This is a genomic window from Stutzerimonas kunmingensis (genome assembly GCF_032106285.1).
In the GTDB taxonomy this organism is placed as follows: domain Bacteria; phylum Pseudomonadota; class Gammaproteobacteria; order Pseudomonadales; family Pseudomonadaceae; genus Stutzerimonas; species Stutzerimonas kunmingensis_B.
Genome location: NZ_DAMCPO010000004.1, coordinates 169,001 through 218,836, shown reverse-complemented (window position 1 = coordinate 218,836; position 49,836 = coordinate 169,001). Strand labels below are relative to the sequence as shown.

Here is a 49,836-nt window from a genome sequence, read left to right as displayed (position 1 = left end):
TCACCGTGGTGGTGTGGAAGGAGTTCATCGGTCTGGGCCTGTACGAAATCATCCCGGGCTTCATCTTCGCCAGCATCGCCATCTATGTCGTGAGCAAGATGGGCGCCGAACCCGCCCCGAGTATCGTCAAGCGCTTCGAAGAAGCCGACGCGGACTACCACGCCGGCTGATTTGTGCAGCGCAGGTCGAGCATGGCTGCTCGACCTGCGGTTGGAACCGGTGTCCCGGTTCTAACCGTTCCGCCCCATATCGATAGTTGCTGCTGCCCGGCCTCTCCGTCGAGGCTGTCCGGGCTTCAATTCGTCACTTCCGACAAATCGATCCGCCGCCAGCGTGCCTCGGCGAAGCTGTACACAGCGAAGGCCAGCAGGCCGACCCCGATTGCCAGCAGCAGCGCGCCACCCGCTGGCATGCCCTGAAGCGCTTCGAGCGCTTCCTTGAGGCCGGGTGGATCGGTGGGCTCGTAGCGGCTACCGCCCATGAACAGCAGCCCGGCGATGATCAGAAAGGAACAGCCACGTGCAGCCAGCCCAACACGCGAGATGGGGCGAACCAGCTGCATGGTGCGCTCATCGCACTGGAAGTAGCGCTCGAAACGCGCGCGCCATGCCTTGATCAGATGCGCAATGGCGACCCCAAGTGGAATCAGCGCGATCGCCCAGATCAGCCAGTGGGAGTGCTTCAGGCCAAGAAAACGCATCAGGCTGTCGGTGCTTTCGCCACCCGAACCACCTCCGCCCTCGGAGAAACGGTCCAGCCCGCTCACCAGCATGCTCAGCGTGAAAAGCGCGAGCAACAAATTGACCACGCCACTGCTCACCAGCCCCGCGCGAATCAGCAGGCCCTTGGCGTCATGGCCGTGCCGATCGGTATCACCGATGCCCTGCGTCAGCCGCCACGCCACGTGCGCGAGCAGGCCGATTACCACCAGCCAGAGCAGTATCGCCCCGAATGGCTGGCCGAGCAGTTGCTGAACTGCGCCGCGAGTGTCCACCGTTTCCCCAGAACCGAGCGCCGCCATGACGGTGAAAAAGCCGACGATGACGTTCACCATGCCCCGCGCCGCATAGCCGCTGCGTGCCAGCCAGACCACTCCACGTGTTACGTTCATATTCGCTTTCGCTCCGAAATCGAGATCATCCGAGTCAGTGTCGTCATAGTTGGGACGCGGTTGCAGCCCGTTCGGTTCGCTCGAACTCGTCGCGTACACCTGCCTTTGGGCGGCGAAAGAATTAATACCGACGAAGGAACGGGACGAAACGGCGAAGGTCTGATTCCTCGCCCAGTAGCGTTTGGGCGTCCTGGGGCGGGACGGCCTTGCGACTACGGAGAATCAAGGAGTATCTCGATGAATTACTGGAAGGTGGTATTGCTCGGCTTGGCCGGATGCAGCGTCAATGCCCCAGGTGTACATGCGCGGGTCGGCGATGCCGATGCGGTACGGCTGGACATCGGTGGTCACGGTCATGGTGGCGGGTTCTGTCCGCCGGGACATCGGATGAAAGGAAACTGCTGATGAGCGCTCGTCTTCTTGTAGTCGTACTGGCAGCCCTCCTGATGTCCGGATGCAGCCTGCGTCTACCGGGCATCGGCATCGATATCGGTGATGGCGGCGGCGGGCCTCCGCATTGCCCACCAGGTCAGGCCAAGAAGGGTAACTGCTGAGGCGCCAGGCGCCGGCTGGTCACGCTCAGGCAAGGCCGACTACGCCTTGCCTGTCTCTGGAGTCATCTATGTCACGTCTTCTCGTGTTGTTTCTCGGGCTGATCACACTGAGCGGCTGTACCGTGCATGAGTACGCCGGCCACGGTTATCACCGCCCCTATTACCACGGCGAATACCGCGAGTATCGCTACGACGGCTATCCAGCCCGCCATTACCGATACGACCGTTCCGATTACCCGCGCCACGCTCCGCCACCGGTGGTTCGGCACGAGCGCTACGAACAGCATCGGAGTCATCGTCACGACCAGCCTTCCCGGCGCTATAGTCAGGGCGGTGACCGTCACTACAAGAACGCTGTGCGCCACCCGGTTCAACACAGGAGCTACCGGCCGGCTAAGTCCCCGCAGCATCTCGATCGCCGCCGCCAGTGGTAGCGGGCCGGCGCTGCCGTTGAGAGTGAGCCGTGGCCTGACTCGGCTCTGACTTCCCCTTTACGCTGTGGCATTGCCGCTTAGGTAAACGCCCGCCAAATGCCCTTGCGGCGGGCTGGCATCTTCTCCGTCGCCGGCCAGGTGCAGCGCTGGCGATTATCGGCTGATGCACCGATAATCGCCCCGATGTCAGCGTCCGGGGTGTCCTGCATGACCGATGATTCACGAGTTCTCCAGCCACCGATGGCGCCGCCCATCGTCGCGTCCCCCGCCAAACGCATCGAGGCGCTAACCGGCGATCCCAACTTCATGACTTCGCTGGCGCGCGGGTTGGCTGTGATTCATGCGTTCCAGGAGCGCAAGCGCCACCTGACCATCGCGCAGATCAGCCATCGCACCGAAATACCTCGCGCCGCGGTGCGCCGTTGCCTGCATACCCTGATGAAACTCGGCTACGTCACCACCGACGGGCGCACCTATTCGCTGTTGCCCAAGGTGCTGACCCTCGGTCACGCCTATCTGTCGTCCACGCCGCTGGCAGTTACCGCGCAGCCGATTCTCGACCGCCTCAGCGAGCAGCTTCATGAGGCCTGTTCGATGGCGACGCTGGAGGGTGATGAGGTGCTCTACGTGGCGCGCTCGGCCACGCCACAGCGATTGATTTCGGTGGACCTGTCGGTGGGCAGTCGGCTGCCGGCGTATTGCACGTCGATGGGCCGCATCTTGCTGGCGGCGCTGGATGACGCGGCGCTCGACGACTACCTGGGGCGAGCCGACCTGCAAGTAAAGACCAGCCGCACCTTGCACAGCCCGGAGGCGCTGCGCGAAAACATCGCCGAGATTCGCCAGCAGGGTTGGGTCATCATTGATCAGGAACTGGAAATGGGCCTGCGTTCGTTGGCCGTTCCACTCAAGGATTCCGCCGGCCAGGTGCTGGCCGCGCTGAACGTCGGCACCCATGCCGGGCGCGTTTCGCGTCAGGAGCTGGAGACCCGATTCCTGCCCGTGCTGCTGGAGGCCAGCCGCGAATTGAGCACGCGGCTGTTCCATTGATCGAAGCTCTCGCGACCATCGGCGACTACGGTGCTCTAGGTGGATTCGCGCGCTGAGTCGGCGTTGTTCATCACAATGGAACGGTGCTTAAGTTGTTCGATAATCGAACGTTATGTCGATTATCGGATTGTTTGGCTGGGGATGGACCGTTAACGTTTTCACAACGCAATCGGCGTACAGAAAACAACACGAGATCCGACTCATGGCTGAATTCCTCTCGCTCCGCGAAGCGGTCGAGCGCTTCGTCCAGGATGGCGACACCGTCGCCCTGGAAGGCTTTACCCACCTGATTCCCACCGCAGCCGCCCATGAACTCGTGCGCCAGGGGCGCAAGGACCTGACCCTGGTGCGCATGACACCGGACCTGGTCTACGACCTGCTGATCGGTGCCGGTTGCGCGAAGAAGCTGATCTTCTCCTGGGGCGGCAATCCCGGCGTCGGCTCGCTGCATCGTCTTCGTGATGCGGTGGAGAAGGGCTGGCCGCAGCCGCTGGAGATCGAGGAGCGCAGCCACGCCGACCTCGCCAATGCCTATGTCGCCGGTGCCTCCGGCCTGCCGTTTGCGGTGCTGCGCGCGTATGCCGGCTCCGACCTGCCCAAAGTCAACACGCTTATCAAGTCGGTCACCTGCCCGTTCACCGGGGAAGTGCTGGCGGCCGTGCCCAGCGTGCGCCCGGACGTCACGGTGATCCACGCGCAGAAGGCCGATCGCAAGGGCAACGTGCTGATCCAGGGCATTCTTGGTGTGCAGAAGGAAGCCGCCCTGGCAGCCAAGCGCTGCATCGTCACCGTCGAAGAGATCGTCGATGACCTCCAGGCGCCGATGAACGCCTGCGTGCTGCCGACCTGGGCCCTGAGCGCGGTGTGCCTGGTGCCGGGTGGCGCGCACCCGTCCTACGCGCATGGCTACTACGAGCGAGACAACCGTTTCTACCAGGCCTGGGACCCGATCGCCCGTGACCGCGAGGCGTTCAGCGCCTGGATCGACACCTACATTCGCGGCACCGCCGACTTCGCCGCCTATCGCGCGAAGATCGCCCAGCAGGAGGCCAATTGATGAGTTCCTACAACACAAACGAAATGATGACCGTCGCCGCGGCCCGTCGGCTGGGCAATGGCAGTGTCTGCTTCGTCGGCATCGGCCTGCCGTCCAAGGCCGCCAACCTGGCCCGCCTGACCCACGCCCCGGAAGTGGTGCTGATCTACGAATCCGGCCCGATCGGCGCCAAGCCTTCGGTGCTGCCGTTGTCCATCGGTGACGGCGAGCTGGCCGAAACTGCCGACACGGTGGTGCCGACTGGCGAAATCTTCCGCTACTGGCTGCAGGGCGGGCGCATCGACGTCGGCTTTCTCGGCGCCGCGCAGGTGGACAAGTACGGCAACATCAACACCACGGTGATCGGTGACTACCACCAGCCCAAGGTGCGCCTGCCAGGTGCCGGCGGCGCGCCGGAGATCGCTGGCAGCGCCAAGCAAGTGCTCATCATCCTCAAACAGTCGCATCGCACCTTCGTCGACAAGTTGGCTTTCATCACCTCGGTCGGCTTCGGTGAGGGCGGCGATCACCGCAAGCAGTTGGGCCTGCCGGGTACCGGACCGGTGGCGATCATCACCGATCTGTGCATCATGGAACCGGAAGAGGGTACTAACGAATTCGTGGTCACCGCTCTGCATCCGGGGGTGGCTCGCGAGCAGGTGATCGAGAACACCGGTTGGCAGATCCGCTTCGCCGACAACGTGGTCGTCACCGAGGCGCCGCGTGCCGAGGAGCTGGAAGCGCTGCGCGCCCTGGAAGCGCGCACGGCTGCCGCCCATGGTCAGCAGGGAGGTGAGGAATGAGCCGCGAGGTATTCATCTGTGATGCCGTACGCACGCCGATTGGCCGCTTCGGCGGTGCACTGGCAGCCGTACGCGCTGACGACCTGGCTGCGATCCCGCTGCGGGCGCTGCTGGAACGCAACCCGCAGCTTGATCCTGCGGCGATCGAGGAAGTCTTCATGGGCAGCGCCAACCAGGCCGGGGAGGACAACCGCAATGTCGCGCGCATGGCCGCGCTGCTCGCCGGCCTGCCGGACACGGTGCCGGGCGTGACCCTCAACCGCTTGTGCGCTTCGGGCATGGATGCCGTGGGCACCGCGTTCCGTGCTATCGCCTGCGGTGAAATGGAGCTGGCGATTGCCGGCGGCGTCGAGTCCATGTCCCGCGCGCCCTACGTGATGGGCAAGGCCGACACGGCGTTCGGTCGCACCCAGAAGATCGAGGACACCACCATCGGCTGGCGCTTCATCAATCCGAAGATGAAGGAAATGTATGGCGTGGATGCCATGCCGCAGACTGCTGACAACGTCGCCGATGAGTGGCAGATAAGTCGTGCCGATCAGGACGCCTTCGCGCTGCGCAGCCAGCAGCGTGCTGCTGCGGCTCAGCAGGCCGGCTTCTTTGCCGAAGAAATGGTCCCGGTGGTGATCAGGGGCAAGAAGGGCGAAACGGTGGTCGATACTGACGAGCATCCGCGCGGCGATACCAGCGCCGAGGCGCTCGCCAAGCTCAAACCGGTCAATGGCCCGGACAAGACTGTCACCGCCGGCAACGCCTCAGGCGTCAACGATGGTGCCGCAGCGATGATCCTCGCCAGTGCTGAAGCGGTGCAGAAGTATGGCCTTAAACCCCGCGCCAAGGTGCTCGGCATGGCCAGCGCCGGCGTCGCTCCGCGCGTCATGGGGTATGGCCCGGTGCCAGCGGTGCGCAAGCTGTGTGAGCGCCTGAATATCGCGGTAAGCGACTTCGATGTGGTCGAGCTGAACGAAGCCTTCGCCGCGCAGGGCCTGGCCGTGACTCGCGATCTCGGCCTGCCAGATGACAGTCCGAAGGTGAACCCCAACGGCGGCGCCATCGCCCTGGGCCATCCGCTTGGCATGAGCGGCGCTCGCCTGGTGCTGACTGCAGTCCATCAGCTGGAGAAAACCGGTGGCCGTCTCGGTCTCGCGACCATGTGTATCGGTGTAGGGCAGGGGCTGGCGCTGGTAGTGGAGCGGGTCTGACCTGGATCGGGCGCAGACTGCCGGGGCAGCGATCTCGACCGCGACGCATTGCGAGCATGCAGCGGAAAGCGCTTGCGCGGTATCGATTTGGGCTAGACCTCTACGTCGTGCGTCGTGCGTCCTGCCAAGGCACGCGCAGAGCGTCGGCGAAGCCGCCCGTGATCGCCAGAATCTCCGAATCAGGCTGTGCTTGATCGAGCACACCGACCGAACATAACGCGAGTGAGTAGAACAATGCCGAGCGTAAAACTGGCTGATGCAAGTCTGAACTATCGATTCGACGGTGCGGATAACGCGCCGGTGCTGGTGCTTTCCAACTCTCTGGGTACCAGCCTGGGCATGTGGGACGAGCAGATTCCCGCATTTTCAGAGCATTTTCGAGTGCTGCGCTACGATACGCGCGGCCACGGCGAGTCGAGCGTCACCACAGGGCCCTACAGTATCGAGCAGCTGGGAAGGGATGTGCTGGCCCTGCTCGACACACTGGGCATCGAGCGCTTTTCCTTCTGCGGCCTTTCCATGGGCGGGCTGATCGGACAGTGGCTCGGAATCAATGCCGGCGACCGGCTGCAACGGCTGGTGCTGTGCAATACCGGTGCAAAGATTGGCACCGACGAAATATGGAACGCCCGCATCGATAGCGTCCTGGCCGGCCGCGAGCAAGCCATGCGCGACATGCGCGATGCATCCATTGCTCGCTGGTTCACAGAGGGCTTCGCCGAGGCGAACCCAGCGGCTGTGGCACGCATCACCGAGATGATCGCCAGCACCTCACCAGACGGCTACGCAGCCAACTGCGCGGCTGTGCGCGATGCCGACTATCGCGCACAGCTGGGCGCGATCAAGGCACCGACACTGGTCGTTTGCGGCTCCAAGGACCCAGTGACAACCGTCGAGCATGGCCAGTTCATCCAGTCCAATATCCCCGCCGCCGAACTGGTCGTATTCGAGGCTGCGCATCTATCGAACGTAGAAGCGGGCGACGCGTTCACACAGCGAGTGCTGGCGTTCCTGCGCGGCTGAGAGCAGTCAGTGGTTGGGCCGACGATGCATGAAACCTCTGGCGGAAGCCGAACCATCTGCAGGTTGCTCAGCCGCAAATGAAAAGGCCCCGCGTAAGCAGGGCCTTGAAGACTGGGGGCGAAGGGAACCTAACTGTTCAGCAAATACGCGGCTTACAGGCAAATCAAAAGTTCAGGTGTACATGTAGGTGTACAAGATGCCGGCTGCTGGGCTTGTTTTGATCATTTTTTAGCCAATCCTTTTTACCGTTCGAGTTGATCGAATATGCACGCTCTCAGCCCCTGAATTTTCCTAAATCGCGCCCATGGTCCACCTACAAAACCTACAGAACCGCCTTCCTTGGCAATCGGTCATCCGACCCATACCTTCATGTTGATAGCTTTCACGATATCCCGTCTCAGGCATCCATAGCGCACCGCATCAGCGCCATGATCCGGCCCAGTGCTATCCAGGTCTTCTACCCGTTTCTGATCGCGTGCCAGCGTCGGTAGCGTCTCCCACAGGTAGCTGCATCCACGGCTGATATACAGACCAGGCTTATCCAACTTCCCGGCATCAGCGAGTAACCGCCTCATGATGTTCCATCCGGTGATTCGATCCGCCTTTCTAGCCGGCCTGAATGAAACCCGGCACCGTTGGAACTCATCTGCGATAGAGCCGGCTGCATGGCCTCCCTTGGCGAATATGGCATCGTCTGCCACCCCATAAGGTCGGATGTCCCATCGCTTGCACATCTCGACGATTTCTTCGGCCAGTACAGGCACGGTCCAGCCCAGCCCCGCGTTGGGATTGTCGCGCTTTGCCGTCACCAGCTCGTCTACCAGGACAAGGCTCCCCCTCGGGTAGAACTTCCCATCCGGGCCTTCGCCGCCTGGCGACTGCGCGAAAATGTAGGTGGCACTCGGAGCGGATGAACCGAAGTCGTGCGCTAGCCAGGTCTCCCATGTGTCGGGAATGTGCTTCCACGGGTCAACCGCGTTCCGGCTCTCATCGAGCACAGACGCGAAGTAGGCACCACGGTTCACAGCCCAATCGCCTGTCATCCATGCGCGCAGCAACTCGGGGTCATCGGGGCAGGCCGATTCGAGCTGGTCGCGGTACTGGTCGGTATCAATGAATCGGTTGCTGTCGAAGGTGGACGGCGCGTAGACCCACTGGCGTTTGCTCTTGGCCTCTAGGAACGGCTTCCACGGCGCCGTGGTGAAGACATAACGCTTGGCTAGCCAATAGTGCCCAGGGCCACCGGGGTTCGCCGCTACGATCATTCTGATTGGCATATCCTTGGGGCCGCGCAGGTTCGAGCGCATCAGGTCGAGCAGATCGGGGTTAGGGTACTGGCCCGCCTCATCCACGATCAGCAGTGTGAACGATCGGCCTTGGTACTTCGTGTAGTCCGCGTGCGTTTCGAGCTGGCCTAACTCCAGATAACCGCCGTTCGGGAAGCGCCAGACGTGTTCGGCGGCGTTGTATCGTGCGGCTGATCCGTAGACCGTGCCGTATAGCTCTCGGCAGATCAGTTCGAAGTCCGCCAAACCCTTGTAGGTGCGGCGCAGGTAGAGAATGCGGGCCTTCTCTTGGTATTGCTCGACGTGGCGCAGGCAGAGCAGGGCCAGACCATACGACTTGCCGCCCCCACGACCACCTCCACAGAACACGTCCAGTTCCTCAGGTAGCAGCATGATTCGCTGCTGAAAGTCGTTGAGTTCAATCGTCATGGCTCAGACTCCCTTTTGACGGGCTAACGTCCCTGGCGAAGTCTTCCAGGCGCAGCGCCCCCGGAAGCTGGAAGTTGATAGAGACTTTGTTGGCGATCTCCGACTGATCCCCTTCTCGGTAGCCGTGACGCGCTTTCAGCAGAAAGATGGCGGCGGTTACGTTGCCGCCCTTGGTTGCGTTCTCATACAGCGCATTGAACAGAGCGTGATGCTCGCGTTCTCGGCCTTCGTCGAGCGCCCGTTGCAGCTCCGGGTGGATCTCCAGCCACTTGTTGAGCGTTTCCACGGTAGTGCCCAGCCTGTAGGCCAAGCCGCGTTTGTTGTAGCCACTGGCGGACAGTTCGAGCAGCGTCTCGGCTGCATGAGCTGGTGGCTTTTTGCGGGTGCCGGTGACGGCGTTTCGCGCTTTTTTCTCGGTCATAACGACAAAGGGGCCATTGCTGGCCCCTCCCTCTCTTACTTAGTGACCAGGAAGGCCAGCGGGACGGCTTTCCGCTCGACTACGCGGCTCCAGTGAGCTGCTGTAGCAAGCTCCGCAATAGTCGGAGATTCGCCAGCAATGGTGCCTTCTACCCAGGCAAAGCCGGCAGGGTGTACGGCCAGGTTCACGCGGGAATGCAGGATCTGTTGACCAGCACCACGGCCAGCGCTCGGCAGGTTCTCCAGCTCCGTGCCATCTGCGACGGTTGGGGCAGTGAGGCCAAAGCCGATAGCGCCTTGACCGAAAAGAACGCTGGTGTAGTTGAAGCCGGTATCGCCGTCCGAAACCTTCGGCATTCCGTCATCGACGATGACAGCAAGGCCACGATAGGTCGGCATTCGCATCGAGCCAGCGCTCGGTTGAACGAACTCGATAAGGTCGGCTTTGAGCGCCTGGCGGTAGAGGTCGGAGTGCATCGCGATGCCGGTAACGCCGTCCATTGCATCGCCAAGCGTGCCGGCAGCGTCGATGACTGCCTCGGGGCTGAATGCATTGGCGGTAGCGGCAGTGATATCGAGCACCATATCGGAGCTGTCGTTGGCCACGTTGTCGGCCAGTACCCCGTTAAGCGATGCGACAAGGCGGCGCTGTAGTTGGCGATCCCAGTAGGCAACGGCACGGTCTTGGATGCGCGCCATTGCATCAGATCCGGCCAGCTCACTTGCCAGGTTCATTGCCGACCAGGACTGGTGCAGAAACGCCTTGCGGACGAGCTGCTTGCTTGCCTGAATCAGGTTCGGGGTGGAGAAAACGGTGGGATCGTCGGAGCTAATGTTGGCCTCCTCATCTCCCAAATCACGCCAAAACGGCACGCTGAACGAATCCGCGCCGGCATTGAGCTGGGTCGTAATGACGGCATTTCGCGTCATGACGCCAGATTGCACCAGGGCGGTTTTCTCCATGCTGTTTTGCACGAGATAGTCGGTAAAGGCTTCGGGAACGATTACGTCGGTTAGGCGGGTAACGGCCATGAGATATTGCCTCGAATCAGAATGTTTTGATTCGCAGGGTCACAGACTCAAGCGGAGGGGTTGGCCACGGGCCGGGGTGTAACGAGAGGGTGCCCACAGGGCGAAGGGGGCGACCCCCACAGGAGGCCGCTGTAACATTATAGCATTAGCGAAGGCCAAAGCCAGCTTTGGCAGGCTGCGGTTCCCCGGTTGGGGCGGCTGTAGTGGTATGGCCTCGGTAAGCCTGTGCAGAAGCACCGCCACCCGTAGCGCGAGTGCCGATTAGGATTCGGTCCCACTTTCCCGCCTCAGCTAGCACTTTGCGGAGGTCGTCACGGTTAAACCCAATCGGGCGCTGCTTGCCTCGGATATGGCCTTGCTCGGGCGGATCTTCGACAGTGACGCGCTCGCCTTCTTTGTTCAGCACGACGATATCGCCGGCCTCATCCAGTTCGAAGCTGAACTCTTCTTCAAGCTCTGCGCGAGCCAGTCGCGGTGAGACGACGAACAGGTCAGCCAGCATAGCGTCGAGCGGCTTATCTAGACGCAGACTGCGAACCTCTGCGCGTAGCGTTTCGAGTTCTCCGCTGCTGTCGTTGCTCTTGGCCTTTGATCGCTTAAGTTCGTCCAGCAGCTCGGCATTCTTCTGGCGCAGGCGATCAAGCTCAGCGGTAAGTTCTTCGTGGTTGGGTTGGGTATTGTCGTTCATTGATGCTCTCCGTGGATCTTCATGGTTTGTACAACGATGCTCAGATAGGCGAGCGTCTGGCCGGCTGGGCCTATCGCACCCTTGCTGCGAAGCTGGCCGGTGACGGTTAGCCGCGCGTGTTTCGGTAATTTGCTTATCAGTTCCGCATGGGTGTCATTCAGCACCAGGGCGCGCACAGATCGGCGGGCCTCGTCGCTGTAGATCGTGCAGTAGCGGTGCCCCTCGGGCGTGGTTGAGAGAAAGGAAGTCAGGCCACCAGTGATGGTTGCTGTCAGCATTGGCGCCACCTCGGGTTTGTCATGATGAGCGCCGCTACCTGGCGCGGGTCGGCATGTGCCTGTTCTTCCAGGTCGTAGCGATCCACAAACCCAGCTGTAATCAGGTGCATGGTTCCGACTTCAAGCAGTGACGCGACGGCAGCGAGCCAACCGAGCTGCTGCGGTGTTATCGGATCATTGGCAGGCTGTTTTTTCGGAAAATGCCCGGACGGGGCACCTACAGAACCTACAAAACGGGGTTTCGTTGGTTTTGTAGGTAGGGCATCTGCGTGTTTTTCAATTTTCTGCATCCACCGGCCCATCACGCAGCCCTCCGCCAGACGTACCGCTTGGATGGGCGTCCACCCTTTTCACTAGCGACTTCGTAGCCGATGACAATGTGGTGCTCGGCCAAGGTGGCGAGTGCGTCATTTACCGCTTCCAGCGAATCGAGACCGGCCCAGCCCTTTAGCCGAACTTCCCTCGGGGTAAACGGTTCTGGCAGTTTGTCTTTACGCTCCAGAATCAAGCGGGCGCCCATCAGCGGCGCATTGATCGCGGCACCGTACAGGCGCGCAGCGTGCGACTTGAGGTAATCGGCCCAGTCCAGGGCGCGAGCCGTGGCCTGCATACAAACCGCCTCGGTCCCGCCGTCGATCAGGCCGAACAGCAAGGCCAGTCCGGCGATGGTCTGCGGCATCTTCATAAAGTGCGATTGCAGCGCCGGGTGGATATCGCCTTGCCTGATTTCGAGCATGTGCTCGGTGTACCAAGCGTTGAATAGCTCTTGCGCCTCAGGTACGAAGTGCAGCGCCTTGCGGGGTTCATCCGGCATCTGGTCCAGACGCTCGATAACCGCGTCTACCCGATCCTTGGCAGATTTGTTCGGCCAGCGATCCACGAGCGACCACTCCCGATCATCATCCGGCCATACAGCGAGTTGCAGGCGTTGCACCAGGCCATCGTCGAGTTCACCAGTGACCGCCCCGCGCACCAGTGGCGCGATACGCGAGGGCTGAATGCCACCGATCAGCGAGAGGCAGCAGGATTCGATAAACACGGTTCCGCGCCCGATCCGGTCATAAACGAAAGATCCGTTGCCGTCGAAGCATTCCAGGTAGAAGGCGCGACCAACTGCGCCATCCTCCGTCTGCATCGTTGCAAGCCATCCGCCCAGCTCGTCGCGTACTAGCAGCAGGCCGTTGGGGTTTTCGTTCAGCAGCTCGCCCAGCTTTTCCACCGTGGCATCGTTGACGATGTAGCGGCGGGCGACTGGTGCTGGAAGATCGTTTGCGAACTCGGTCAGGGCGGCTAGCGCGGCGTCCTTCTTGCCATCGGTCATCAGCTTCTTGGCTTTTTCCTTGGCGGACTTGCGCTCCAGGTCCAGGATTTCGCCAGCGGCCTTATGCTCGGTCATCGCGTCCCGGTGCTTTTCCCGCTCTTTTGCCTCCAACGCGGCCAGCGGGCGTAGCGCCTGCTTCATGGCGGGTGACTTCATCGCGGACGGTCTGCCGATGATGCAACCCCATTGATTCGGCACAACCTCCCAGTCGTCGTGCTGCTTTGGGTGGATGCTGAACTTGCGACCAACCACAGCGCTGATTCCGACGATGAGCGCGACGGCTACGAAGTCTGGCGGGCACTGGGTACGGTCTGCCACGTCTCGGACGAAGTAGCGAAGCTCTTTCGGCAGCAGCTCATCCTCCCAAGGCAGCGCTGGGGTAAGTCCTACCGGCAGCGCTTGCGGCTGAATCGCCGGGTTGATGAATGACGCGAGCGCATGTTCTGGCATCTCGGCTGCAAAGCCTGGCAGCTGATCCAGCAAACTCCACTCGGTTGCGAAGCGATCTTTAGCGACGGCAGTCATTGATTCACCCCCAGTCGTTTCTTGGCCAGATCGAAACGGGCTTGGTCTTCGGCGTCTAAGCGGCAGCCCTGCATCTGCATCGAGAGGCCGATCTGATAAATGGTGCGCTCGTGCTGTACTGCGGCTTTGCTTGGTCCACGACGCGGTTGATGCACGCCGGGGAACAGGTCGCGTAATTCCAAGCCGATAGCCGCGGCGATATCGGTAGCCGTGCAACCAGCGAAGCAATGCAGCAGCACCTTGCCGTCGCTGGCCTCGCGAATGCTCAGGCTGGGGGCTTTGTCGTCGTGCGCCGGGCAGCACGCTTTCCACTTGCCGGCACCATCCGATTTCACCTTGTCGAGCCGGGCCAGGACTTTTTCCAGGCAAGCCGATCCCATCGGCGCGCAGGCGCCGTTTTGAATGTTCATCGTGTTAGCCCTCTGCGGTCGGGTGGGGTGCGTTGGCCTTGCGGCGCTCCAGTTCGTACTCGGCGCCGTTCGCCACGTCCACGAGCCTGCCGGATAGCGTGCCCAGCGAGTTGATAAGCCAGCCGATATTGCGGGCGGTATCGTTGGAAAGCTCGCCAGCGTCGGCAGTAAAGGCCAGTAGCTCGCCAATTGCGGCGATGCCGTGCGATACCGTCATGCCCTCGCATTCGGCGGTGCGCTCGATGGCTTCGACTTGCTCTGTCGAGTAATCGCGCAGGTCCATCGGATCGGGCAGCAGGTGACTCCAGCAAACGGCGCTCATTGGGCACCCCCTACGGCGTCGGCCTTCTCTTGCAGCTCACTGGCGCGGCAATCCATGTAGTTAGCCAGATCGTCGGCCAGGTACTGCCCCAAGCTAGCCAAATCCTGCACACGGCTTGCGCGGGCTGTCAGTAGCGCGGGGCTTGGCTCAAGCTCCCGGTGAATCGCAGTCATCAGCGCGGCGAGCCATCGGGCGTGCTCTTTCCCATATCGGACCTGCTCGATTGCGTCGTCGGCGATTCGGCCCATAGCAGCGATGCGAGTACTCATTGCACACCCCCTACGGTTTCCAGCGAACGGGCGCGGGCCATCGCTTCGTTGTAGCGGCGCAGGCGGACAGATAGGGATGAGTCGGAACGCAGAGCGGCGAAGGCGCGGGCCTTCCAGGCGGCGGCGTGGGTGGACGGATTGCGGGTAAGGGTAGTGCGCATGGGTGTAGCTCCTAACGTTGAGGAGCTGCCACGGATCGTCGCCAAACGATTATGGGTGGCAGCTGTACGCAGGTTGGCGAACCGGGACGTTAGGCACCCGGCAGACCTTTCGGTCTCCCGCGCACAGCCGCCATAACTCGAAACAGCGGGCACAAAAAAAGCGCCTGCTATTGGATATGGGGCGCTCGTGCGCCTAACGTTGCTCGGGTCGCCAAACCCGGTCACTGAATTTGCAGCGACGGGCAAACGATACATGCGGATGCATACGGGGGCAAGGGTAATCATTGCAGGCCCTCCGGTGCGTCATGGTTTGCGCAAGTAGTGTCCAGCACGGACATCAGGTCAGTGCGGGTAAGTCCCTTGTGTTGGAGGATAGTGGCCATTGCCATGAACGCTGCCATTGCAGCAGTCGCGGTGGGGTAGCCATTTGCGTGCGCGTAATCGACTACTAGCGGCAGAAGCTGATCCATCATGAATGGTTCGTGAGTGTGTGCGTCGAAGGGGTCTTTCATGCTGCGTCCCTCGCTTCGATTTTGGATTGCAGCCAGGCTTCCACCTCTGACACGACGTAGTACGCAGCGGCCTGGCGGGTATCGCCGTCTTTGAGGGGCTTCGGAAAGGCCGGATCTTTCTTGCGGAGTTTGTCCAGGCCGGAGCGGGACAGGTCCAGCCAGTCGCAGAGTGCGGACTGGCGGATGAGGGCTTTGGATTGAGTAGTGTCTAGGTGCATATGAGCGTCTCCGTGGTTGACGCTCACTAAGGTATGCATCCGTGTTCCAGTTTAGAGGGGAAAAAACCAAATCCTTTTTTTCGCCTAGTCCCTGCTGTTCCCGATCAGATCAACTGGGCACTCTGGAATCGCCTTGGAAATTTCTCTCCATTGGGCACCTTGCTCCGGCGTTGAATGCTTACGCCAGTTCCGGAAAAGGTCATCCTCCACGCCGCGCTTCCTAATTTTCTGAGAATAGAAGCGCTCAAGTGTGGATGCTTTCTTGCGTTTCAGGCCGGGGTACTTGATCGAGTAGTAGGACGCTGCCTTTAGGGCTGACTCCCGGAGCGATACCCCGTTGAAAATTAGATTCGACATCAGCATCAGGGCAGACCACTCAGCATTGTCGTTTTTGATCGAATCGGGCGTGCCAGCGGGCGAGCCATTGAACCTAGCAGCTCTAGCGGCAGCATCTTCGGCAATCATTGTCTCGGTTGGCGTTCCGCCGACTTGGTACAGCAGCATGAATGCCGCATCTATGTAAAAGGGATTTCCGTTTTTTCTCCATTCTGAAACGTACCCAGCGATGGAAAGCGCGATGTGCCTCTGGATCGGCTGATTCATCAGCTCATCCCCAATGGCTTCATATGCCATCCGGCTGGCACTGGGAGGCTGCCCCAAGCTCTCGGCAATCATCCAGCATCTTTGAGTCAGTTCGCTTGCGGCCATCAGCGCCTCCCACCACTGCCTTTTGTAGGTTTTGTAGGTAGGGTATCCGACCGTTTTTCGTTTTTCATGCGTGCACCAGCTCGACGATGTTGCTCTCGATGACGTTGACGCGGCGGTCATAGTCGGCCCGCTGTGCTGGTGTCATGCCATCGGCCAGGCAGTCGAGGTAGTCGCAATACCACTGCATCATGGCACGGCGCTGGGGTAGGTACTGGGCTTGGTTGTAGATGCCTGCCACGCCTTCCTCTTTATGCGCTAGCTGAGCCTCTACATGGTCCCTATGCCACCCGTGTTCGCGTAATAGCGTGCTGGCGGTATGTCTAGTGCCGTGACCTACCAAGCGGCCTCTGTAACCGATTTTGCGCAGTGTCAGGTTAATGGTGTTCTCGCTGATAACAGGTTGCTTTGCACCGATGCCAGGGAACAGATAGCGGCCACGTCCAGTCAGGCGGTGCAGCTCGCGTAAGGCATCGAGCGCTTGGCGGGATAGTGGCACCACATGGTCGCGGCGGGTCTTCATCTTGGCCGCTGGGATCGTCCACAGAGCCGTTTCGAAGTCGATCTCTGACCATTCAGCCCATCGCACCATTCCAGGCCGTGAAGCCGTCCAGAGGCACAGCCAGGTCGCTGTACGGGCAGGCGTGCGGCTGGTGCTACCCCGCATGGCTTGCAGAAAGGCCGGCAGCTCGGGTTCCAGTAGGTGAGGGTAGTGCTGAGCCTTAGGCTTCTTGGTGGCGATGGTTACGAGTTCGGACGCTGGGTTGACCTCGCACAGACCACGGGCGATGGCCTGGCTGAATATCTGGCGCAGGGCTACGCGGATCTTGTCGCGGGTGTTGGTAGCGCCTCGGGCCTCGATCTTCTCTTGCAGGGTGGCACAGTCACGCGGGCTGATCTCGGTGATGGGCTTGTCACCAAGGGCGGGCAGAATGTCGTTGTCGAGATAGCCACGCATCAGACGGAGGGTGCTTTCGGCCAGACCGTCATCCACCTTGCGCTGATACCAATAGGCCACAGACTCGCGGAATGGGTTTAGCACGGTGGCGTCCCTGGCAGCTCTCTGCGCTGCCTTGTGCTGTACCGGGTCAATACCATCGGCTACCAGATCACGCAGCTCTAGCGCCTTCTTACGCGCCACCTTGGCCGGTACGTCAGGATATCCACCCAAGCCATGCCAGCCCCAGCGACCGTCAGGCTTCTTGTGACGCAGCAGCCAGCCTTTCTGTCCGTTGGGCTTCACGCGCAGGTACAGGCCGTTTCCGTCCAGCTCCCGGTATTCCTTGGCTTCAGGCTCAAGGCTCGCTAATACCGTGTCGGCAAGCGGGCGATTCTTGATCTCTGAACGCTTCATCCGTGTACACCTTAGTTCGACCGTTTCGGCGAGTGTACAAGCTGGTGTACACCGTGGGCAATGCTATATGGGCATATCGGGAAGCATGTAGAAACAAGAAACCCCGCACTAGGCGGGGCTTCGAGGGTGTTTCCGGTGCATGTGGGAACATGTGGAAACGGGTATGTGGAGCGGGCGAAGGGAATCGAACCCTCGTCATGAGCTTGGGAAGCTCAGGTAATGCCATTATACGACGCCCGCTCAGGGGTGCCTTTTTACCAGAAGGCTTGGGCGAAATGAAGGGCGGCATTGGGTTTTTCTGGCGGGCAGGCGAAAAGGGTTCAGATCTGAGCGATCTCCTGCTCGGTCAGCGATCGATACCGGCCGGGTTCCAGTGCTAGGTCCAGCGTCAGAGGACCCATGCTTTCGCGATGCAGGGCGGTGACCTTGTTGTTGAAACGACCGAACATGCGCTTGACCTGGTGGTAGCGGCCCTCGTGCAGGGTCAGACGGGCGCGGCGGGGTTCGAGCAGTACGAGTTCGGCGGGTAGGGTGGTGAGGTTTTCGAAGCGGAAATACATGCCCTGGGCAAAAACGTCAACGCAGGCCGGGTCGATCTCGTCTTCGGTTTCGACCAAATAGACCTTGCCCAGCAGGCGGGTAGGCTGGGTCAGGCGGCGAGACCACTGGCCGTCGTTGGTGAGCAGCATAAGGCCGGTGGTATTGAAATCGAGGCGGCCGGCGATGTGCAGGTCTTGCTTGTCCGGCTCGTCGATCAGGTCGAGCACGGTTCGGTGTGTCGCGTCCTGGGTAGCGCTGGCGCAGCCTGCCGGCTTATGCAGCATCAGGTAGCGCGCCGCTTTCCCCGCTTGCAGCATCTCTCCGTCCAGCTCGATTCGGTCGAATACACGAACTTCCATATCCACTATCCGGCTGGTTTCGCCGTTCACCAGCACTCGGTCTTCGGCCAGCAGGCGCCGAACGTCCTGACGACTTAGGCGTGCGCGATTGGCGAGGTAGCGGTCAAGGCGCATCTGGAAGAGCGGTTTGGCTGCGAGCGCAGCGCGCGCAGATACAGGCCTGATTTCGGAGCGTGGCAGGAATGCGCTCGAGCACGTGATCGGGGATTGGGGTCGTGAAGCACCAGCAGGGCTGGGCGGCGGCAGGGTCGCACTCGCCGCACTGGTTGGGCTGACCGCAGAGCGGGCAGTTGGAAGGATCGACAGGCTCGCTCATAGCGTTTCCGTTAACGCCGGGTTTCGCGTGCCGCTCGAGAGGCCGGCACGCGAACGCCGATTTACATGACGCGCTGGCCCGGCTTGGCGCCGTTGTCGGGGCTTAGCAGGTAGATTTCGCTACCGCCGGGGCCAGCCGCGAGGACCATACCTTCCGACACGCCGAACTTCATCTTGCGCGGCGCCAGGTTAGCGACATACAGGGTCAGACGACCTTCCAGCTTGCTTGGGTCCGGGTAGGCGCTCTTGATGCCGGAGAAAACGTTGCGCTTGGCATCACCGATGTCCAAGGTCAGACGCAGAAGCTTGTCGGCGCCTTCGACGAACTCGGCCTTCTCGATCAGCGCAATACGCAGATCGACCGCGGCGAACGCATCGAAGTTGATTTCCGCGGCGATCGGTTGCTTGGACAGTTCGCCATTACCTGCCGGGGCAGCTGAGGCTTCGCTGGAGGCGAGGTCTTCTTTGGATGCTTCGATCATGGCTTCGATCTTCGCGGGTTCAATGCGGGTCATTAGCGGAGTGAAGGCATTGAGCTGGTGGTTGGCCAGCAGCGTCGCATGGTCGTTCCAGGTGAGCGGCTCAACATTGAGGAACTGCTCGGCAGCCGCGGCGAGGTTCGGCAGCACCGGCTTGAGGAAAATCACCAGCTGGCGGAACAGGTTGATGCCTAGTGCACAGATTTCCTGTACCTCGGCCTGCTTGCCTTCAACCTTGTTCAGCGCCCATGGAGCCTTTTCGGCAATCCAGGCGTTGGCACGGTCAGCGAGCGCCATGATTTCGCGCATGGCACGGGCGAAGTCGCGTGCCTCGTAAGCCTCGGCGATGCTCGGGGCGGCGGCTTGGAAGGCTGCCCACAGTTCCGGTTCAGGGTTGGCGTCGACCATCATGCCGCCGTTGCCTTTGTGGATGAAGCCGGCGCAGCGGCTGGCGATGTTGACGACCTTGCCAACCAAGTCGGAGTTGACCTTCTGCACGAAATCTTCGAGGTTCAGATCGAGGTCGTCCACGCCGCGGCCCAGCTTCGACGCGTAGTAATAACGCAGGTATTCCGGGTTCAGGTGATCGAGATATGTGCGCGCCTTGATAAAGGTGCCGCGCGACTTGGACATCTTCTGTCCATTCACCGTCAGGTAGCCGTGCACGTTGACCGCGGTCGGCTTGCGGAAGCCAGCGCCTTCCAGCATGGCGGGCCAGAACAGGGTGTGGAAGTTGATGATGTCCTTGCCGATGAAGTGGTACAGCTCGGCGGTCGAATCCTTGCTCCAGAACGTGTCGAAGCTCAGCTCCGGGCGGCGCTTGCACAGGTTCTCGAAGCTGGCCATGTAGCCGATCGGCGCGTCCAGCCAGACGTAGAAATACTTGCCCGGTTCACCCGGAATTTCGAAGCCGAAGTAGGGCGCGTCACGCGAGATGTCCCACTCCTGTAACCCTCCGTCGAGCCATTCGGCGATCTTGTTGGCAACCGACTCCTGCAGCGCACCGCCGCGGGTCCATTGCTTGAGCATGGCCTCGAAGTCCGGCAGCTTGAAGAAGAAGTGCTTGGAGTCCTTCAGCACTGGCGTGGCGCCGGAGATCGCCGAACGCGGATCTTTCAGTTCGGTCGGCTCGTAGGTGGCGCCACACTTCTCGCAGTTGTCGCCGTACTGGTCCTCGGCCGCGCACTTCGGGCAGGTGCCCTTGATGAAGCGATCGGCGAGGAACATGCCCTTCTCGGGGTCAAAATACTGGGTCACCGAGCGGGTTGCGATGTGGCCGGCGTCGCGCAGGCGTGTGTAGATCAGCTCGGCAAGCTTGCGGTTCTCTTCCGAATGGGTGGAGTGGAAGTTGTCGAAGTCCACCAGGAAGTCGGCGAAATCACTGCCGTGTTCGGCCTGCACGTTGGCGATCAATTGCTCGGGCGTGATGCCTTCTTTCTCGGCACGCAGCATGATTGCCGAGCCGTGGGCGTCGTCGGCGCAGACATAAATGCACTGATTGCCGCGCAGCTTCTGGAAGCGCACCCACATGTCCGTCTGAATGTACTCGAGCATATGGCCGAGGTGGATCGAACCGTTGGCGTAGGGCAGTGCGCTGGTAACGAGAATCTGGCGAGCTTCGGACATGGGAAATCTGCAGTCGGAATTGCGAAAGAAAGTCTGCAACTATAAAGGCCCGGCGCGTATTTTTCACCCGCGCTGCCCATCCCCGGCTTCGACAGTGCCGGTTGGTGTTGGGCTCGGAAGCGGCGTGCGGGGTAAGATGCCTGTCTGATTTGCTCGGTCTTTCTAGGAGTAACCATGTCCGTCACTCGCGAAGCTGTGGAAACCGTCCTGCGCCAGTACACCGATCCCCATTTGAATCAGGATCCGGTGAGCGCCGGTTGCGTGCGTTCGATCGAGGTGCAGGGTGATAGGGTCAGCGTGCAGCTTGAGTTGGGCTACGCCGCTGCGCTGTTTCGCAGTGGCTGGGCACAGATGCTGGCGATGGCTATCGAGCATCTGGATGGCGTCAGTCGCGCCGATGTCCAGGTCGATTGCGTCGTGCGTCCGCACAAGGCGCAGGATCAGGTGCCGGCGCTTTCCAATGTGAAGAACATCATCGCCGTGGCATCCGGCAAGGGCGGGGTGGGAAAGTCGACCACAGCCGCCAATCTGGCTCTGGCCTTGGCGCGCGAAGGTGCACGGGTGGGCGTGCTGGATGCCGACATCTATGGCCCGAGCCAGGGCATCATGTTCGGTATCGCAGAAGGCACGCGCCCGGAGATTCGCGATGGCAAGGCGTTCATCCCTCTGGAGGCCCACGGGGTGCAGGTCATGTCCATGGCGTTCCTGTCCGATGACAAGACGCCGATGGTCTGGCGCGGGCCGATGGTTTCCGGTGCGCTGTTGCAGTTGATCACTCAGACCGCCTGGAACGATCTCGATTATCTGGTGGTGGATATGCCGCCGGGAACGGGCGATATCCAGCTGACGCTGGCGCAGAAAGTGCCGGTGACGGGGGCGGTCATCGTGACCACGCCGCAGGATCTGGCGTTGCTCGATGCGAAGAAGGGCGTTGAGATGTTCCGCAAGGTGAACATTCCAGTGCTCGGTGTGGTGGAGAACATGGCCATCCATATCTGCTCGAGCTGCGGCCATGCGGAGCATCTGTTCGGTGAGGGTGGTGGCGAGAAGCTGGCGGCGCAGTACAACGTCGATCTGCTGGCATCGCTACCTTTGTCGATGGCGATTCGCAGTCAGGCGGATGCGGGCAAGCCGACCGTGATAGCTGATCCGGAAAGCCAGATCGCGATGATTTACCAAGAGGTGGCGCGTACCGTCGGTGCCCGTATCGCCCAGAGCGGGCAAATCATCGCGCAGTCGATGCCGAAGATCGTCATTTCCGAGGACTGAGCCTAGCGGCGGTGACGCCATGCGTCACCGCCCGCGCCCGGCGATAAATTGCAGGCACAAAAAAGCCCCGCCGAAGCGAGGCTTTTTCAGAGAAGACTCAGGTTAGATAACCTGAACTTCCTCAGCTTGCATGCCCTTCTGGCCGCGGGTAGCGACGAAGGAAACTTGCTGGCCTTCTTTCAGGCTCTTGAAACCGTCGCCCTGGATGGCGCGGAAGTGTACGAAGAGGTCGTCACCGGATTGCGGAGTGATGAAGCCGAAGCCTTTCTCATCGTTGAACCACTTAACGGTACCGGTTTGGCGATTGGACATTTGATGTCTCCTTGAACCAAGTTTTGAAAAATAAAGTGCGGACTGAAAAGGTCCGAACATCACTGTGTGCAAGGAGATAGGAGTCGTATCGATATTTGGATCGAAATCTAAACATGTAGCGATTCACGGTGACACATGCAGCAGCAGCCCAGTAACAATACCTTTTTTCTGGAGCAAAGCGAGCTTTATTTTGGATTTCTTCTCCGAGCGGCGCGGTCGAGGTGTGACCTGCTCTGCGGCGCGCATCGCGGCCATGCTTTTACACGCGCACGAGGCTCGGTAAGATGCGCGTCTTCGCACGCCCATTTCATCTAATCAGGACGCCAGCCATGAGCATCAAATCGGACAAGTGGATTCGCCGCATGGCCCAGGAACACGGCATGATCGAACCCTTCGTCGAGCGCCAGGTGCGCACCGAGGGTAACGATCGGCTGATTTCCTATGGCGTCTCCAGCTATGGCTACGACGTGCGCTGCGCCGATGAATTCAAGGTGTTTACCAACATCAACTCGGCGACGGTCGATCCGAAGAATTTCGACGAGAAGAGCTTCGTCGACATCAAGAGCGACGTCTGCATCATTCCGCCTAACTCCTTCGCCCTGGCGCGCACGGTCGAGTACTTCCGCATCCCGCGCAACGTGCTGACCATCTGCCTGGGCAAGAGCACCTACGCGCGCTGCGGCATCATCGTCAACGTGACGCCGCTGGAACCGGAGTGGGAAGGGCATGTGACCCTGGAGTTCTCCAACACCACGACGCTGCCGGCCAAGATCTACGCGAACGAGGGGGTTGCGCAGATGCTGTTCCTCGAGTCCGACGAAGAGTGCGAAGTGTCCTACCGTGACCGCGGCGGCAAGTACCAGGGCCAGCGCGGCGTGACGCTGCCCAAGGCCTGATGGCAAAGAGCAATACGAAAAAGCCCTGACCAATGGTCAGGGCTTTTTTTTGCAGCGGTGGAGCGTGCAGGGTGCTTGGCCAGTACACCTGGCAAGCACTCGTTACCAGCCCGGTACGCCTCTCATGTCCGGCAGCTTGTGTGCGATGCCCTTGTGGCAGTCGATACAGGTTGCCTCGCCGCTGGCTAGGGCGGTGGAATGGAACTCCGATGCCCGTTTGCCTTGGCGAGTGAAGTCCATGTAGCCGAAGTCGTGACAGTTGCGGCACTCGAGCGAGTCGTTGGCTTTGAGTCGCGCCCATTCGTGCTCGGCCAGCTCACGACGCTTGTCGAGGAATTTCTCGCGCGTGTTGATTGTGCCGAAGATCGTGCCCCAAACCTCCTTGGACGCTTGCATCTTGCGCGCGATCTTGTCGGTCCACTTGTGCGGCACATGACAATCGGGGCAGGTGGCGCGGACGCCGGAACGGTTGCTGTAGTGGATGGTGTCCTTGATTTCCATGTACACGTTGTCTTCCATCTCGTGGCATGAAATGCAGAACGCCTCCGTGTTGGTGGCTTCAAGGGCGGTGTTGAAGCCACCCCAGAAAATGATCCCGGCGATGAACCCGCCGAGGGTCAGTGCCCCCAGGCTGTAGTGGACGCTGGGTCTGCGCAGAACGGCCCAGTAGCGTTTGAAAAACGACTTGATCGACTTCATCCAGGCCCCCTCAGTTTCCGTTGGTGGATGGCGAGGTTTCCCGGTACAGCAGTTCGTCGATGTTCTTGAAGGTGTTTTCCACCAGCGGCTCCACATCGTGCTGCGGCACATGACACTGCGTGCAGAAGTACCGTCGCGGCGCGACTGCGGCGAGGGTCTGATGATCACGGTCAGTGTAGTGGGTGATGCTGATCATCGGCGCCTGGGCGCGTGCACTGTTGGCTCGGCTATGGCAGGTCAGGCATTTGTTGGCGTTCTTGTCGACGTGATAGCCGCGGATGCTGTGAGGAATGGTCGGTGGCTGCTCCGGATAGTTGCGCTCGCGCCGCGCATCCTTGTTTTCCTCGTCGTGCAGTTTTGGCGGGGTGAATTCCTGGGTAATGGTCCCGCCCGGACGGCGACCGTCCGGGGCTGGTGCGTCCAGGGGGTAGTTGGTTTCGGCGGCTATGGCCAGTCCGAATACCGCGAGCAGGGTCAGCGGCAGTAGGCGAAATTTCATGGCGGTTCTCCTCAGGCGATGCTGACCACTTCGATCTTCACGGCGCATTTCTTGTAATCGGTCTGCTTGGAGATCGGGTCGGTGGCGTCGAGGGTGACTTTGTTGATCAGCTTGTTGGCGTCGAAGAACGGCACGAAGATCAATCCCATCGGCGGCTTGTTGCGCCCCCGTGTCTCCACCCGTGCCTGCATCTCGCCGCGCCTGCTGATGACTTTCACCACGCTGCCACGGCGCGCGTTGAGCTTGCGGGCGTCCTCCGGATGCATGTAGACGAGTGCGTCTGGCACTGCCTTGTGCAGCTCATCGACCCGCTGCGTCATGCTTCCGGTGTGCCAGTGCTCAAGCACCCGTCCGGTACTGAGCCAGAAGGGGTAATCCTCGTCCGGGACTTCGGCAGGCACGTCGTAGGGCAGGGCGAAGATGATCGCCTTCTTGTCGCCGTAGCCGTAGAACTGCACATCGCTGCCGGCTTTGACATAAGGGTCGTAGCCCTCGCGGTAGCGCCACTGGGTTTCCTTACCATCCACCACCGGCCAGCGTAAACCGCGGGCTTCGTGGTAGGTGTCGAAGGGCGCCAGATCATGTCCATGACCGCGACCGAATTCGGCGTATTCCTCGAACAGGCCCTTCTGCAGATAGAAGCCGAATGCCTCGGCCTCCTGATTTACATAGCCCTCGGCAATTTCCTCGTTGGGGAAGCGATCGACCTGACCATTCTTGAACAGTACGTCGTACAGGGTCTTGCCCTTGAGTTCCGGTGACTTGCTCAGCAGGTCGGCCGGCCATACCTCGTCGACGTTGAAGCGCTTGGAAAACTCGACCAGCTGCCAGAGGTCCGAGCGTGCATCGCCAGGTGCTTTGACCAGCTGGTGCCAGAACTGGGTGCGTCGCTCGGCGTTACCGTAGGCGCCTTCCTTCTCCACCCACATTGCGCTGGGCAGGATGAGGTCGGCCGCCTGGGCTGAAACGGTGGGGTAGATGTCCGAGACGATGATAAATGTTTCCGGATTGCGCCAGCCCGGCAGGATCTCCTGCATGACGTTGGGGCCGGCCTGCATATTGTTGGTCACCTGCGTCCAGTAGACCTTCAGTACCCCGTCCTTGAGCTTGCGGCTCTGCTCGACGGCATGAAAGCCCGGCTTTTCCTGAATGGTGCCTTCGGGCAGCTTCCAGATTTTTTCGGTGATGGCCCGATGCTTTGGATTGGCGACTGCCATGTCCGCCGGTAGGCGGTGGGAGAAGGTGCCGACTTCCCGGGCCGTGCCACAGGCGGACGGCTGTCCGGTCAGGGAGAACGGGCTGTTACCCGGCTCGCTTATCTTTCCGGTGAGCAGGTGGATGTTGTAGATCATGTTGTTCGCCCAGACACCGCGGGTGTGCTGGTTGAAGCCCATGGTCCAGAACGACATCACCTTGACCTTCGGGTCGGCATAGAGCTCGGCAAGCACCTGCAGCCGCTCGGCTGGCACGCCGGATTCCTTGGTGGCGTATTCTAGGGTGTAGGTTTTCAGGAACTCGGCGTAGTCCTCGAAGCTGATATCGCTCCAGGTATTGGCCACCGCCGCGTTCTCTGCCTTGAGCTCCCGCGGGTCGGTCGGTCGCAGGCCGTAGCCGATGTTGGTCGCGCCCTTGGCGAACTTGGTGTGCTTCTCGACGAAGTCCTTGTTCACCGCACCGCTCTGGATGATGTGGTTGGCGATGTAGTTGAGGATCACCAGATCGGTCTGCGGATTGAAGATCATCGGGATGTCGGCCAGCTCGAAGCTGCGATGCTCGAACGTCGACATGACCGCCACCTTGACGTGCGGCGCGCTGAGGCGACGATCCGTCACGCGGGTCCAGAGCACCGGGTGCATCTCCGCCATGTTCGAGCCCCAGAGCACGAACGCGTCGGCCGCTTCGATGTCCTCGTAGCAGCCCATGGGTTCGTCCATGCCAAAGGTGCGCATGAAACCAAACGCTGCCGAGGCCATACAGTGACGTGCATTGGGATCGATGTTGTTCGAGCGGAAACCGGCCTTCATCAGCTTGTTCGCCGCGTAGCCTTCCCAGATCGTCCACTGCCCCGAGCCGAACATGCCGATGGCTTCAGGGCCGCCCTGCTTGAGCGCCGCCTTGTACTTTTCCTCCATGATGTCGAAGGCCTGTTCCCAGCTGACGGGCTGGAACTCGCCCTGCTTGTCGAACTTGCCGTCCTTCATGCGTAGCAGCGGTTGGGTCAGGCGATCCGAGCCGTACATGATCTTCGACAGGAAGTAGCCCTTGACGCAGTTGATGCCGCGGTTCACTTCCGCCTTGACGTCGCCATGGGTGGCGACGACGCGGCCCTCTCGAGTCGCCACCATGACGCCGCAGCCGGTGCCGCAGAAGCGGCAAGGGGCCTTGTCCCATTTCAGATTGGTGGCGTCCGCTTCGGTAATCAGGTTGCTTGCGCTGGAAGCGATCGGCATGCCGGCCACGGTTGCGGCGATGGCCGCAGCGTTGGCTTTGGCGAATTGGCGTCGGGTAAGGCTCATCAGGCGTCTCCTTCGAGGAGTTCTTCGTGATAGATCAATGCGGCATTGAGCACGCCGGGCAATTGCTGGATATGGTCGATCGAGGCAAGGATGCGTGATTCGTGCTCGGCTTCCAGCACCACCACCAGCTTGCCGCTGGCATTCTCCTGGTGCATTTCCAGGCCGGGTAACAGTTGCAGGTTGGCTTTTACCGCGGCCAGCCATTCGGGGCGGCAGTGCACCAGCAGGCTGGCGATATGCAGAGGGTGTCCCATCAGTGATTCCGTTTCCGTTGGCAGCAGGGCGCAGGCCCGATTAGATCGGCAGGAGCGGCTTAAGCCGGACCTGGCGGCCCGAAGATCATCTGCACGATCCAGACGATGAAACCGTAACCACTGACCAGCGCGACGCTGAGGATGGGAAACAGGAAGACGATCAGGAATATGAAGAGGCGGGTTTCGTCCCGCTTGATCGAGGTATCCGCGGGGCGGGTGTCATTCGGCGTTACTGTCATTGTTCTACTCCGACTGGCATATAGGGAGTCTAGTCACAGACCAGCATAGGGCAATATTCGTTTCGGTTCTTTGCGGTGGCTTGGGGTTAGGCCGATCAGCGGACCGCTTTTCTGTCCGGCAAGCGGCAGAGCGAGCAGCCGTGCTAGCCTGCGCGGCTTTTTCTCAGGTCAGCGCATGAGACGAGGGCGCCGATGATCGCCGAACACGCACACCTATCAAGAGGCACGCCAGCCTACCGGCGCGCCACGTTTGCACTCTTCTGCGCTGGCTTCGCCACGTTCGCATTGCTGTATTGCATTCAGCCGTTGCTGCCCATGCTCGCCGCGCATTTCTCCGTATCGGCTGCCAGCAGCAGTCTGGCGTTGTCGCTGACGACGCTGTCGCTCGCCGTCTGTCTGCTGATCTCGGGTGCGCTTGCCGAAAGCTGGGGACGCAAGCCGGTGATGGCCGCGGCGCTCGGTCTGGCCAGCCTGCTCGGGCTGGCCAGCGTACTGGTCGATTCCTGGCAACTATTGCTGGCGCTGCGCGCGCTACTCGGGCTGGCACTCAGTGGATTGCCGGCACTGGCGATGGCTTACGTCGGCGAGGAGTTCGAGCCCGAGTCGCTGCCTGCCGCAATGGGCCTGTATATCGGCGGCACGGCGCTGGGTGGGATGCTCGGGCGTCTGCTTTCCGGCCTGCTGAGTGACCTGGGTGGCTGGCAGCTGGCGCTCGGTGGCATTGCCTCGCTGGGACTGCTGGCGTTGGTGGCGTTCGTCTGGCTGTTGCCGCCATCGCGACATTTCACGGCGCAACCGCTCTCGCTGCGCATTCTGCTGACGAACTTCCGGCTGCATCTGGGCAATCCGGTGCTACGTGGACTGTTCCTGCAGGGCTTTCTGCTGATGGGCGGCTTCGTCGCGCTGTTCAACTACATTGGCTTCCGCCTGGCAGGCGAGCCGTTCGGCTTGTCCTCGACGCTCATCGGCCTGCTGTTCGTCGTCTATCTCGGCGGGATTTTCAGCGCCGGCTGGGCCGGGCGTCTGGTGCCGCGCTTCGGTGCGCGGCAGGTGCTGCGCGGTGGGGTCGCTCTGATGCTGATTGGTGTGGGGCTATGCGCGACGTCGTGGCTGGTCAGCATCGTGCTCGGTCTCGGGTTGTTCACCCTCGGCTTCTTTGCCGCGCATGCCGTGGCCAGCGGGCAGGTCGGCAGCCATGCCAAGGGTGCTCGAGCGCAGGCATCGGCGCTGTACCTGTGTGCCTACTATCTGGGATCGAGTGTGGTTGGCTATGGCGCCGGTTATGTCTGGGATCTCGCGGGCTGGTTGCCGTTGATGGCTTTGCTGGCGGCGTTGTTCGTCATTGCCGGTTGGCGGGCGAGGGCGCTCTAGCAGGCGCTGGCGTCATTCGATGCGTTGCTCGCCGCTGAAGGCAAGGGTGGTCTTGCAGCGACGGCAGTAATAACGGCGCCCCTTCGCCACCAGCGCATGGCGTTGGGGCGTGAAAGCGAAATCCTGATCCACGCAGCTGCAGCGATAGACATAACGGGTAACGGACCGGCGACGAATCGCATAGGTGTGGCAGCGATCCGGCGGCAGCTCGTACACGCCACGCATGATCAGCTGCCATTCCTCGCCGTGAGGCTGAATCCGTGAGCCAAACATCTGAAGGGCGATCAGGTGCGCGACCTCATGGGCGACGGTCTGGCGCAGAAAGTGCTCGGTGTTTTCCCTATATAGCTGCTCATTGAACCGCAGGAGATTTTCCTGCAAATGCGCTACACCAGCTTTCTGCCCGCGCAGCTTGAGGCTTATCTGGGGGCGGGTGAAGCGTCGCTTGAAAAACTGCTCGGCCAGCTCGTAACAGGCTTCGACACGGGCATTGAGGCGCTCGGGCATTGGGGTACTCCTGCAAGCGCCGCATTATGCCAAACCGTTTCTGGCCAAACAGCTTCGTTGTCACTCGTTCGGGCGTTCGTTGAGGCGCCGTTCGTTGTCGATGCCGCCCCGTTCTTCCTGCGGGCGGTTCTCCTCGAAGCCATAGCTCTGGTTCTGTGGGGTATCGCGCTCGTAGGTTGGGTCGAGTGCGAGCATCCAGAACAGGATCATCGGCACCTTCAGGTTCACCAGCACCAGCAGGCCGACGCCCCAGGTGCAGGCGCCGTAAAGGAAGGTGTTGCGGTTATCGATGCGCATGAACGTCGGCAGGCCGACGAACAGCAGATAGGTCGAGTATGCCCCGGCCGCCACCAGAACCAGGATGGCCAGCCAGCGCGACGGGTAGAGCGCACCCAGTCCGGCCAGGAAGAAAGGTGTAATGACATAGGCGATGAAGCCCACGCATTGATTGAAAGTCGGGCGTGCATCGAAGGAGCGCGACATCCAGCGCAGGAAGAACCCCATGATGAAGTTGCCGGCGACGATGGTGATGTAGATCAGCGCGCTGAGCTGGAAGGCACTGCGGGTATCGAGCCAGATCCGTTCGGCTTCGACCAGGCTCCAACCCACATAGCGCGTGCCGATGAACATGCAAACCGCTGGCAGCAATGCCCAGAGCAGCAGATGGACAAGGTAGTTGGAGCTGTTCTTTTCTTCGTCGCGGCGAATGTCCGCCCACGCCCGATCCGGGCGGGTGAGCAATGTTACAAAGTGCGGGATCATACCGAGTCTCCGTCTGCCTTGAGGGCCGCTCAGGAATGCTGTTGCAGCGGCGTTATCGCTTTAGAACGGCAGATGCGGTGAGGGTTTCCCTTATCGGTCCAGACGATTCGTCGCGGGATGATGCGGGCATACGAAAAGGCCGCCCACAGGCGGCCTTTTGAGGTGAGGATTGGGTTAACGGACGTAGACCGGGCCGATGCCCATGCCCCAGGTTATGACCGACAGCGCAATGATCGCCACCAGTACCACCAGGCCGACCGCAAGCACCGAACTGGAGAACATGAATCCTTCGTCTTCGTGGATGTTCATGAACTTGGGCAGCCCCACGTAGAGCAGATAGGCCGTGTAGCAGACTGCCGCGGTCCCCACCAGCATGCCGAGCCAGAGGTGCGGATAGAGACCCGCCAGCCCGCCAATGAACAGCGGCGTTGCGGTATAGGCGGCGAAAACGATGCATTGGGTAAGGGTTGGGGTAGCGTCGTAGGTACGTGCCATCCAGTGAATGAAACCGCCCATCACGGCGACGCCGGCCAGCATGGCGAAGTAGGAAAGTATCGCCAGCTGCATGCAACTGGCCTGGGTCAGCTTGACCGGCTCTCCACCGCCGATGCTCCAGCCCACCTGGGTCGCGCCGATGTAGGCCGATACCGCCGGTATCGCGGCGAGCAGCAGCACATGCGTGAGGTACATGTGGCTGACGGTTTCTTCCTCGCCGCGGATTTCGTTCCACTCCTGACCGGGGTGGGTGAACAAACCCCAAACGTGATTGATCATGCCAGCGTCTCCTCAGTTTATGGAGGTCGCCTCGCCTGGCGGTCGTCATCGAGGACGGCGCGTGCGACCTTACGTCGCAGTATAGAAATGCCGATCGGCAATGCATCAGCGGGGTTAGAGCGTTTCGAAGCTATGTCGTCAGCGGTAATAGCGCTCGAGTATTTCCATCGCCAGATTGATTGACTGCAGGCGCTGCGTGCTGCCACCTCGATCCGGATGGTGCAGGCCGACCAGCTGACGGTAGCGGCGCTTGATCAGCTCCAGCGTGAGCGGCTGCGCGGAGCGATCCAGTTCGAACAGTTCGAGAGCGGCACGCTTCTCGTCGCTGCCCTGCATGCGCGTCCAGAAGCTCGCCAGAAGGCGTTCGACATCGTCTTCGTCGGTATCCCGCAGGTTGGAGAGATCCAGGTAATACGCGCGCAGGGCGTCCTGCTCGGCGAGGCCGGCGTTGGCGCCGGCATATGGCAGCAACTGAACGTGCAAGGGGCTGATCTGCAGATGGCCGCTGCCCTCGGCCCAGAGTCGGTCGCGCAGCAGATAAAGCGCGTTGAACACCAGAAAATGCGTACGGAACAGCACCAGCTTGTCGGTCAGCGGCAGGTTGGGCACATGCGTGCTGTGCCGGCGCTTGAGCTGTTGAATCAGCTCGTACTCGCTGCAGCCTTCGGGTTTTTCCTGCAGCAGTACGAGCAGGTGGTCTGGCAGATCCAGTGCGGGGGAGAGGTCGTCCATCGGGCGAGACTAGCACAGCACTGCGGGTGTTCATTCAGTGCTGGTTCACATCGGAGCAGGCGGCGAACGGGCTGCGGTCAGGCTTGCTTTGCGCGTAAAATGCGCGCCTTTCGCATCTCACCCGGACACCTGACATGGGCAACCTCTCGGTCAACCAGAACAAACTGCAGAAGCGCCTGCGCCGCCTGGCCGGCGAGGCCGTCACCGACTTCAACATGATCGAGGACGGCGACAAGGTCATGGTCTGCCTGTCCGGCGGCAAGGACAGCTACACCATGCTCGATGTGCTGCTCTATCTGCAGAAGGTCGCGCCGATCAAGTTCGAGATCGTTGCCGTGAACATGGACCAGAAGCAGCCCGGCTTTCCCGAGCATGTCCTTCCCGAGTACCTGAAGTCCATCGGCGTGGAGTACCACATCATCGAGAAGGACACCTACTCGGTGGTGAAGGAGAAGATTCCGGAAGGCAAGACCACCTGCTCGCTGTGCTCACGTCTGCGCCGCGGCACGCTGTACACCTTCGCCGACGAGATCGGCGCGACCAAGATGGCGCTCGGGCATCATCGCGACGACATCCTGGAAACGTTCTTCCTCAACATGTTCTATGGCGGCACGCTGAAGGCCATGCCGCCCAAGCTGCTCTCCGACGATGGACGCAACGTGGTGATTCGCCCGCTGGCCTACTGCAACGAGGCGGACATCGAGGCGTACTCGAAGATGAAGGAGTTTCCGATCATCCCGTGCAACCTCTGTGGCTCGCAGGAGAACCTGCAGCGTCAGGTGGTCAAGGAAATGCTGCAGGAGTGGGAGCGCAAGTCGCCAGGGCGCACCGAAATCATGTTCCGCGCGCTGCAGAACGTGGTGCCTTCGCAGCTGGCCGACCGCAACCTGTTCGATTTCAAGAGCCTGCGTATCGATGACAGCGCCACGCCGCGCTTCGTCGATGTGATGAGCCTGTAGGTCGCGCTCGCGGTTTCCGCAGGGCGGGCTTGCTCAGTCCGCCATCGTCATCCACCGCATCGCCTCGGCGGAAGCCCACCCAACGAGCTTTTTCGCCATGCGGGTTGAAAGCAGCATGTCTGGCGGAGTATGGTTCGGCCATCTTCTGGAGATCAGCATGTCCCTGAACCCTGTAGCCCTCAACGTTGTCGATGCCTGTGCCATTCGCACTGTGGTCGTTCGTGGGCAGCAGGTTGCCGCCGCTGGTTATTACTTTGGGTATTGGTTTAGCCACAGGCGCGCCTGATACCCCACAGGCGCCCTAGCAAGCAGGGTCGCCACCAGAGCAGTTTTTGAACCCCCGGTCGGCCACCCGACCGGGGGTTTTGTTTTTTCGGCCACTCGATGGCCCAACGCAACGAGGAGCACGCTATGACCACTTACCGCACCGACCGTTATTACCGCTACGACTGGCGATTTAGCCGCTTCGACACCGAACACAAAGCTCGCGAACGAACACCCGACTAGCGCCGCCGCGGACCACCCGCGCCGGCAGAAGGAACCGCCAGATCATGAATGCATCCGCCACCGTACTTGCTCAACAACCCGTCGCCACCGCTGAAGCCAGCGTCGCCCGCCGCAGCGCGCAGCCGCTGCCCAGCCCCGCGGTATTGCGCCAGCGTCTGCCCTTGAACGACGCCCTTGCCTCACGCATCCATAACGACCGCAACGCCATCCGCGCCGTGCTCGACAGTCGTGATCCGCGCCTGCTGGTCGTCGTCGGGCCCTGTTCCCTGCATGATCCTGTCGCCGCGCTCGAGTACGCCGAGCGTCTCAGCGCGCTTGCGCCTGACGTCAGCGATCAGCTGCTGCTGGTGATGCGCGCCTATGTGGAAAAACCGCGTACCACCGTCGGCTGGAAAGGCCTGGTCTACGATCCGCATCTGGACGGCAGTGGCAACATGGCCGAAGGGCTGCACCTGTCACGCCGCCTGATGCTGGATATTCTCGAAACTGGTCTGCCGATCGCCACCGAACTGCTGCAGCCGCTGGCTGCGGGGTACTTCGACGATCTGCTCGGCTGGGCCGCGATCGGTGCACGCACCAGCGAGTCGCAGATTCATCGCGAGCTGGTCAGCGGGCTGGACCTGCCGGTGGGCTTCAAGAATGGCACCGATGGCAGTCTGGGCATCGCCTGCGACGCCATGCGTTCAGCGGAACATCCACATCAGCACTTCGGCATCGACGATCTCGGCCATCCCGCCCTGCTGCTGACACGCGGCAACCCTGATACCCACCTTGTCCTTCGCGGCGGCCACGGCGCGCCCAACTACGATGCCGCCAGCGTCGCTGCTGCACGCATCGCGCTCGAGCAGCAGGGTATCGCCCCGCGCATCATGGTCGATTGCAGTCACGCCAACAGCGGCAAGAACCCACTGCGCCAGCCCGCGGTGCTGGAGTCGGTGATCGAGCAGCGCCTGGCCGGCGACATGAGCCTGCGTGGCGTAATGCTGGAGAGCCACCTGTTCGATGGCTGCCAGCCGCTCTCCGGTGAATTGCGCTACGGCGTGTCGATCACCGACGGCTGCCTGGGTTGGACGGCGACCGAGGAGATGCTGCGTCAGGCGGCGCAGCGGCTGCGCGGCTGATGCCGGGAGCCCGCTGCACGTCTGAGCCGGCTCGCACGCAGAACGACGTTCTGCTCGTAGGGTGGACAACGCGAAGCTTGTCCACCGTCTGCGCGCCTGGTGTCAGGGCAATGGGACGCGTACCAAGCGGTGTCACCCGGTTTGCGCCGGCTTCACAGTGGAAGCGGGCTTGCCCGCGAATATTCGTTCAGACCAGCCTGCGCGAACGCCACCTGACCGCTGCCGCCCAGCTGCGTTGATGGCGGCGGACTTGCGAGGCCGGCTCGTCACCGGCACCCTGTGCCGCTGCCGTCACCATCGGATCTGAACCATGCAAGACTACAAATGGCTGCACGAATACTGCCTCAACCGCTTCGGCTCGGCCGCGGCGCTGGAGGCCCGCCTGCCGCAGCCCCACAGCGCCGACCAACTGCGCAGCGTTTCGGATGACCGCTACCTCTCGCTGATCAGTCTGCGCATCTTCCGCGCCGGCCTCAAGCACAGCTTGGTGGATGCCAAGTGGCCGGCCTTCGAGCAGGCGTTCTTCGGTTTCGACCCGGAGAAAGTCGTGCTGATGGGCGGCGAGCACATCGAGCGACTGATGCAGGACACCCGACTGATCCGTCATCTCGGCAAGCTCAAGAGCGTGCCACGCAACGCGCAGTTCGTGCTCGACGTGGCCAAGGAAAGGGGCAGCTTCGGCAACCTGCTGGCCGATTGGCCGAGCAGCGACATCGTCGGCCTGTGGCGCTACCTGACCAGGCACGGCAGCCAGCTCGGTGGCCTGTCGGCGCCGCGCCTGTTGCGCATGGCCGGCAAGGACACCTTCGTCCCCAGCAATGACGTAGTAGCCGCGCTCAAGGCGCAGGAAATCGTCGACAAGGTGCCGAGCAGCCAGCGTGACCAGGCTGCGGTGCAGGCTGCGTTCAATCAGTGGCAGAGCGAGAGTGGCCGTCCGCTGTGTCAGCTCTCGGCGATGCTGGCGTTCACCGTCAACCACTGAGGCCGCTGCGACGGTTTGGCGCAGGGTCGTCCAGAGGCGTGCGGTGTAAAGTCGAAACATGACCATCGTCAAAGACAAGCGTGCGCAGATCGTATGGGTGCTCTTCACCTGCATCCTGCTCAATGCATTTGTCTGCAGTCTGAACCACGCCACCCATGTGGGCTTCGGGCTGGCCATGGGGCAGGACGCGTTCTGCGTCACCGGCGATGATGGCGGCGTAGGCCTCGGCGCGCTTCCCTCCGATTTACATGACCTGTCGCAGCATGCCCTCGACTGCCCGCTGTGCAGTTCGGTTTTCCTCGCCATCTTCGCACTGTTCGCCTTGGCCTGGCTGGGGCGGCGCACGACAGGCGCGACTCCGCTACCGCCGATTGAGCGTCATGGCCCGCGCCACCACTGGCCGGCACTGAATCCGCGCGCGCCCTGAGATTTCCTGATTGACGTGATTCGCCGTCCTTCCGCCCGGTAGCAGCGGACGAGACGGCTACCTGTCGGAGCCTTCCGACGGCCCAGTCGATTCAGGGGATTTCACCATGACCATGATGGAACGATTCACCCGCGCCGATAGCCGCGTGAGCTATCGGCTGCCTTTTCCCGACTACCCCAGCAACGCCCGCAGCTTCGTGCATCTGGATGCCAAGTTGCTGCCGTACTGGCATGCGCTGTTCGATGTCTGCCCGCGGCTGCTCAAGCTTGACCCGCCAGAGGGACTGGAGATCTTTCGTCAGTTCATGACCTGGGCCTATGGCTGCCAGCTGGCGCTGGACTGGACCTTCCACCTCGGCGTCTGTCGCTGGTTGCTGGCCTCCGACTACCGCGAGCTGGTCGAGCCGGAGCATATCGAGGCCATGATGCTCGCCGCCGCAGCGCGTTGGGTCGCCAGCGATGACAGCCCGGCAATCGGCATCGTGCTCGGCTGGCGAGGCGACAGCGAGCATGTATTCGACTGGAAGCCACGGGTGCGCCAGGGCGGCCGCCCGCTCGCCGCCGAGGCAGAGGAGCTGCCGCCGGCGCCCTGGGACTTCGCCTGGAGCCCGCTCTCGAGCACGGCCGGCAATGGATTTCGCCGCTGGCTGCGTGTGCCATGACTGCGACAGGGCGCCGCAGCGTGGCGATCGCGTCGCGCCTGACCCGGCGTCGCTCGCCGGTGTCACTGCTTGTTTGGAGCGCAGCGCCGCTCTGGCACAGATTGCCGCGAGTGGGTGGGGCAGGCTGTCGCAGTTGTCCGCTTGCAGGGTGCGCCGGACACTTTGTCTGCCTCGAACCAGAGCAGCTTCCACGGGTGGTTCGGGGCGCCGCGATTGAGTCCAGGCGTCGCGCCCGGATGTCGGCCCTCACCCCAAGGGGGCCTTCAATCGCAACATGCTGTCGGAGCGCCTGGCGCTCGGGCGGTCACGCAAGGAGGTAGGCATGTTCAAGTCATCGCTCAGGCGAGACGTCGTGCTGGTAGTGCTGGCCAAGGTCGCGATCCTCATGATCATAAAAAACGTCTGGTTCGATGCCCCCAGCATTCCCGAGAACGGTTCGGTGCGCGTTGCCGACCATTTGCTTGATTCGCGGGGTTTGATCCCCGAGGGAGGGCCGAGATGATCTCGGAAAGCGTTGTCGATCTATCACGCCTGCAGTTCGCCATGACGGCGATGTATCACTTTCTCTTCGTGCCGTTGACCCTGGGGCTGGCGTTCCTGCTGGCGATCATGGAATCGGTCTACGTGATGACCGGCAAGCAGGTCTATCAGGACATGACCAAGTTCTGGGGCAAGCTGTTCGGCATCAACTTCGCCCTGGGCGTCACCACCGGACTGACCATGGAATTCCAGTTCGGTACCAACTGGGCCTACTACAGCCACTACGTCGGCGACATCTTCGGCGCGCCGCTGGCCATCGAGGGGTTGATGGCGTTCTTCCTCGAGTCCACCTTCATCGGCCTGTTCTTCTTCGGCTGGGACCGGCTCTCCAAGGTGCAGCACCTGGCGGTGACCTGGCTGGTGGCGCTGGGCTCGAATCTCTCGGCGCTCTGGATCCTCATCGCTAATGGCTGGATGCAGAACCCGGTGGGCTCTGAGTTCAACTTCGAGACCATGCGCATGGAGCTGGTGGACTTCGGAGCGCTGCTGTTCAACCCGGTGGCGCAGGTCAAGTTCGTCCACACCGTGTCCGCGGGTTATGTCACCGGGGCGATTTTCGTGCTGGCGATTTCTTCCTTCTATCTATTGAAGAAGCGCGACCTGGGCTTTGCCCGCCGTTCGTTCGCCATCGCCGCGGTGTTCGGCCTGGCGTCGACGATCTCGGTGATCATTCTTGGCGACGAATCCGGCTACGAGATTGGTGACGTGCAGAAGGTCAAGCTGGCGGCCATCGAGGCCGAGTGGGACACCCATCCGGCGCCGGCCGGCTTCACCCTGTTCGGCCTGCCGAATCAGCAGGAGATGCGCACCGATTACGAAGTGAAGATCCCCTACGCACTTGGACTGATCGCCACGCGCTCGCTGGATGAGGAGATCAAGGGCATCAAGCAGCTGGTCGCCGAGCATGAGCTGCGCATCCGCAACGGCATGCTCGCTTACGAGCGGCTGCAGGTGCTGCGTAGCGGCGACAAGTCGGCCGAAGCCATCGCCGCGTTCAATGAGGTCAAGCAGGACTTGGGCTACGGGCTGCTGCTGAAGAAGTACACCGCCGATGTGGTGGATGCCAGCGAGGAGCAGGTCAAGCTCGCCGCGCTGGACACCATACCCAACGTGTTCAGCCTGTTCTGGACCTTTCGCGTGATGGTCGCCGCCGGCTTTCTGATGTTGCTGCTGTTTGCCCTGGCGAGCTGGGCATCGATCAAGCGCAATGCCGAGACCAAGCCCTGGCTGCTGAAGTTTGCGCTGTTCAGCCTGCCGCTGCCGTGGATCGCCGCGCAGACCGGCTGGTACGTCGCCGAGCATGGCCGTCAGCCATGGTCGATCGCCGAGGTACTGCCGACCCATCTGTCCACCTCGACGCTGGCGGCCGGCGATATCTGGGGCTCGCTGATCGCCCTGGTGGCCTTCTACAGCCTGCTGCTGGTGATCGAGATGTTCCTGATGATCCGCTTCGCACGGCTTGGGCCGAGCAGTCTGCACACCGGTCGTTATCACTTCGAACGGGACGTACGTGAAGCACGGGTGGCGTCGGCGCAGCCGAGCGGCCTGTCTTCCCAACCTGGCAGCGTCTGAGGGAGATACGAGATGTTCGATTACGAAGTGCTCAAGCTCATCTGGTGGGTGCTGATCGGCGTGCTGCTGATCGGCTTCGCCTTGACCGATGGCTTCGACATGGGCGCCATGGCACTGATGCCCTTCGTCGGCAAGACCGACAACGAGCGACGCGTGGCGATCAACACGATCGCGCCACACTGGGATGGCAACCAGGTGTGGTTCATCACCGCCGGTGGTGCGCTGTTCGCTGCCTGGCCGATGGTCTATGCGGTGGCATTTTCCGGCCTGTACTGGGCGATGCTGCTGGTCCTGTTCGCGCTGTTCTGCCGCCCGGTGGGCTTCGACTATCGCAGCAAGGTGGAAGACCCGCGCTGGCGCAGCGCCTGGGACTGGGCGCTGTTCGTCGGCGGCGCGGTGCCGGCGCTGGTGTTCGGCGTGGCCTTCGGCAACCTGTTCCTCGGCCTGCCGTTCCAGCTGGACGAGCTGATGCGCTCGACCTACCAGGGCTCGTTCTTCGCGCTGCTCAACCCGTTCGCGCTGCTCTGCGGCATCGTCAGCCTGAGCATGCTCAGCGCCCACGGTGGCGCCTGGCTGATGCTGCGCACCGACGGCGCGCTGGCTGAGCGCTCGCGGCAGGCCACGCGCCTGTGCGTGCTGGTGTTCCTGTTCGGCTTCGTCGCGGCGGGTGTCTGGCTGGCGCTGGGCATTCAGGGCTTCAGCCAGCTGTCGGTCAGCGATCCGGGCGCCGCGCTCAATCCGCTGCTGGACAAGCAGGTGGCCCAGGACAATGTCGGCTGGTTGGCCAACTACGGCCTCTATCCGGTCACCTTGATCGCGCCGGCCGCGGGCGTCCTCGGGGCGTTGCTGGCGCTGCTCGGTTCCAGTCGCAACAGCGGCGGGGTGAGCTTCGTCGGAACCAGTCTGATGATCGTCGGCAGCATCTGTACCGCGGGCTTTGCGCTGTTTCCCTTCGTCTTCCCGTCGAGCCTCGATCCGGCCTCGAGCCTGACCATCTGGGATGCGGTCTCAAGTCAGAAGACGCTGGGCATCATGTTCGTTGTGGCCTGCATCTTCGTGCCGCTGATCCTCTGCTACACGCTGTGGAGCTACGGGCGCATGTGGGGCCGGCTCACCCAGAAAACCATCGAAGCCAACCCCCACGGGCTGTACTGACCGCGCGGGCGGGCCGCCGCGCCCGCCCGCCAAGGAGAGACGACTATGTGGTACTTCACCTGGATTCTCGGCGTGCTGCTGGCCAGCAGCTTCGGCATCATCAATGCGCTGTGGCTGGAAGCCACTCAGGACCTGGACGCCGAGCCGTGAGCAGTCGCGCGCAGGGGCGCTGCTACGGCGCGTTCGGTCGCGTACTTTCTTTAGTGCTGGCCGCGCCGCTGGCGCTGGTCCTGCTGATCCATCCGGCGGCGATGCTGGACGGGCAGGGAGGCTACAGTCACCCGCAGCTGATGCTGGTGATGTGGGGTATTTCCGCCGGCTTCGTGCATGGCGTCGGCTTCGTGCCGCAATGGTGGGGCTGGCGCTGGCTGCTCGGCCCGCTGCCGGCCTGGCTGTTGTGTGCTTTGGGCTACGCGGTGCTTTTTCAGGCCCTGCTGGGCTGAGCGGGGGCGAATGCCTTTGCAGTCAGGCGCGGGGATTCGTAGGCTGATAGCCGTGGTCGCGACGCGGCCATCGGTTCCCCGCACGATCGGGGGAGTGCCACCGAAACGGGTTCGCGACTTTCATGGATATCGACAAGGCCGCCCAGGCGCTGAGCGGCGCCGAACGTATTCTGATCATCACCGGGGCCGGGCTGTCGGCCGACTCCGGGTTGCCCACCTACCGTGGCCTCGGCGGCCTCTATAACGGCGAAACCGAAGACGGCCTGCCGATCGAGATGGCGCTATCCGGGCCGACGCTGCGGCGTGATCCGGCGTTGTGCTGGAAGTACCTGGCCGAAATCGGGCGGGCCTGCCTGCAGGCCGAACCCAATGCCGGCCACTTCGCCGTCGCCGAGCTGCAGCGGCGCAAACCCGGCACCTGGGTGCTCACGCAGAATATCGATGGCTTCCACCGCCGAGCCGGCAGTCCGCCCGATCGCTTGATCGAGATTCACGGTCAGCTGGCGCCGCTGTCGTGCATGGGCTGCGGCAAGGTCGACGGACGTCCGCTGCCTTCGCTGCTGGATCAGCCATTGCCGCCGCGCTGCCTGACTTGCGACGGGGTGTTGCGTCCTGCCGTGGTGCTGTTCGAGGAGATGCTGCCGGAATCCGCACTGACTGCATTGCAGCAACAGGTGCAGCTCGGCTTCGACGCCGTGCTGGTGGTTGGAACCACGGCGAGCTTCGGCTACATCCTCGAGCCGGTATGGCGGGTGCGTCAGGCCGGCGGCTCGGTCGTCGAGGTGAACCTGCAAGCCACCGAAATCAGTCCGCTGGCGGACGTACTTCTGCAAGGGAGGGCCGCAGACGTTTTGTCGCAGCTGGTTCGTCACATTTCGTCCGATTGAATTTGATCATCGAAGCAATAGCGGGCATAGTCGCCGGCACTTTGAAATCACCGACACGGCTGTGCCCATGCGCCAACGCTTCGCACCCCTCGTGCCTCTCGCACTCATCGCCCTGCTGACCGCCTGCGCCGGCCAGCCTGTACAGACCGAGCAGCAAGCCGACGCGCCTCGTCTGTCGCAACACCATCCCCTGGCCGGATTCGACTTCGACGCGCTCGAAAAGAGCGAAGAGCAGTCGCTGGCAGAGCTTACCGATGAGCACGACTACCAGCTGCCGCAGCTGGCTGACAGCATTCTCGAGCGCGGCTTCACCCTGGTCGGCACCCCGTATCGCTACGGTGGCAGCTCGGTGAAGAGCGGTTTCGACTGCAGCGGCTTCGTCGGCTTCCTGTTCCGCAAGGAGGCAGGTCTCGAGCTGCCGCGCTCCACTCGCGAGCTGATCAACCTCGACGCACCGGTGGTCAAGCGCAACGAGCTGGAACCCGGTGACGTGGTGTTCTTCAACAACCGTGGCCGTGGCCGGGTCAGCCATGCCGGCATCTACATCGGCGATGACCAGTTCATCCACGCTTCCAGCAGCCGCAGCGGTGGCGTGCGCGTCGACAGCCTGGATGACCGTTACTGGCGCGCCAGTTACATGGAAGCAAAACGCGTGCTGGCCCTGGCGTCCGATCTGGCTTCGCACACGTCCCAGCACTGATCCCGCGACCTGCGGGGGTTGCGTCTTCCCGCACATGCCGGCAGAGTGATGGCTCATTTGCCTGGACCGCTCTGCCATGCACTATCCGGCTCGTCTCACGCTCGTTGTTCTGACTGTGCTGCTGACCGCCTGTGCCGGAAAGGCACCCACGCCGCCTGTCGTGCAGACACCCAGGGTCCACCAACAGCCCGTGCCTGGCGCCGCTGAAGACGTGCTGTTCAGTGCGATTGGTCTGGTCGGCACGCCTTATCGCTGGGGCGGCAACACGCCGGATAGCGGTTTCGACTGCAGTGGCCTGATCGGCTACGTCTACCACGGCGCAACCGGCATCCAGCTCCCTCGCACCACTCAGGCCATGAGCAATCTGCGCGGCCCCTCCGTACGGCGCGACGCATTGCAGCCCGGTGATCTGGTGTTCTTCGCTACCAGCGGTGGGCGCCGGGTCAGCCACGCGGGCATCTACGTTGGCGAAGACCGCTTCGTTCACGCGCCATCTTCTGGCGGCACGGTACGCCTGGACAGTCTTACCGCCGGCTACTGGCAGAAGAGTTATCTGGGCGCCAAGCGCGTGCTCGACCAGGAGCAACTGGCCCGCAATCACTGAGCGTCATCCGCATAGAACCCCCGTCGTAGACGTCCTGTCTTTAGTCGTACTCACATGCTGAAACATTCTCCGTTTGACATGCGGTGATTTCGCTCGCCTGGCGCTTTGGCTACCATGCGCATCCCCAATTCCTCCCCGTGCGTCGTTCGGTCGCGCACAGCCCCTTTTTCCCCACTTCCATTAGGTGAGATATGCCTGAATTGCTGACGTACGTGCTGATTGCACTGGCGGTCGCGGCGCTGCTTGGCGTCGTGCTCGAAGAAATTACCCACGTGAACAAGGCCAAGGTGACGCTGTTCTTCGGCACCCTGGCCTGGCTGCTCTTGTTCATCTTCACACCGGTGGGCGAGGCGCGCGAAACCGTGCTGGAAAGCCTCAACGAGAACATCGCCGAGATCGCCGGGCTGTGGATCTTCCTGGTGGCGGCCATGACCTTCGTTGCCTACCTGAACAAGAAGGGCATGATCGAGAACCTGATCTATCTGGTGTTGCCCAAGCGGATCAGCGAGCGGGCCTTGCTGTTTCTCACAGCGACCTTCTGCTTCGTGTTCTCGTCGCTCGCCGACAACATCACCGCGACGCTGGTCTCCATCACCCTGATTCTCTCGCTGCAGCTGGATCGGGCGAAGACCATCAAGTTCGCTACCTTGGTGGTTTTCTCCGTTAACTCCGGTGGGGTCGCGCTGATTACCGGCGACGTCACCACGCTGATGATCTTCCTCGCTGGCAAGGTGGCGATCCTCCAGCTGCTGGCACTGGCCGTGCCGGCATTCGTCGCGGTGATGGTGCTGGCCGCCATGCTGTCGATCGGCATGAAGGGCGAGGTGGTGGTGCAGGGCCAGCGCAACGATGTGCGCGGTGTCGACGTGGCGATTGCACTGATCTTCCTGTGCACCATCCTCAGCACCATTGTCGGCAACTTCCTGTTCCAGATCCCGCCGGTGCTGACCTTCCTCGCCGGCCTCTCGGTGATGTTCCTGGTTGCGCGCTTCTTCAGCGACGACAACGACTCCGACCCGATTCTCGAATACGTGCGCCAGGTGGAGTTCGAGACGCTGTTCTTCTTCCTCGGCATCCTCCTGCTGGTAGGCATGCTCAAGGAGATTCGCGTGCTCGACGGGCTGGTGCATATCTATGACCAGGTGCCGGCAGTGATGGCCAACTACCTGATGGGCGTGATGTCGGCGGCCATCGACAACGTGCCGCTGACCGCAGCGCTGTTGAAATCCGGGCTGGAAATGGGTGTCGCCGAATGGATGGTGCTGACCTATGCGGTCGGTGTTGGCGGCTCGCTGCTGGTGATTGGTTCGGCGTCGGGCATCGTCGCCATGAGCAAGGTGCCGGGGCTGACCTTCGGCAGCTACCTGCGCTACATGCTCTACCTGTTCATCGCCTTCAACATCGGCTTCGCCGGTGTCTATCTGGTCGGCCTGTCGGTGGGCTGACCGCGGTTCGCGTGCGAGCGCGGGTCACCAGCTCAGGTTGAAGTGCGAACCCAGCACGAAGCGACCGTCGAGCAGGTCCCAGCGCTCGACGCAGACCTTCTTCTGTTCGCCGGGGTGCAGCTTCAGCCGGTTGAAGGAGTTTGGCGAGGTGCCACGCAGGCGGGTCGAGAGCGTGGTGCCGGCCTGCACCATCCAGATCTCCCGCGCGAGACCGCTGTACTGCTTGGACAACGGTAGCACGTAGGGCAGGTGGATGTGCCCGCCCATGACCAGATCCAGCCCGTGCTCGGCCCAGCGCTGCAGCGCGGGTTCGGCGCCGTGCTGCAGGTTGCTCAGATCGCTTGGCACCATCGCGCCGAATGGCTGGTGGGCGACCACGATGCGAATCTTGTGCGGGTTGCCATCGGCCAGCCGCTGCGCCACCCGCTCCACTTGTCGCCCCGTCACCACGCCGTCCTTGTGCCGGCGCGGATGGGTGGTATTGAGCCCGATCACCAGCATGTCGTCGTTCTCGAATACCGGCTCCAGCTCATCGCCGAAGTGTCGCCGGTAGTTGCCGTACGGCGTGAACAGGCGGGCGAAGAGGTTGTACAGCGGGATGTCGTGATTGCCCGGAATCACCAGCGTCTCGCCGACGCCATCGGCCTGCACGCGACGCACGAAGGCGGCAGCACTGGCGAATTGCCCGCGACGGGCGCGTTGGGTGATGTCACCGGAGAACACCAGCAGGTCGGCTCGGTGTTCGCGTACATGGTCCTCCAGGGCCTGGACCACGGAAGGTTGTTCGGTACCGAAATGGGTGTCGGAAATCTGCACGATGCTGGTCATGGGCGTCGGATATGGGTCCTGGCTGATTGCTGGCATTGTTGCATTCGAAGCCTTTTGCCGTCCGCCGTTCCGAGCGCCGAGATGCAAGCGGAAATTGCAGGGCGCTGCGACAACCCCGCGGTTGCGCCAAGCCCGGCCTTGGACTAACCTCCGCGTCGCCTCAGGTGCCCCCTCTTCAGCGAGGGGGTGAAACAGGGAAGCCGGTCCATTCTCACGAAGATTCCGGCGCTGCCCCCGCAACGGTAGGCGAGTCGAGAAACCCTAATAGCCACTGTGCTCAACGCATGGGAAGGCGCGGTTTCGGGACGCCGCAAGGCGTACGCTCGCAAGCCCGGAGACCGGCCTGTCGCATTTCACTGACAGTGCGGCGGGCGCTGGGCGGGTGCATATCCCTCGCGGTATTCACTTCCTTTTGCGGTTCCTCCGTCTGTCTTCGTCGACTTTCAGTCGTGCGGGTGGGCACGACGGAGACCTGTACCTTGACTTGCAAGCCCCGTTTCAAGCCAGCGGCCTATGTGCTGCTCGGCAGTTATCCCCTTTCCATTGGCCAGCTGGCCGCAGCCCCGCTGGATCTCCAGCAACAGGTGGTGACCGCCACCCGCACCGCGCAGACGGCTCAGCAGAGCCTGGCCGCGGTGACCGTGATCGACCGCGAGCGGATCGAACGCAGCCAGGCCAGTTCGCTGCCCGAGCTGCTCAAGCAGGTGCCTGGCGTATCGCTGGCCAACAACGGCGGGCCCGGCAAGTCCACCTCGCTGTTTATGCGCGGCACCGAATCCGATCACGTGCTGGTGATGATCGACGGCATCAAGATCGGCTCGGTCTCGGGCGGCGGCGCGGCCCTGCAGGATCTGCCGCTGGAGCTGATCGAGCGCATCGAGGTGGTCCGCGGTCCGCGCTCCAGCCTGTACGGCTCGGAGGCCATCGGCGGGGTGATCCAGATCTTCACCCGCAAGGGCCAGGGGCAGGGCGTCAAGCCGTTCTTCTCCGCCGGTTACGGCACCCATGACAGCTACACGGGCAGCGCCGGCGTTTCCGGTGGTGACGGTCGTGGCTGGTACAGCCTGGGCGTCAGCGGCTCGGACACCGACGGCATCAACGTCAAGTCGACGGGCACCAGCGGCTATGAGGACGATGCCGATGGGTATCGCAACCTGTCCGCCACGCTTGCCGCCGGATACCGCTTCGACAACGGCCTGGAGCTGGACGCCAACCTGCTGCAGGCCAGATCCCATAACGACTACGACCAGGTTTCCTACAGCAAGAAACTCAAACGCAATATTGGCTTCGGCGCCAATGCCGATGGTGAGTCGAGGGTCTTCGGCACCCGTGCGCGCTTCAGTCCGCTGGAACCCTGGCTGGTGACGCTGCAGGCCGGGCGCAGCGAAGACAAATCCGATGCCTATCAGGACGGGCAGTTCTATTCACGCTTCGACAGCCGTCGCGACACGCTCAGCTGGCAGAACGATATTGAGCTGACTGCGGGGCATACGCTGATTCTGGGTGCCGATCACCAGCGCGACGAGGTCAACGGCACTACGCCGTATGCCGAGGATTCCCGGGACAACGACGGCTATTTCGCTCAGTACCTGGGCGAGGTCGGCCGCCATGACTGGCAGCTGTCGCTGCGACGTGACGATAACGAGCAGTTCGGCCAGCACGACACCGGCAACATCGGCTACGGCTATGCGCTGACCGACTGGTTGCGCGGCACCATCAGCTATGGCACGGCATTCAAGGCGCCGACCTTCAACGAGCTGTATTTCCCCGACTACGGCAATCCCGAGCTGGATGCGGAAACCTCCGAGAGCCTCGAAGTCGGCCTTGCCGGGCAGCATGGCTGGGGCCACTGGGCGGTGAATGCCTATCGCACCGTGGTCGATGACCTCATCGCCTATGACGCCAGTATTTCCGCGCCGGCCAACGTGCAGGAAGCGCGTATCCGCGGGGTCGAGCTGGTGCTCGGCAGCCAATTGTTCGGTTGGGACTGGAACGCCAACTACAGCCTGCTGGAGCCGGAGAACCGCTCCGCCGGGGCCAACCGCGGCAACGAGCTGGCGCGCCGGGCCAAGCAGCTATTCAACCTTGACCTCGACCGCCGGCTCGGTGCCTTCAGCATTGGCGCCAGCCTGCACGCCGAAGGGCAGCGTTACGACGACCTGGCCAACACCCGCGAGCTGTCCGGCTACGCCACCCTCGACCTGCGTGGCGAGTACCGCATCACCCCGGAGTGGCGCCTGCAGGCGCGCGTCGCCAACCTGCTGGACGCCGACTACGAAACCGCCGAGGGCTACAACCAGCCCGGCCAGACCGCTTACCTGAGCGTGCGCTACCAGGCGCTGTAAGACTGCGGCGCGGGCATGTCGCCCGCGCCCACCAGAGGAGATTGCAATGATCAAGCTTGCCCCGAGATACCAGCTGCTGGTCGGCCTCGCGCTTGCCGCGCTGCTGGCCATGACCCGCGGACAGCACTTCGCCAGCGTGAACCTGCCCAGCGCGTCCTGGGCGGTGTTCTTCCTCGCCGGCGTGCTGGTGCGGCCGAAGTGGGTGTTTCCGGCACTGTTTCTCGAGGCTTCGCTGCTGGATTTCGCCGCCATCCAGTGGTCCGGTGTCAGCGACTGGTGCATGTCGCCGGCGTACTGGATGCTCGTGCCGGCATACGGTTCGCTGTGGCTGGGCGGTCGACTCTATGCACGTCTGCATCGTGACCATTTCAGCAGCCTGGCGACCCTGGCGCTGTGCGTGATGGCGAGCGCCTTCGTTTGCTACCTGTTCTCCGGCGGCGGCTTCCTCTATTTCTCCGGACGCTACCCGGAGCCGACCCTGGCGCTGCTGGCCGAGCGCATCGCCACCTATTACCCGCGCTACCTGTCGACCCTGGCGCTGTATGTCGGCGTCGCCGCGCTGCTGTTCGTCGGCGTGCGCGCCTGGGCCGGGCAGCGTGACGAGGCCCGCGCATGAGCGAGTCCAGCGAACGCGACGATCGCCACAAGGCACGCATGCAGCGCAAGAAGGCGCTGATCGACGAGAAGATTGCCGAGGCGCAGGACGAGTACGGCCTGCTGCTGGTGCACACCGGTAATGGCAAGGGCAAGAGCAGTTCGGCTTTCGGCATGGTGGCGCGTGCGCTCGGCCATGGCATCAAGGTCGGCGTGGTGCAATTCATCAAGGGCGCGGCCAGCACCGGCGAGGAGGCATTCTTCCGGCGCTTCCCGGACGAGGTGCGCTACCACGTGATGGGCGAGGGCTTCACCTGGGAAACCCAGGATCGCCAGCGGGACATCGCCAAGGCCCGCGAAGCCTGGGCGATCGCAGCCGAGCTGCTGGCCGATCCCGAGATCGGCCTGGTGGTGCTCGACGAACTGAACATCGCGCTGAAGTACGGCTACCTGGAGCTGGCGCCGGTGCTCGCCGACATCGAGTCGCGGCCGCTGCTGCAGCACGTGGTGGTCACCGGCCGCGGCGCGCCGGACGGGCTGATCGAGGCGGCGGATACCGTCACCGAAATGGGCCTGATCAAGCACGCATTCAAGGCGGGTGTTAAGGCGCAGAAAGGTGTGGAGTTCTGATGATCGTTTCGACCAGTGACGGTGGATGGGTGAAGCGTCATCCACCCTACGGCACCTGCCTGCGTGAAATGGTGAACGGGAGACCGCGATGACCAGTAGAAACTGCCCGGCGCTGTTGATCGCCGCACCTGCTTCCGGCCAGGGCAAGACCACAGTCACTGCCGCTCTGGCCCGGTTGCATGCGCGGCAGGGCAAGCGCGTGCGGGTGTTCAAATGCGGGCCGGACTTCCTCGATCCGATGATCCTCGCGCGTGCCAGCGGCAAGCCGGTCTATCAGCTCGATCTGTGGATGGTCGGCGAAGAGGAGTCGCGGCGCCTGCTCTGGGAGGCGGCGGGCGAGGCCGACCTGATCCTGATCGAAGGGGTAATGGGCCTGTTCGATGGTTCGCCCTCGGCGGCCGATCTGGCGCGGCGCTTCGGCGTGCCGGTGCTGGCGGTCATTGATGGCTCGGCCATGGCGCAGACCTTCGGCGCCATGGCGCACGGGCTGAGCAGCTTCCAGCCGGACCTGCCGTTCGACGGCGTGCTGGCCAATCGGGTCGGCAGCGCCCGGCATGGCGAGATTCTGCGCGACAGCCTGCCGGAGTCGATCCGCTGGTACGGCGCCTTGCCGCGCAGTGTCGAGGTGGAACTGCCAAGCCGGCACCTGGGGCTGGTGCAGGCCGAGGAGCTGGCTGATCTGGACGCCCGTCTGGATGCCGCGGCAGATGCCCTGGCAGTCAGTGCGGACACCGAGTTGCCTGCCCCGGTCACTTTCGCCGCGCCGGCCAGTGCGCCGCTCGAACCGCTGCTGGCGGGTGTGCGCATCGGCGTTGCACGCGATGCGGCCTTTGCCTTTCTCTACCAGGCCAATCTCGACTTGCTGCAGGCGTTGGGCGCCGAGTTGCTGTTTTTCTCGCCGCTGCGCTTCGCCCGCTTGCCGGCCGTGGACAGCCTGTACCTGCCCGGCGGCTATCCCGAGCTGCATCTGCGCGCGTTATCGCGCAATGGGCCAATGGCTGAGGCGATCCGCGCGCATCATGAGGCGGGCAAGCCGATCCTTGCCGAGTGCGGCGGCATGCTCTACCTGCTCGACGGGCTGACCGATCGCGGCGACGAGCGCGCGCAGATGCTCGGCCTGCTGCCCGGCGAGGCGCGCATGCACAAGCGCCTGACCGCGCTGGCGCTGCAGGAAGTGGAGCTGCCGGAAGGGCGGCTGCGCGGGCACACCTTCCACCATTCCGCGCTGGAGTCGCCACTCGAGCCGCTGGCTAGCGGCGAGTGCCCGAACTACAAGCGCACTGCCGAAGCGGTCTACCGCCGGGGCCGGCTGACGGCGTCCTACATCCATCTGTACCTGCCGTCCGATCCGGCAGCCGCCGCGGCGCTGTTCCGGCCATGAGCGCGCATGCCTTCAGCCAGCAGGAGCGCGCGGCGGTCTATCGTGCCATCGGCGAGCGTCGCGACATGCGCCATTTCGCCGGCGGCGAGGTGGCACCGGAGCTGCTGTCGAGGCTGCTCAACGCTGCGCATCAGGCACCCAGCGTCGGCCTGATGCAGCCGTGGCGCTTTGTCCGTATCACCCGCCCCGAGTTGCGCACGGCCATCGCCGATCTGGTCGGTGAGGAGCGCCAGCGCACGGCTCAGGCGCTCGGCGAGCGTTCCGCCGAGTTCATGCGGCTCAAGGTCGAGGGCATCGAGGATTGTGCCGAACTGCTGGTCGCCGCGTTGATGGATGGCCGCGAGCAACATATCTTCGGCCGCCGCACGCTGCCGGAGATGGACCTCGCCTCGCTGGCCTGCGCGATCCAGAATCTCTGGCTCGCGGCGCGGGCGGAAGGTCTGGGCATGGGCTGGGTGTCACTGTTCGATCCCGACGCGCTGGCTGCCTTGCTCGGCATGCCGGACGGTGCCAAGCCGGTGGCGATCCTCTGCCTCGGGCCGGTGCAGGAGTTCTACTCGGCACCGATGCTGGCACTGGAAGGCTGGACCACGCCGCGACCGCTGCACGAACTGGTTTTCGAGAATGCCTGGGAGGCGAAATGAGCAAGGGGCCGCAGCGCATCGTCTGCCTGTCCACCGAGACCTGCGAAACGCTTTACCTGCTGGGCGAGCAGGCGCGCATCGTCGGCATCTCCGGCTTCACCGTGCGCCCGCCGCAGGCG

Annotated in this window: 61 protein-coding genes, 1 tRNA gene, 1 pseudogene and 1 riboswitch (1 of these 64 running past the window's edge); of the genes and pseudogenes, 32 read left to right on the top strand and 31 right to left on the bottom strand. The window is 62.4% G+C overall.

What is annotated here, in order from left to right:
• Window positions 1-170 (top strand): annotated as a pseudogene (locus RT582_RS05390) (sodium:proline symporter); the annotation flags it as partial.
• Between the two features lie 125 nt (window positions 171-295).
• Here the strand turns inward: RT582_RS05390 and RT582_RS05385 are convergent.
• Complete coding sequence (locus RT582_RS05385; protein WP_313476871.1) at window positions 296-1,111, bottom strand: DUF1206 domain-containing protein; 816 nt, start codon at window positions 1,109-1,111, stop codon at window positions 296-298.
• A gap of 237 nt (window positions 1,112-1,348) precedes the next feature.
• Between RT582_RS05385 and RT582_RS05380 the strand changes: the two genes are divergently transcribed.
• The 8 genes from RT582_RS05380 to pcaD all read left to right on the top strand — a co-directional run bounded on the left by RT582_RS05380 (window position 1,349) and on the right by pcaD (window position 7,213).
• Entirely contained in the window at window positions 1,349-1,516 is a 168-nt protein-coding gene (locus RT582_RS05380; RefSeq protein ID WP_312168650.1) for a hypothetical protein, read from the top strand.
• Window positions 1,516-1,665 carry a hypothetical protein gene (locus RT582_RS05375; RefSeq protein WP_167362145.1) on the top strand — a complete coding sequence of 50 codons (150 nt, stop codon included), beginning with the start codon at window positions 1,516-1,518 and terminating at the stop codon, window positions 1,663-1,665. Before RT582_RS05380 ends, RT582_RS05375 begins: the two co-directional genes overlap by 1 nt.
• A gap of 68 nt (window positions 1,666-1,733) precedes the next feature.
• Window positions 1,734-2,099 carry a hypothetical protein gene (locus tag RT582_RS05370; protein ID WP_313476868.1) on the top strand — a complete coding sequence of 122 codons (366 nt, stop codon included), beginning with the start codon at window positions 1,734-1,736 and terminating at the stop codon, window positions 2,097-2,099.
• A 207-nt stretch (window positions 2,100-2,306) separates the two neighbouring features.
• On the top strand, window positions 2,307-3,149 hold the full coding sequence (locus tag RT582_RS05365) for an IclR family transcriptional regulator domain-containing protein (protein WP_014819543.1): 843 nt from the start codon (window positions 2,307-2,309) through the stop codon (window positions 3,147-3,149).
• A 202-nt stretch (window positions 3,150-3,351) separates the two neighbouring features.
• Entirely contained in the window at window positions 3,352-4,206 is an 855-nt protein-coding gene (locus RT582_RS05360; RefSeq protein WP_313476866.1) for a CoA transferase subunit A, read from the top strand.
• Window positions 4,206-4,988, top strand: a complete 783-nt coding sequence (locus RT582_RS05355) for a CoA-transferase subunit beta (protein WP_278401558.1) — start codon at window positions 4,206-4,208, stop codon at window positions 4,986-4,988. Before RT582_RS05360 ends, RT582_RS05355 begins: the two co-directional genes overlap by 1 nt.
• Complete coding sequence (pcaF, locus tag RT582_RS05350; RefSeq protein WP_313476863.1) at window positions 4,985-6,190, top strand: 3-oxoadipyl-CoA thiolase; 1,206 nt, start codon at window positions 4,985-4,987, stop codon at window positions 6,188-6,190. The genes RT582_RS05355 and pcaF overlap by 4 nt, the downstream gene beginning before the upstream one ends.
• A 234-nt stretch (window positions 6,191-6,424) precedes the next feature.
• The gene (gene pcaD / locus RT582_RS05345; RefSeq protein WP_313476860.1) at window positions 6,425-7,213 is read left to right on the top strand and encodes a 3-oxoadipate enol-lactonase; all 789 of its coding nucleotides are present in this window, start codon (window positions 6,425-6,427) and stop codon (window positions 7,211-7,213) included.
• A 350-nt stretch (window positions 7,214-7,563) separates the two neighbouring features.
• Here the strand turns inward: pcaD and RT582_RS05340 are convergent, their stop codons facing one another.
• From RT582_RS05340 to metG, 19 genes are all read right to left on the bottom strand, one after another.
• Window positions 7,564-8,928, bottom strand: coding sequence for a phage terminase large subunit (locus tag RT582_RS05340; RefSeq protein ID WP_313476858.1), 1,365 nt, complete (start codon window positions 8,926-8,928; stop codon window positions 7,564-7,566).
• Window positions 8,918-9,349, bottom strand: coding sequence for a hypothetical protein (locus RT582_RS05335; protein WP_313476855.1), 432 nt, complete (start codon window positions 9,347-9,349; stop codon window positions 8,918-8,920). The genes RT582_RS05340 and RT582_RS05335 overlap by 11 nt, the downstream gene beginning before the upstream one ends.
• Window positions 9,350-9,384: 35 nt before the next feature.
• A complete protein-coding gene (locus RT582_RS05330; RefSeq protein ID WP_313476852.1) occupies window positions 9,385-10,380 on the bottom strand; it encodes a major capsid protein in 996 nt (331 codons plus the stop codon).
• A 145-nt stretch (window positions 10,381-10,525) separates the two neighbouring features.
• Window positions 10,526-11,068 carry a hypothetical protein gene (locus RT582_RS05325; RefSeq protein WP_313476850.1) on the bottom strand — a complete coding sequence of 181 codons (543 nt, stop codon included), beginning with the start codon at window positions 11,066-11,068 and terminating at the stop codon, window positions 10,526-10,528.
• Window positions 11,065-11,346, bottom strand: coding sequence for a hypothetical protein (locus RT582_RS05320; RefSeq protein WP_313476848.1), 282 nt, complete (start codon window positions 11,344-11,346; stop codon window positions 11,065-11,067). The genes RT582_RS05325 and RT582_RS05320 overlap by 4 nt, the downstream gene beginning before the upstream one ends.
• Entirely contained in the window at window positions 11,340-11,636 is a 297-nt protein-coding gene (locus tag RT582_RS05315; RefSeq protein WP_313476846.1) for a hypothetical protein, read from the bottom strand. Before RT582_RS05315 ends, RT582_RS05320 begins: the two co-directional genes overlap by 7 nt.
• An 11-nt stretch (window positions 11,637-11,647) precedes the next feature.
• Window positions 11,648-13,192, bottom strand: coding sequence for a YfjI family protein (locus RT582_RS05310; RefSeq protein ID WP_313476843.1), 1,545 nt, complete (start codon window positions 13,190-13,192; stop codon window positions 11,648-11,650).
• The gene (locus RT582_RS05305; protein WP_313476840.1) at window positions 13,189-13,602 is read right to left on the bottom strand and encodes a CHC2 zinc finger domain-containing protein; all 414 of its coding nucleotides are present in this window, start codon (window positions 13,600-13,602) and stop codon (window positions 13,189-13,191) included. Before RT582_RS05305 ends, RT582_RS05310 begins: the two co-directional genes overlap by 4 nt.
• 4 nt (window positions 13,603-13,606) lie before the next feature.
• On the bottom strand, window positions 13,607-13,924 hold the full coding sequence (locus RT582_RS05300) for a hypothetical protein (protein ID WP_017244183.1): 318 nt from the start codon (window positions 13,922-13,924) through the stop codon (window positions 13,607-13,609).
• Complete coding sequence (locus RT582_RS05295) at window positions 13,921-14,193, bottom strand: hypothetical protein (protein ID WP_312724132.1); 273 nt, start codon at window positions 14,191-14,193, stop codon at window positions 13,921-13,923. The genes RT582_RS05300 and RT582_RS05295 overlap by 4 nt, the downstream gene beginning before the upstream one ends.
• Entirely contained in the window at window positions 14,190-14,354 is a 165-nt protein-coding gene (locus RT582_RS05290) for a hypothetical protein (RefSeq protein WP_313476834.1), read from the bottom strand. Before RT582_RS05290 ends, RT582_RS05295 begins: the two co-directional genes overlap by 4 nt.
• 281 nt (window positions 14,355-14,635) lie before the next feature.
• On the bottom strand, window positions 14,636-14,866 hold the full coding sequence (locus tag RT582_RS05285) for a hypothetical protein (protein ID WP_312724135.1): 231 nt from the start codon (window positions 14,864-14,866) through the stop codon (window positions 14,636-14,638).
• The gene (locus RT582_RS05280) at window positions 14,863-15,084 is read right to left on the bottom strand and encodes a helix-turn-helix transcriptional regulator (RefSeq protein WP_312724136.1); all 222 of its coding nucleotides are present in this window, start codon (window positions 15,082-15,084) and stop codon (window positions 14,863-14,865) included. The genes RT582_RS05285 and RT582_RS05280 overlap by 4 nt, the downstream gene beginning before the upstream one ends.
• An 84-nt stretch (window positions 15,085-15,168) precedes the next feature.
• The gene (locus tag RT582_RS05275) at window positions 15,169-15,792 is read right to left on the bottom strand and encodes a hypothetical protein (RefSeq protein WP_312724137.1); all 624 of its coding nucleotides are present in this window, start codon (window positions 15,790-15,792) and stop codon (window positions 15,169-15,171) included.
• 64 nt (window positions 15,793-15,856) lie between these two features.
• Window positions 15,857-17,143 carry a tyrosine-type recombinase/integrase gene (locus RT582_RS05270; RefSeq protein ID WP_313476832.1) on the bottom strand — a complete coding sequence of 429 codons (1,287 nt, stop codon included), beginning with the start codon at window positions 17,141-17,143 and terminating at the stop codon, window positions 15,857-15,859.
• 166 nt (window positions 17,144-17,309) lie between these two features.
• A tRNA-Gly gene (locus RT582_RS05265) sits at window positions 17,310-17,383 on the bottom strand.
• 80 nt (window positions 17,384-17,463) lie between these two features.
• Window positions 17,464-18,156, bottom strand: coding sequence for a 16S rRNA pseudouridine(516) synthase (locus RT582_RS05260; RefSeq protein ID WP_014819694.1), 693 nt, complete (start codon window positions 18,154-18,156; stop codon window positions 17,464-17,466).
• Complete coding sequence (locus RT582_RS05255; protein WP_014819695.1) at window positions 18,146-18,358, bottom strand: cysteine-rich CWC family protein; 213 nt, start codon at window positions 18,356-18,358, stop codon at window positions 18,146-18,148. The genes RT582_RS05260 and RT582_RS05255 overlap by 11 nt, the downstream gene beginning before the upstream one ends.
• Before the next feature lie 61 nt (window positions 18,359-18,419).
• A complete protein-coding gene (gene metG / locus RT582_RS05250) occupies window positions 18,420-20,462 on the bottom strand; it encodes a methionine--tRNA ligase (RefSeq protein WP_313476830.1) in 2,043 nt (680 codons plus the stop codon).
• A gap of 174 nt (window positions 20,463-20,636) precedes the next feature.
• Here metG and apbC point away from each other — a divergent pair, with 174 nt between their 5' ends.
• The gene (apbC, locus tag RT582_RS05245; RefSeq protein WP_023443864.1) at window positions 20,637-21,731 is read left to right on the top strand and encodes an iron-sulfur cluster carrier protein ApbC; all 1,095 of its coding nucleotides are present in this window, start codon (window positions 20,637-20,639) and stop codon (window positions 21,729-21,731) included.
• Between the two features lie 102 nt (window positions 21,732-21,833).
• Here the strand turns inward: apbC and RT582_RS05240 are convergent, their stop codons facing one another.
• On the bottom strand, window positions 21,834-22,043 hold the full coding sequence (locus tag RT582_RS05240) for a cold-shock protein (RefSeq protein WP_003282211.1): 210 nt from the start codon (window positions 22,041-22,043) through the stop codon (window positions 21,834-21,836).
• 329 nt (window positions 22,044-22,372) lie between these two features.
• Between RT582_RS05240 and dcd the strand changes: the two genes are divergently transcribed.
• A complete protein-coding gene (gene dcd / locus RT582_RS05235; RefSeq protein ID WP_003302346.1) occupies window positions 22,373-22,939 on the top strand; it encodes a dCTP deaminase in 567 nt (188 codons plus the stop codon).
• 102 nt (window positions 22,940-23,041) lie between these two features.
• Here dcd and RT582_RS05230 read toward each other — a convergent pair whose 3' ends face one another.
• Genes RT582_RS05230 through napE form a run of 5 tightly spaced genes read right to left on the bottom strand, consistent with a single transcriptional unit; the run spans window position 23,042 to window position 27,146 of the window.
• Entirely contained in the window at window positions 23,042-23,638 is a 597-nt protein-coding gene (locus RT582_RS05230; RefSeq protein WP_023443863.1) for a cytochrome c3 family protein, read from the bottom strand.
• A 10-nt stretch (window positions 23,639-23,648) separates the two neighbouring features.
• Window positions 23,649-24,137, bottom strand: coding sequence for a nitrate reductase cytochrome c-type subunit (locus RT582_RS05225; protein WP_046619968.1), 489 nt, complete (start codon window positions 24,135-24,137; stop codon window positions 23,649-23,651).
• A gap of 11 nt (window positions 24,138-24,148) precedes the next feature.
• Window positions 24,149-26,653 (bottom strand): nitrate reductase catalytic subunit NapA, encoded by a 2,505-nt coding sequence (gene napA / locus RT582_RS05220; RefSeq protein WP_313476828.1) that lies wholly within the window; start codon window positions 26,651-26,653, stop codon window positions 24,149-24,151.
• Window positions 26,653-26,907 carry a chaperone NapD gene (locus RT582_RS05215; protein ID WP_014819701.1) on the bottom strand — a complete coding sequence of 85 codons (255 nt, stop codon included), beginning with the start codon at window positions 26,905-26,907 and terminating at the stop codon, window positions 26,653-26,655. The genes napA and RT582_RS05215 overlap by 1 nt, the downstream gene beginning before the upstream one ends.
• Window positions 26,908-26,966: 59 nt before the next feature.
• Complete coding sequence (gene napE / locus RT582_RS05210; protein ID WP_014819702.1) at window positions 26,967-27,146, bottom strand: periplasmic nitrate reductase, NapE protein; 180 nt, start codon at window positions 27,144-27,146, stop codon at window positions 26,967-26,969.
• A 192-nt stretch (window positions 27,147-27,338) separates the two neighbouring features.
• On the opposite strand from napE, the gene RT582_RS05205 reads away from it, so the two are divergent.
• Window positions 27,339-28,517: an MFS transporter gene (locus RT582_RS05205; protein ID WP_313476826.1), complete on the top strand. Its 1,179-nt coding sequence runs from the start codon at window positions 27,339-27,341 to the stop codon at window positions 28,515-28,517.
• Between the two features lie 12 nt (window positions 28,518-28,529).
• Here the strand turns inward: RT582_RS05205 and RT582_RS05200 are convergent, their stop codons facing one another.
• From RT582_RS05200 to RT582_RS05185, 4 genes are all read right to left on the bottom strand, one after another.
• The gene (locus RT582_RS05200; RefSeq protein WP_023443858.1) at window positions 28,530-29,024 is read right to left on the bottom strand and encodes a SprT family zinc-dependent metalloprotease; all 495 of its coding nucleotides are present in this window, start codon (window positions 29,022-29,024) and stop codon (window positions 28,530-28,532) included.
• 60 nt (window positions 29,025-29,084) lie between these two features.
• A complete protein-coding gene (locus RT582_RS05195; RefSeq protein WP_313476823.1) occupies window positions 29,085-29,786 on the bottom strand; it encodes a Yip1 family protein in 702 nt (233 codons plus the stop codon).
• A gap of 174 nt (window positions 29,787-29,960) precedes the next feature.
• Window positions 29,961-30,560 carry a Yip1 family protein gene (locus RT582_RS05190; RefSeq protein WP_023443856.1) on the bottom strand — a complete coding sequence of 200 codons (600 nt, stop codon included), beginning with the start codon at window positions 30,558-30,560 and terminating at the stop codon, window positions 29,961-29,963.
• 138 nt (window positions 30,561-30,698) lie between these two features.
• Window positions 30,699-31,292 (bottom strand): DNA-J related domain-containing protein, encoded by a 594-nt coding sequence (locus RT582_RS05185; protein WP_044314973.1) that lies wholly within the window; start codon window positions 31,290-31,292, stop codon window positions 30,699-30,701.
• Between the two features lie 134 nt (window positions 31,293-31,426).
• On the opposite strand from RT582_RS05185, the gene ttcA reads away from it, so the two are divergent.
• The 14 genes from ttcA to nhaD all read left to right on the top strand — a co-directional run bounded on the left by ttcA (window position 31,427) and on the right by nhaD (window position 43,295).
• Window positions 31,427-32,251, top strand: coding sequence for a tRNA 2-thiocytidine(32) synthetase TtcA (ttcA, locus tag RT582_RS05180; protein ID WP_015277775.1), 825 nt, complete (start codon window positions 31,427-31,429; stop codon window positions 32,249-32,251).
• A gap of 551 nt (window positions 32,252-32,802) precedes the next feature.
• A complete protein-coding gene (locus RT582_RS05175) occupies window positions 32,803-33,879 on the top strand; it encodes a 3-deoxy-7-phosphoheptulonate synthase (protein WP_313476821.1) in 1,077 nt (358 codons plus the stop codon).
• 310 nt (window positions 33,880-34,189) lie between these two features.
• Window positions 34,190-34,861, top strand: a complete 672-nt coding sequence (locus RT582_RS05170; protein WP_125877366.1) for a DNA-3-methyladenine glycosylase I — start codon at window positions 34,190-34,192, stop codon at window positions 34,859-34,861.
• 58 nt (window positions 34,862-34,919) lie between these two features.
• Window positions 34,920-35,288 (top strand): DUF2946 domain-containing protein, encoded by a 369-nt coding sequence (locus RT582_RS05165; RefSeq protein ID WP_125877367.1) that lies wholly within the window; start codon window positions 34,920-34,922, stop codon window positions 35,286-35,288.
• A gap of 106 nt (window positions 35,289-35,394) precedes the next feature.
• Window positions 35,395-35,949, top strand: a complete 555-nt coding sequence (locus RT582_RS05160) for a putative natural product biosynthesis protein (RefSeq protein WP_014819712.1) — start codon at window positions 35,395-35,397, stop codon at window positions 35,947-35,949.
• A gap of 322 nt (window positions 35,950-36,271) precedes the next feature.
• A complete protein-coding gene (cydP, locus tag RT582_RS05155; RefSeq protein ID WP_044314967.1) occupies window positions 36,272-36,451 on the top strand; it encodes a cytochrome oxidase putative small subunit CydP in 180 nt (59 codons plus the stop codon).
• Complete coding sequence (locus RT582_RS05150; RefSeq protein WP_221102987.1) at window positions 36,448-38,061, top strand: cytochrome ubiquinol oxidase subunit I; 1,614 nt, start codon at window positions 36,448-36,450, stop codon at window positions 38,059-38,061. Before cydP ends, RT582_RS05150 begins: the two co-directional genes overlap by 4 nt.
• A gap of 12 nt (window positions 38,062-38,073) precedes the next feature.
• Window positions 38,074-39,216 carry a cytochrome d ubiquinol oxidase subunit II gene (gene cydB, locus RT582_RS05145; RefSeq protein WP_313476819.1) on the top strand — a complete coding sequence of 381 codons (1,143 nt, stop codon included), beginning with the start codon at window positions 38,074-38,076 and terminating at the stop codon, window positions 39,214-39,216.
• 45 nt (window positions 39,217-39,261) lie between these two features.
• Window positions 39,262-39,366, top strand: a complete 105-nt coding sequence (gene cydX, locus RT582_RS05140; protein ID WP_003297956.1) for a cytochrome bd-I oxidase subunit CydX — start codon at window positions 39,262-39,264, stop codon at window positions 39,364-39,366.
• Window positions 39,363-39,659, top strand: a complete 297-nt coding sequence (locus RT582_RS05135) for a cyd operon YbgE family protein (RefSeq protein WP_090519099.1) — start codon at window positions 39,363-39,365, stop codon at window positions 39,657-39,659. Before cydX ends, RT582_RS05135 begins: the two co-directional genes overlap by 4 nt.
• 122 nt (window positions 39,660-39,781) lie before the next feature.
• Window positions 39,782-40,546, top strand: a complete 765-nt coding sequence (locus tag RT582_RS05130) for an NAD-dependent deacylase (RefSeq protein ID WP_312145881.1) — start codon at window positions 39,782-39,784, stop codon at window positions 40,544-40,546.
• A gap of 67 nt (window positions 40,547-40,613) precedes the next feature.
• Window positions 40,614-41,246, top strand: coding sequence for a C40 family peptidase (locus RT582_RS05125; RefSeq protein ID WP_104098571.1), 633 nt, complete (start codon window positions 40,614-40,616; stop codon window positions 41,244-41,246).
• Between the two features lie 76 nt (window positions 41,247-41,322).
• Window positions 41,323-41,850 carry a C40 family peptidase gene (locus RT582_RS05120; protein WP_104098572.1) on the top strand — a complete coding sequence of 176 codons (528 nt, stop codon included), beginning with the start codon at window positions 41,323-41,325 and terminating at the stop codon, window positions 41,848-41,850.
• Between the two features lie 191 nt (window positions 41,851-42,041).
• Window positions 42,042-43,295, top strand: coding sequence for a sodium:proton antiporter NhaD (gene nhaD, locus RT582_RS05115; RefSeq protein WP_003297950.1), 1,254 nt, complete (start codon window positions 42,042-42,044; stop codon window positions 43,293-43,295).
• 24 nt (window positions 43,296-43,319) lie between these two features.
• Here nhaD and RT582_RS05110 read toward each other — a convergent pair whose 3' ends face one another.
• A complete protein-coding gene (locus RT582_RS05110) occupies window positions 43,320-44,123 on the bottom strand; it encodes a metallophosphoesterase family protein (RefSeq protein WP_003297948.1) in 804 nt (267 codons plus the stop codon).
• A 145-nt stretch (window positions 44,124-44,268) separates the two neighbouring features.
• A riboswitch (cobalamin riboswitch) is annotated at window positions 44,269-44,484 on the top strand.
• A 118-nt stretch (window positions 44,485-44,602) separates the two neighbouring features.
• On the opposite strand from RT582_RS05110, the gene btuB reads away from it, so the two are divergent.
• The 6 genes from btuB to RT582_RS05080 all read left to right on the top strand — a co-directional run.
• Window positions 44,603-46,468, top strand: coding sequence for a TonB-dependent vitamin B12 receptor (gene btuB / locus RT582_RS05105; protein ID WP_313476816.1), 1,866 nt, complete (start codon window positions 44,603-44,605; stop codon window positions 46,466-46,468).
• Between the two features lie 46 nt (window positions 46,469-46,514).
• Window positions 46,515-47,084, top strand: a complete 570-nt coding sequence (locus tag RT582_RS05100) for a hypothetical protein (protein ID WP_313476814.1) — start codon at window positions 46,515-46,517, stop codon at window positions 47,082-47,084.
• Entirely contained in the window at window positions 47,081-47,692 is a 612-nt protein-coding gene (gene cobO / locus RT582_RS05095; protein ID WP_313476812.1) for a cob(I)yrinic acid a,c-diamide adenosyltransferase, read from the top strand. Before RT582_RS05100 ends, cobO begins: the two co-directional genes overlap by 4 nt.
• A gap of 88 nt (window positions 47,693-47,780) precedes the next feature.
• Window positions 47,781-49,073 (top strand): cobyrinate a,c-diamide synthase, encoded by a 1,293-nt coding sequence (locus RT582_RS05090; RefSeq protein ID WP_313476810.1) that lies wholly within the window; start codon window positions 47,781-47,783, stop codon window positions 49,071-49,073.
• Window positions 49,070-49,717, top strand: a complete 648-nt coding sequence (bluB, locus tag RT582_RS05085) for a 5,6-dimethylbenzimidazole synthase (protein WP_102840740.1) — start codon at window positions 49,070-49,072, stop codon at window positions 49,715-49,717. Before RT582_RS05090 ends, bluB begins: the two co-directional genes overlap by 4 nt.
• Window positions 49,714-49,836, top strand: partial view of a cobalamin-binding protein gene (locus RT582_RS05080; RefSeq protein ID WP_313476808.1) — the start only. The gene runs 678 nt beyond the window's last position; the window shows 123 of its 801 coding nt (coding positions 1-123); the start codon lies at window positions 49,714-49,716; its stop codon lies off the right edge, out of view. The genes bluB and RT582_RS05080 overlap by 4 nt, the downstream gene beginning before the upstream one ends.

What these genes read in the sequence shown, in the direction of transcription:
- RT582_RS05090 (WP_313476810.1), top strand. Translation starts at nt 47,781, where the DNA reads ATGACCAGTAGAAACTGCCCGGCGCTGTTGATCGCCGCACCTGCTTCC.
- RT582_RS05335 (WP_313476855.1), bottom strand. Translation starts at nt 9,349, where the DNA reads ATGACCGAGAAAAAAGCGCGAAACGCCGTCACCGGCACCCGCAAAAAG.
- RT582_RS05330 (WP_313476852.1), bottom strand. Translation starts at nt 10,380, where the DNA reads ATGGCCGTTACCCGCCTAACCGACGTAATCGTTCCCGAAGCCTTTACC.
- RT582_RS05315 (WP_313476846.1), bottom strand. Translation starts at nt 11,636, where the DNA reads ATGCAGAAAATTGAAAAACACGCAGATGCCCTACCTACAAAACCAACG.
- RT582_RS05130 (WP_312145881.1), top strand. Translation starts at nt 39,782, where the DNA reads ATGGATATCGACAAGGCCGCCCAGGCGCTGAGCGGCGCCGAACGTATT.
- RT582_RS05385 (WP_313476871.1), bottom strand. Translation starts at nt 1,111, where the DNA reads ATGAACGTAACACGTGGAGTGGTCTGGCTGGCACGCAGCGGCTATGCG.
- bluB (WP_102840740.1), top strand. Translation starts at nt 49,070, where the DNA reads ATGAGCGCGCATGCCTTCAGCCAGCAGGAGCGCGCGGCGGTCTATCGT.
- RT582_RS05255 (WP_014819695.1), bottom strand. Translation starts at nt 18,358, where the DNA reads ATGAGCGAGCCTGTCGATCCTTCCAACTGCCCGCTCTGCGGTCAGCCC.
- RT582_RS05170 (WP_125877366.1), top strand. Translation starts at nt 34,190, where the DNA reads ATGCAAGACTACAAATGGCTGCACGAATACTGCCTCAACCGCTTCGGC.
- RT582_RS05110 (WP_003297948.1), bottom strand. Translation starts at nt 44,123, where the DNA reads ATGACCAGCATCGTGCAGATTTCCGACACCCATTTCGGTACCGAACAA.
- RT582_RS05280 (WP_312724136.1), bottom strand. Translation starts at nt 15,084, where the DNA reads ATGCACCTAGACACTACTCAATCCAAAGCCCTCATCCGCCAGTCCGCA.
- cydP (WP_044314967.1), top strand. Translation starts at nt 36,272, where the DNA reads ATGTTCAAGTCATCGCTCAGGCGAGACGTCGTGCTGGTAGTGCTGGCC.
- RT582_RS05100 (WP_313476814.1), top strand. Translation starts at nt 46,515, where the DNA reads ATGATCAAGCTTGCCCCGAGATACCAGCTGCTGGTCGGCCTCGCGCTT.
- RT582_RS05175 (WP_313476821.1), top strand. Translation starts at nt 32,803, where the DNA reads ATGAATGCATCCGCCACCGTACTTGCTCAACAACCCGTCGCCACCGCT.
- RT582_RS05120 (WP_104098572.1), top strand. Translation starts at nt 41,323, where the DNA reads ATGCACTATCCGGCTCGTCTCACGCTCGTTGTTCTGACTGTGCTGCTG.
- RT582_RS05185 (WP_044314973.1), bottom strand. Translation starts at nt 31,292, where the DNA reads ATGGACGACCTCTCCCCCGCACTGGATCTGCCAGACCACCTGCTCGTA.
- RT582_RS05240 (WP_003282211.1), bottom strand. Translation starts at nt 22,043, where the DNA reads ATGTCCAATCGCCAAACCGGTACCGTTAAGTGGTTCAACGATGAGAAA.
- RT582_RS05325 (WP_313476850.1), bottom strand. Translation starts at nt 11,068, where the DNA reads ATGAACGACAATACCCAACCCAACCACGAAGAACTTACCGCTGAGCTT.
- RT582_RS05285 (WP_312724135.1), bottom strand. Translation starts at nt 14,866, where the DNA reads ATGAAAGACCCCTTCGACGCACACACTCACGAACCATTCATGATGGAT.
- RT582_RS05365 (WP_014819543.1), top strand. Translation starts at nt 2,307, where the DNA reads ATGACCGATGATTCACGAGTTCTCCAGCCACCGATGGCGCCGCCCATC.
- pcaF (WP_313476863.1), top strand. Translation starts at nt 4,985, where the DNA reads ATGAGCCGCGAGGTATTCATCTGTGATGCCGTACGCACGCCGATTGGC.
- RT582_RS05270 (WP_313476832.1), bottom strand. Translation starts at nt 17,143, where the DNA reads ATGAAGCGTTCAGAGATCAAGAATCGCCCGCTTGCCGACACGGTATTA.
- RT582_RS05340 (WP_313476858.1), bottom strand. Translation starts at nt 8,928, where the DNA reads ATGACGATTGAACTCAACGACTTTCAGCAGCGAATCATGCTGCTACCT.
- apbC (WP_023443864.1), top strand. Translation starts at nt 20,637, where the DNA reads ATGTCCGTCACTCGCGAAGCTGTGGAAACCGTCCTGCGCCAGTACACC.
- RT582_RS05290 (WP_313476834.1), bottom strand. Translation starts at nt 14,354, where the DNA reads ATGCGCACTACCCTTACCCGCAATCCGTCCACCCACGCCGCCGCCTGG.
- RT582_RS05300 (WP_017244183.1), bottom strand. Translation starts at nt 13,924, where the DNA reads ATGAGCGCCGTTTGCTGGAGTCACCTGCTGCCCGATCCGATGGACCTG.
- RT582_RS05125 (WP_104098571.1), top strand. Translation starts at nt 40,614, where the DNA reads ATGCGCCAACGCTTCGCACCCCTCGTGCCTCTCGCACTCATCGCCCTG.
- napE (WP_014819702.1), bottom strand. Translation starts at nt 27,146, where the DNA reads ATGACAGTAACGCCGAATGACACCCGCCCCGCGGATACCTCGATCAAG.
- RT582_RS05305 (WP_313476840.1), bottom strand. Translation starts at nt 13,602, where the DNA reads ATGAACATTCAAAACGGCGCCTGCGCGCCGATGGGATCGGCTTGCCTG.
- RT582_RS05205 (WP_313476826.1), top strand. Translation starts at nt 27,339, where the DNA reads ATGATCGCCGAACACGCACACCTATCAAGAGGCACGCCAGCCTACCGG.
- RT582_RS05375 (WP_167362145.1), top strand. Translation starts at nt 1,516, where the DNA reads ATGAGCGCTCGTCTTCTTGTAGTCGTACTGGCAGCCCTCCTGATGTCC.
- RT582_RS05260 (WP_014819694.1), bottom strand. Translation starts at nt 18,156, where the DNA reads ATGCGCCTTGACCGCTACCTCGCCAATCGCGCACGCCTAAGTCGTCAG.
- RT582_RS05380 (WP_312168650.1), top strand. Translation starts at nt 1,349, where the DNA reads ATGAATTACTGGAAGGTGGTATTGCTCGGCTTGGCCGGATGCAGCGTC.
- RT582_RS05225 (WP_046619968.1), bottom strand. Translation starts at nt 24,137, where the DNA reads ATGAAATTTCGCCTACTGCCGCTGACCCTGCTCGCGGTATTCGGACTG.
- RT582_RS05310 (WP_313476843.1), bottom strand. Translation starts at nt 13,192, where the DNA reads ATGACTGCCGTCGCTAAAGATCGCTTCGCAACCGAGTGGAGTTTGCTG.
- cydB (WP_313476819.1), top strand. Translation starts at nt 38,074, where the DNA reads ATGTTCGATTACGAAGTGCTCAAGCTCATCTGGTGGGTGCTGATCGGC.
- RT582_RS05165 (WP_125877367.1), top strand. Translation starts at nt 34,920, where the DNA reads ATGACCATCGTCAAAGACAAGCGTGCGCAGATCGTATGGGTGCTCTTC.
- RT582_RS05295 (WP_312724132.1), bottom strand. Translation starts at nt 14,193, where the DNA reads ATGAGTACTCGCATCGCTGCTATGGGCCGAATCGCCGACGACGCAATC.
- dcd (WP_003302346.1), top strand. Translation starts at nt 22,373, where the DNA reads ATGAGCATCAAATCGGACAAGTGGATTCGCCGCATGGCCCAGGAACAC.
- RT582_RS05275 (WP_312724137.1), bottom strand. Translation starts at nt 15,792, where the DNA reads ATGGCCGCAAGCGAACTGACTCAAAGATGCTGGATGATTGCCGAGAGC.
- pcaD (WP_313476860.1), top strand. Translation starts at nt 6,425, where the DNA reads ATGCCGAGCGTAAAACTGGCTGATGCAAGTCTGAACTATCGATTCGAC.
- RT582_RS05200 (WP_023443858.1), bottom strand. Translation starts at nt 29,024, where the DNA reads ATGCCCGAGCGCCTCAATGCCCGTGTCGAAGCCTGTTACGAGCTGGCC.
- nhaD (WP_003297950.1), top strand. Translation starts at nt 42,042, where the DNA reads ATGCCTGAATTGCTGACGTACGTGCTGATTGCACTGGCGGTCGCGGCG.
- RT582_RS05360 (WP_313476866.1), top strand. Translation starts at nt 3,352, where the DNA reads ATGGCTGAATTCCTCTCGCTCCGCGAAGCGGTCGAGCGCTTCGTCCAG.
- RT582_RS05355 (WP_278401558.1), top strand. Translation starts at nt 4,206, where the DNA reads ATGAGTTCCTACAACACAAACGAAATGATGACCGTCGCCGCGGCCCGT.
- RT582_RS05320 (WP_313476848.1), bottom strand. Translation starts at nt 11,346, where the DNA reads ATGCTGACAGCAACCATCACTGGTGGCCTGACTTCCTTTCTCTCAACC.
- RT582_RS05215 (WP_014819701.1), bottom strand. Translation starts at nt 26,907, where the DNA reads ATGGGACACCCTCTGCATATCGCCAGCCTGCTGGTGCACTGCCGCCCC.
- RT582_RS05190 (WP_023443856.1), bottom strand. Translation starts at nt 30,560, where the DNA reads ATGATCAATCACGTTTGGGGTTTGTTCACCCACCCCGGTCAGGAGTGG.
- cydX (WP_003297956.1), top strand. Translation starts at nt 39,262, where the DNA reads ATGTGGTACTTCACCTGGATTCTCGGCGTGCTGCTGGCCAGCAGCTTC.
- RT582_RS05150 (WP_221102987.1), top strand. Translation starts at nt 36,448, where the DNA reads ATGATCTCGGAAAGCGTTGTCGATCTATCACGCCTGCAGTTCGCCATG.
- RT582_RS05370 (WP_313476868.1), top strand. Translation starts at nt 1,734, where the DNA reads ATGTCACGTCTTCTCGTGTTGTTTCTCGGGCTGATCACACTGAGCGGC.
- RT582_RS05160 (WP_014819712.1), top strand. Translation starts at nt 35,395, where the DNA reads ATGACCATGATGGAACGATTCACCCGCGCCGATAGCCGCGTGAGCTAT.
- RT582_RS05230 (WP_023443863.1), bottom strand. Translation starts at nt 23,638, where the DNA reads ATGAAGTCGATCAAGTCGTTTTTCAAACGCTACTGGGCCGTTCTGCGC.
- cobO (WP_313476812.1), top strand. Translation starts at nt 47,081, where the DNA reads ATGAGCGAGTCCAGCGAACGCGACGATCGCCACAAGGCACGCATGCAG.
- ttcA (WP_015277775.1), top strand. Translation starts at nt 31,427, where the DNA reads ATGGGCAACCTCTCGGTCAACCAGAACAAACTGCAGAAGCGCCTGCGC.
- metG (WP_313476830.1), bottom strand. Translation starts at nt 20,462, where the DNA reads ATGTCCGAAGCTCGCCAGATTCTCGTTACCAGCGCACTGCCCTACGCC.
- napA (WP_313476828.1), bottom strand. Translation starts at nt 26,653, where the DNA reads ATGAGCCTTACCCGACGCCAATTCGCCAAAGCCAACGCTGCGGCCATC.
- RT582_RS05195 (WP_313476823.1), bottom strand. Translation starts at nt 29,786, where the DNA reads ATGATCCCGCACTTTGTAACATTGCTCACCCGCCCGGATCGGGCGTGG.